The sequence below is a fragment of the Methylotenera versatilis 79 genome, from assembly GCF_000384375.1.
GTDB classification, from domain to species: domain Bacteria; phylum Pseudomonadota; class Gammaproteobacteria; order Burkholderiales; family Methylophilaceae; genus Methylotenera_A; species Methylotenera_A versatilis_B.
The window spans coordinates 1957989-2015659 of the sequence record NZ_ARVX01000001.1 but is presented as its reverse complement, the minus strand read 5'-3'; the positions used below and the strand labels follow the sequence as shown (position 1 = coordinate 2015659).

Below are 57671 nucleotides of genomic sequence, written 5' to 3'. Positions count from 1 at the left end.
CATGTATTAAATACACATGAATATCTGCTTCTGGCAATAAATCTGCAGCTTTTTCTGGCCATTCAATTAAGCAAATACTTTGCGCATTAAAATATTCTCTGAAACCACTCGCTTCCCAATCTTCTGTATCTGTAAAGCGATATAAATCAAAATGATAGATATTATAACTAGAAAATACATAAGGTTCTACCAAAGTATAAGTAGGACTTTTAACTTTGCCAACAAAGCCTAAACTTTGTATAAATCCGCGCGTGAATGTCGTTTTTCCTGCGCCTAAATCGCCATGCAAATAAATCACCAAACCTGATGTTTCTTGATTGCGGGCTTGATTGCTAGATAGTGAGGTGAGGTATTTCGCAAATTGCGCACCGGCAGACAAAGTGGCCGCCTCATCGGACAACGCTGCTTGTTTGACCAACGGCTCGTCTAACAAAACGCTGATAAGCGCAGAAGAAAATGTAATATCATTCGCCATATGCAATCAAATCAATCAATTAATACGGCTAGCGATTGGGCCAAACTGGCGGCTGACATCAAACGTTGGGGTCGGGAATTGGGCTTTGCCGAAATAGGCATTACGGATACGAATCTGGCAAATGCGGAAACAAAACACCAAGCGTGGATTAAAAAAGGCTTTCATGGTGATATGGATTATATGGCAAAACACGGCACGAAGCGAAGCCGACCTGCCGAATTAGTGCCAAATACCGTGCGTGTGATTTCGGCAAGACTGGATTATTTGCCGCCTAAAGCCAAAAATAGTTGGCAAGTTATCAATGACAATAACCAAGCTTTTATCTCACGCTATGCTTTGGGACGCGATTATCACAAGGTGATGCGTCAAAAACTGCAAAAGCTGTGTGACAAGATTCAAACTGAATTGCCAAGCGAATTAAACGCATTTGAATATCGCGCATTTACCGATAGCGCGCCAGTGCTAGAAGTGGCGCTTGCCGAAAAAGCCGGTTTAGGCTGGCGCGGAAAACATACTTTATTACTGAATAAGAATCACGGCTCATGGTTTTTTTTGGGCGAGATCTACACAAACTTGCCTTTGCCAATCGATGCGGAAGCCAGCAATCATTGCGGCACTTGCACCGCTTGTATCGATATTTGCCCTACCCGCGCCATTACTGCGCCTTATGAAGTCGACGCGCGGCGTTGCATTTCTTATTTAACCATTGAGCTTAAAACTGCTATTCCACTTGAATTTAGGCCATTGATTGGTAATCGTGTTTACGGTTGTGACGATTGTCAGCTAGCTTGTCCTTGGAATAAATTTGCAGAAATCACCCAAGAGCCCGATTTCAATGTTCGTCACGGTTTAGACGATGTGAGCTTGATTGAATGTTTTGGCTGGAGTGAAGCAGAATTTCAGCAAAAAATGGCTGGCAGCGCGATTTACAGAATTGGTTTTAAGCAATGGTTACGCAATATTGCGGTTGGTTTAGGCAATGCAAGCACATCGCCTGCGATAGTTAACGCTTTGGAAACACGAAAAAATGATGAGGACGCATTGGTGCGTGAACATGTTGGCTGGGCGCTACAGCAGCATAGTAAAATTTGAATCTAAAAACTTAACACTATTTTTGATCGAAAAAATTGGTTAAGTTTAAGTGTACGGCCTAAACGGATAACATCGTAGCAGCTAGCATTGCAGCGCCCAGCATGCCTGCGGTATCTCCCGCTTGTGAGATTTTTACATGGACTTTTCCACGTAATACCGCGATTAAATCTGCCTCTAATTGCGCATAAAAACTATGCCGCATTAAATCCCAAGAGGCGCTTAAACCGCCACCAATCAATACATTTGGCACATCGACGATTTTTTGCAGATGGGCCACTACTTGACCAAGTGCACGACCCGCTTGATTAAATGTTGCTTTTGCATGAGCATCACCATCGGCTGCCAATTTAGCAATCTCAAAGGCGTTAAGTCTATTTTGCGTGGTAAGAAAATAACTATTGGCCACGCCTGTGGCTGAGGCATATTGTTCTAAACAACCGCGATTGCCACAACCGCATAATCTGCCATTTGGCTCAACGATGATATGTCCAACTTCCATCGCCACGCCATTTGCACCAGAAAATGGCTTGCCTGCAACGATTAAGCCGCCACCTACACCCGTACCAAGTCCAATATAAATAAGGCCATCGCTAGGTCGGTCGTTTAAGCAATATTCGCCATAAGCGGCGACCAAAGCATCATTTTCCACAATGACTTTTTTCCCGATTAACGCACTTAAATCTTGACTTAAATTGACATCTTTCAAACCGGGCAAGTTAGGCGCTTGTGCAATTAATTGCGTTTGCGGATGGATAAATCCAGGAAAGCCGATGCCAATGGTTTCAACAGTTGGATATTGCACAAATACCGATTGAATGGCTGTAGAGATGATGGAAAGTATTTGCTGCCAAGCGTCATCGGGCGAATTATTTTTGCAAATCTGCATAAAATCTGCCTGAAAGCGCGTTTCGTGTACTAAATGTAAGTTCTCAAATACGCCTAATCGACAATTGGTGCCACCGATATCAATACCGATTGACTGACTCATTTAGTGAATACCGCTGGAGTTAATACCGCTAGCCCTGCCGTGTCTTAAAACGGAATCAGCAAATGCCTGTTTTAATTCTGGTGTTAATTGCTGCCAATCAAATTTCCAAAGCCAGTTTCTGCCCACAGTACCTGGCGTATTCATGCGTGATTGAGTGTCTAAACCTAAAATATCTTGCATCGGAATAATCACTAAATCCCCATTTGTCGCCATTGCCATATCAATCAACGCGGCTGGCATCGCTGGTTCATAATTATTTAGCACAGTATGTAGATGATGTTTAGCATGTTCTTCTAAACTTAAATACCAGCCCAAACTGGTGTCATTGTCGTGCGTACCCGTATAAACCACGCTATTTGGCTCAATATTATGTGGCAAGTACAAATTGTCATCGCCACCGCCAAATGCAAATTGTAATATTTTCATACCAGGCAGATGGTAATGATGCCTTAACGCATTCACTTCATCGGTAATAATGCCTAAATCTTCTGCCACTAAACACATTTTTTTAAAATGTTTTTTAATCGCACCCAACAGTTCATAACCTGGCGCCTCGCACCATACACCGTTCATTGCCGTTGCTTCATTTGCTGGGATTTCCCAAGCGGCTTGCAAGCCTCTAAAATGATCGATACGAACCATATCGAACATTCTATTTTGTGTCGCCATACGTTGAATCCACCATTTGAAGCCATGGTTTTTCATCGCGCTCCAGTTGTAATGTGGGTTTCCCCAACGCTGGCCAGTAATTGAGAAGTAGTCAGGCGGCACGCCTGCAATCACCGTCATATTGCAACGTTTATCCAGTTTGAATAAGCTCGGGTCAGCCCAGACATCAGCGCTATCAAACGCTACAAAAATCGGGATATCGCCAAACATGGCAATATTTTTACTGTTGGCATATTGCTTTAACGCGCCCCACTGTTCAAAAAATACAAACTGCGTAAATTGGATCAGGCTAATTTCTGCTGCGTGTTGTTTTTTTGCAAGGTTAAGTGTTTTGGTTTCACGTTTTTTATAAGCTTCTGGCCAATTACTCCAACTGCCTTGGTCAAATCGTTTATGCAACACCAAAAACAAAGCAAAGTCTTTTAACCAACTATTGTGTTTTTTGCAAAACTTTCGGTACGCGATATATTCGCTGGAATCCACCTGCTGAGACAAAGCCGCAAAAGCTTTTTCGAACATTTGTTGGCGATATTCTGAGTGGGAAATTACTACTAAATTTGGGTTAACTTCTGACTGTGGGTTAGCTTCTGAATCTGCATTTAAAGCAACTAATTTTTCGTCATACAATTGGCTTTCAGCCGCCGATATCACGCCGACTTTTTCTAAATGTTCACCGAGTTTTTTAAGGTTAATAAAAGCGGGATTACCCGCATGTGCGCTCAAACATTGATATGGCGAGCCATCGCCGTGCGGCATATTCAAGGGTAGCGTTTGCCAAACGCTTACACCTGTTTCACTTAAAAAATCCACAAATTGCAAAGCCTGCTCACCAAGTGTGCCATCTGGCAAAGAACTAATATGCAATAAAACGCCAGCCTTGCGTTGTTGTGATTTTTTCATCTTATTTCTTTATTAACTTAAATTAACTGATTATTTTCTAATTTTTATTTCTTAACACTGACCAATACTTTTTTTAAAATGAAGTTTTAAATACGCTTATTAAAAAGCGTGGGATATAAAGCAGTAATTTGAATTACTCTTGCCCTCTTCGCATCGTGCCACTATTTGAATCATTTGCCGCTTGACTATCGCCCATGCTAATCGAAGCATTCAGATGCTCAGGAATCGACAATTTTAATAAACGATATAAATTCATCAGATTGCGACGATATAGCTGATCAAAACTACTGACACTCATTGCCGCATTGTAATCACCCAACCACCAAAACCAATCAGAGCCTTCACAGACCGACAACTGATCTTCTGCACGCTGTTTTTCTTCCGCAGTTAATTTGCCCGATTTCAATACTTTGTCATAGGATTTTTTAGCTTCGCATAATAAATCCCAGCCATAATTCTTATCGACACTACCAATCCACGTACTAAAGCTGCCATATACCCAACTGCCAGCCGAAATCTCTGGCAAGCTACCACAGTGAATTTTGTAAGCACTCTTGCTAGGCGCGTTAATGACTTTCAACACTTCTGATTGTGTCACCATTTCTATATTAGGATGATTAGCTAAAGCTTCATAAAGTTCAGTTAAAAAGTAATGCCCGTTGTATGGATAATATTCCCAAGCGTTTTCGCCATCTAAAATCACGCTCACCACAGGGTTTTCTTCACGTTGATATGTGTTGTAAATGTGCTCTAAAGTTTGAATGAAATCACTCACAGCTTCGCTGCTATGCATTTTTGAATATTCAAAACCGATCTTGTCCGATAGTCTGTCATCTCTAAAAAAGCAGATAATTTCATCATCGCCATGGCTCACACTATAAGGTTTGTATAAATAATCGTGGCGTGACAATAAGGCTTTTTTAGGATTAGATTTACGCAAGCTATTGGCTAAAACGCCTTCGCCAGAGGCTGCCCATTTCACACCTTGGTTGGCCATTAACAACAAGCTTTCTTTGGAAACGGCACCTTCAGACGGCCACATACCGTTGGGTGCCATGCCAAAACGGCGTTTATGAGAAGCGGTAGCATCTTTTAAATGATCAATTGCACGTGCCTCACCACCTGGATAATTGGCGGTTTTGGGCAATGTCGCATTCGCCATCGCATCGTGCGTACTTTCAAAATCGAGCAATAATGGCAAAATCGGGTGGTAATGCGGCGTGCTGGATATTTCAATTTGACCGGTTTCTGCCAATTTTTTATACCGCGGAATTAAATTACCGATTAACTCACCGATCAAGTCAAATAAGGCCAACCTGTCTTCGTTGGTGAATTTTTTGCCTTTGGTCATTAGGTTTTGTATAAAAGCATTATTTTGGCGGACGCTTTCGCCCATCCAAGCCAAGTGATACCAAACCAATAAATCCGCTAAATATTGACCAGATAAATAGATTAAGTCATCACGACCATCTTCGGTTAAAAACTCAAACATCTTGTAAAGTCGTTCGTAATCAGGGAACGGCTTTAACATTTTTTCGTGATAGCTTTTGAAACAGCTATCTTTGATCAAGCGACGTTCTTCTGGCGTAATGACCCATAAATCATTGGTACTGAGCAGTTTTAATATGGGATCTTTAACGCAATTGGTTTTAAATTGCTGCGCATAATCTTCTAATTGATCCAATAAAATAGGCACAAAGTTAAAGCTTACTTTGGCCTTTGGGTTCTTCTCTAAATGATAAGCCATATCCGAATAATCTTTAATGGCATGCAAATAAGTCCAAGGCAATACGTATTCGCCTGAGATTGAATCGCGGTAATCTGGCTGGTGCATATGCCAGTACAGTGAAATTAATAATTTAGGTTGATTAATCATTTTTAAGGTTCACTTTTTGTAAAAGTTTGTGTTCTAAAATATTTACTTTAAAAATATTTAAGCTGGCTAAAAATTTATAAATTTAAAGCTGATACATTTATATAGTTACTTATTAATTTAAGTAGCATTGGGCAACTTAAGCAGCATTGGCGCAGTCACTAAAACGGTGCCTTTTTCAGACACGTAAAAACGCTTTTTGTCTTCCGCTAAGTCGTAGCCGATTTGAATACCCTCAGGAATTTGTACGCCTTTATCCACCACCACATTTTTAAGTTTAGCGTGCCGGTGTATCACCACATTTGGCAACAATACTGCACCTTCAATATCGCAATAACTATGTACACGCACATTTGAAAATAGTACAGAACTGGTCACGCAAGAGCCGCTAATCAAGCAACCGCCAGAAACGATTGAGTCGCTCGCTTTTCCTGTTCTGCCATCATCATTGAATACGAATTTAGCTGGTGGCACTTGCTCTTGGTATGTCCAGATCGGCCATGCGTTATCGTACATATTCAGTTCTGGCGTCACACGCGTTAACTCCATGTTCGCTTCCCAATAGGCATCTACCGTGCCGACATCGCGCCAATAATAAAAGCCATTTTTTGCGCCTACACAACTCTCTGCGAATCGATGCGCGTAAACACGTGCGCGTGAAATCAAGTAAGGAATAACATCGCCACCAAAATCTTTGGTAGAGTTTTCATCTGCTGCATCACGTGCTAGCTCTTCATATAAAAACTGCGCATTAAATACATAAATGCCCATACTGGCCAGAGCCTGCGTCGTATCGCCAGGCATGTGTTTGGGTTGATCCGGTTTTTCTGCGAATTCAATAATGCGATCTTCATCATCGACCGCCATCACGCCGAAACCTTTGGCCTCTTCTAAAGGCACGTTCAAGCAGGCAATCGTCATATCGGCATTATTTTTAACGTGCGTGGCCAACATTTGGCCATAATCCATCTTGTAGATATGATCGCCAGCCAAAATAACCACATATTGCGCATTGCTTGATAACAGAATATCGATATTCTGATACACAGCATCAGCCGTGCCTTTATACCAGTCTTCATTATCGTTGCGCTGTGATGCTGGCAACAATTCAATATATTCGTTGAATTCGCCGTTTAAAAAACTCCAGCCACGCTGAATATGTCGGATTAAGCTATGCGATTTGTATTGGGTAATCACGCCAACGCGTCGAATACCCGAGTTAATGCAATTAGATAGTGGAAAATCGATAATGCGGAATTTACCGCCAAATGGTACTGCAGGCTTAGCGCGACGGTTGGTGAGATCTTTTAATCGGCTACCGCGTCCACCAGCTAGAATCAGCGCAACCGTGTTTTTGGTCATCGCGCTAATAAATCGAGAATTATTTATATCTTGTGCCATGGTTGCCCTCTCAAATTGAGTCAATAAAGAATAAACATTATTGTCATGCAGACTGCTAACCTTTATCGGGTTGAGCCATATCGGGCAATAAAATTACTATCAAATAGCATGAACGAACGTTCGTCCATCCGTGTCAACTACAAGTTAATTATAGGCTTAGATACAGGTTATAATCTAGTCTAATTAACCTAATTTTATAGAAATTAATTATTGTGATTAACGCATCTGAACACAGCTTTTCACTGATTCTTGACGCAAAGCATCATGACGCTTTTTCGTATTTAGGATTGCATAAAGTAGGCGCCCAATTTGTCTTTCGCACATTCTTACCTTATGTGCAAAAAGTCAGCTTAAAAATCAACTCAAAATGGGTTGAATGCGCACGTGTTAATGATGCTGGGCTTTTTGAATGGCAAGGCAAAACTGCGCCAACTTCACCTTGCTTGATTAAAGTTGAGGCCAATAATCAAACGCAAGAAATAATAGACACTTATAGTTTTAACCCCTTATTAACTAACGACGAGTTGCATCTATTTAGCGAGGGGCGTTTAAATCAAGCCTACAACACCTTTGGCGCGCATATCGTTGAACATCAAGGTGTACAAGGTGTGCGATTCGCCGTTTGGGCGCCAAATGCAGAGCGCGTCAGTGTTGTGGGCAATTTTAATCAGTGGGATGGTCGCGTTAACCCCATGCGTATTCGCGGCGAAACGGGCGTTTGGGAGCTGTTTATTCCGCACTTAACGACTGACTCACTCTATAAATATGAAATCCGCAATCGCCATTCACACGCGGTACTAGTCAAAACCGATCCATTCGCGCGCGAATTTGAATTCCGTCCAGGAACAGCATCTAAAATTTCTAGCAATCAAGCGTTCCAATGGCAAGATAAAGCTTGGTTAGACAAACGCGCCAGCAATGATTGGCTGCATGCACCATTTAATTGTTACGAAGTACATATTGGATCGTGGCGCCGTAAAAATAATAACCAATTACTGACTTATCGTGATTTAGCCGCAGAACTTGTGCCTTATGTGGTTGAGATGGGTTTTACGCACATTGAACTGCTGCCGATTACCGAACATCCGCTCAATGAATCTTGGGGTTATCAAACCACTGGCTATTTTGGCGTAACCAATCGATTCGGCTCACCCGATGATTTGAAGTTTCTGATTGACGCTTGCCATCAGGCGAATATTGGCGTGATTTTAGATTGGGTACCAGGTCATTTCCCTAAAGATGATTGGGCATTGGCGCGTTTTGACGGCACTGCATTATATGAGCATGAAGATCCGCGTATCGGCGAACATCAAGATTGGGGTACGTTGATTTTCAATTATGGTCGCAATGAAGTACGCAACTTCTTAATTTCCAGCGCTTATTTTTGGCTAAAAGAATTTCATATCGACGGTATTCGTGTAGATGCGGTTGCGTCGATGCTTTATTTGGATTACTCACGCAAAGCAGGTGAATGGTTGCCGAATAAATTTGGCGGACGTGAAAATCTAGAGGCGATCGAATTCCTTAAACAATTGAATATCGTCGCCCATCAAGATTTTCCAGGCGCACTGACCATTGCAGAAGAGTCGACCTCATGGCCAGCGGTATCGCGCCCTATTTATCTTGGCGGGCTCGGTTTTAGCATGAAATGGAACATGGGCTGGATGAACGACACGCTGAGTTATATTGAAAATGAGCCTGTGCATCGCAAATATCATCACAGCATGCTCACTTTTGGGCAGCTTTACGCCTATTCTGAAAATTTTGTATTACCGTTCTCACATGATGAAGTCGTACACGGCAAAGGCTCACTAATCGCCAAAATGCCAGGCGACTCTTGGCAGAAATTTGCTAACTTGCGTTTGTTAATGACATTACAAATGACCAGCCCCGGCAAAAAACTCAATTTTATGGGCAACGAAATTGCGCAAGGGTTTGAATGGAATGTGAATCGCAGCCTAGATTGGCATCTGCTTGAACATGAATCACATAGAGGAATACAACGCACTGCACGCGATCTAAATAAGCATTACCTTAACCTTAACTGCCTGCACACACTAGATTTTGATGTGCAAGGTTTTGAGTGGATTGACTGTAATGATTCCGAACAATCAATTATTAGCTTCATCAGGCATGGGCTGGATAATTCTTTTGCTATAATAGTGTTGAATTTTACGCCTGTGTTACGTGAAAATTACCGAATTGGTGTGCCGCAAGCAGGCCAATATACCGAGATTTTTAATAGCGATGCAGCGTATTATGGTGGTGGAAATAAAGGCAATGGCGCAGGTTTACAAAGCGACAATGTTGCCTGGATGGGCAGAGACCAATCGCTTTTGATTACGCTGCCACCATTAGCAGGCTTAATTATTGTTAAAAAGAATTGATGAACAATGGATTTAATCATTCATTCATAAAGCTTTATTAATATATTCTGAATAGCACAAAGTTTTATGAATGGTTTAACAGTTTCAACACGCTTTATTAACATGTTTTACTAACAAAAATATTAACATTAAGTGTCATTAGTTAGATGCGAAAACACTGCATAATTAATGATAAATCACATTAAAAATATAGAATAACCAATTGTTTTAAATAATAAATGACAACTCTTACTCAATTCCCCGCTTGGCAAAAACTTTGTGCGCACCAAAAATCAATAGAGTCTTTACATATGCGCGATTTATTCGCAACAGACCCAAAACGCTTTGATAAATACAGCTTAAAATTTGCTGACTTACTGTTTGATTACTCTAAACATCGCATCACCGATGAAACGCTGCCTTTGCTGTTTCAAATGGCGCGCGAAGCCAAAATCGAACAATGGCGCGATAAAATGTTTGCAGGTGAAAAGATCAATATCACTGAAAATCGCGCTGTATTGCACACTGCGTTGCGCAATCGCAGTAACACGCCGGTTTATGTAGATGGCAAAGATGTCATGCCTGATGTTAACGCGGTGCTGAAACAAATGCGGGAGTTTTCAGAGAAAGTACGCAACGGCAGCTGGAAAGGTTACACAGGCAAACGCATCACTGATATCGTAAATATCGGTATTGGCGGCTCTGATTTAGGCCCTGTGATGGTGTGCGACGCGTTAAAACCTTACGCTAGCCCAGAACTTAACATCCATTTTGTATCGAATATTGATGGCGCGCATTTAATGCGTGCGCTGGAAAAGTGTAATCCAGAAACGACCTTATTTATCGTCGCTTCAAAAACATTTACCACACAAGAAACCATGACTAATGCCACAACGGCTAGAACTTGGTTCTTAGATGCGGCTAAAGAGAATAGCCATGTGGCTAAACACTTTGTGGCTTTATCTACCAATGCAAAAGCAGTGGCCGATTTTGGTATTGATACCGCCAATATGTTCGCGTTTTGGGATTGGGTCGGCGGCCGCTATTCATTATGGTCTGCCATCGGCTTAAGTATTGCCTTATATGTTGGCATGGACAATTTCGAAGCGTTATTAGATGGCGCGCATGAAATGGACAACCATTTCAAAACTGCACCCTTAGAGCAAAATATGCCAGTGATTTTGGCGTTAATCGGCATTTGGTATAACAACTTCTTTCATGTGGATACGCATGCGATTTTGCCTTACGACCAAGGAATGGCACGCTTCCCTGCTTATATGCAACAAGCAGATATGGAAAGTAACGGCAAATTTATCTGCCGCGATGGCAGCCGAGTAAAATATAAAACTGGCCCTGTAATTTGGGGGGAGGCTGGCACCAATGGCCAACATGCGTTCTATCAATTAATTCATCAAGGCACGCAAATTGTGCCTGCTGACTTTTTAATGCCAGTGCACAGCCATTATGCAATCGGCAAACACGGCTACGCGCATCACAAAATTCTATTGGCTAACTTTTTTGCACAAACGCAATCGTTAATGCTGGGTAAAACCAAAGAAGAAGCGCGTGCTGAGTTGGAAAAACAAGGCTTAAGCGGTGACGAATTGGAAAAATTATTGCCGCACAAAGTATTTGAAGGCAACCGCCCCACTACTTCCATCTTGTTCGACAAGTTAACGCCGAACACATTAGGCAAGTTAATTGCGCTATACGAACACAAAATATTCGTGCAAGGCATCATGTGGGATATTAATAGCTACGACCAATGGGGCGTGGAATACGGCAAGCAAATTGCAAAACAAATCTTGCCACAATTAATCAGTGATGAAAAAGTGAGCAATTACGATAGCTCAACGAATGGGTTGATAAACCATACCAAAGAGTTGAAGTAAGTTTTGCATGGTGAGCAAACAAAGCTTTCTCACCACCTAGTATTAATATGAGTTAGCAAAATTTAGGACATACTATTGTGAAACTTAATGAGCGTGAAAAAGTAGCGAGGTGGGTAAGATGTCTGGCACTCATATACTTTTTTTGTCTAATTTTCGCTAGCTGGTTTGCTTTCGAGCAATTGCTAAATGGACTCCCTACATCGTTTCCAGGTCAATCGGAGAGCTTTATTTCTGGTCTGCTTTTCGTTTATATAAACTTTCTATTTTGTTACGTTGCGGTCACTGGGCGCAACCCAGCCAAGTACTTTCCAGTCGGCACTCTCTCATGGCCACTTGATAACCATTCTAACCCCAGCATCTTGCGTGTAATCGGACTGAAATTCAAAAGTAGAAGTAAAGAATAATTACAACTTACAACAAAACCCAATAAATGGATTCCTGCTTTCGCAGGAATCATTCGGTAATCTAAATTACTACCTTAACGTAATCCCTTTAACCATCGCATCCAAGCCAACCGATTTAGCCATACTCGCGCCTAAGCGTTTTGCAAAGCGGTCTGCAATCGAGTCTTGGTAAGTAAAGTCTACTATTTCGTCTTGTTTAATCACTTCACGTGCGACGTAATCCGCACTACCTAATGCATCAGCCAAACCGATTTTAATGCTTTGCTCACCGCTCCAAAATAAACCACTAAACGTTTCGTTATCTTCCACTAAACGTTTGCCACGACCTTCACGTACTACTGTTTTAAACTGTTCATGAATTTGATTCAGCATGGCTTGCGCTAGTTGTTGATGTTTTGGGTTAACCGGTGAGAAAGGATCTAACATGGCTTTGTTTTCACCAGCGGTTAATAATCGGCGCTCTACCCCTACCTTTTTCATCACTTCGGTAAAACCGTAGCCATCCATTAACACGCCGATTGAGCCGACAATACTGGCTTTATCTACATAAATCTTATCTGTCGCTGCTGCAATGTAATAGCCGCCAGATGCACAAATATCTTCTACTACCGCATAAACTGGAATAGTGGGATGCAGTTTCTTTTGGCGTCTGATTTCATCGTAAATAATACCTGCTTGCACTGGGCTACCGCCTGGACTATTGATGCGAAAAATAATGCCTTTTGTACCTTTGTTATCGTAGGCATCGCTTAAGCTGCTCATGACAGAATCGGCATTGACTTCACCGCCCGCTTCTATCACGCCAGAAATTTCGATTAAAGCTGTGTGTTCACCCGTCGCCGTTTTACCGCCGCCAAGCCAGCCTAAAAAATAGAACAGAAGGATAAACAAATATCCAAACGTTAATACTTTAAAAAAGATACCCCAGCGTCTAGTGCTTTTTTGTTCTTTTAAGCCAGATAAAGCCAACTTTTCGATGGTTTGTTGTTGCCAATTACTATCTTGTTGATTTGGGTCAGACATTCAATTTTCCTATTTGCGGGTTTTATGTAGTTGGTCTAAATGTATCGTAATTTGTTGATTTTGTTCAGTAACCGTTAGTGCTTGCAGATTTTTACCTTTGCATGGTCCCATCATACAATATCCCGTATCTGGTTCATAATGCGCGCCGTGGGTTGCGCAAATTAAATAATCTTTACTCACTGTAAAAAATTCGCCTTGATTCCAATCCAGCTCAATTGGCACATGCGCACAGCGGTTGACATAGGCATGCGCTTTGCCATGAAAACGAATCACAAAGCCTGTCACCATTTCGCCTAATTGCGGCAAATCAAACCTTAAACCTAGTGATTTTTCGACTAAATCATGACTATTTAAAGTGATGGTATGTTTTTGCATGACTGGTTAAGTAAATGTTTAATGAATAATTTGCGTTAAAACTTAGTGTTAATATGGTGTTAAGTCAGCGCTTTACAAGTCTAATTTTCTGTTAATAGCCAAGTACTTAACGCATCAAAATGATGAAATAATTGCAAAGGATTATAGCTCAATAATTTTTCGCCCGCTTGCGCACCAAAAGTCACGCCAACCGCGCTTACGCCAGCATTTTGCGCCATCTGCAAATCATAACTGGTGTCGCCAATCATTAAAGTGCGCTCTGGCGTAATCACTAATGTATCCATGATCTCATCCAGCATTTGTGGATGCGGCTTAGAAAAACACTCATCCACCGTACGCGTGGTGTGAAAATAATTAGTCAATCCGCAATGTTGCAAAGCTAAGTTTAAACCACGCCGACCTTTTCCCGTCGCTACCGCCAATTTAAAACCGCGCCTATTTAGCTCAATAATCGTTTCTTTTGCGCCAGCGAATAATGGTATTTCACTTTCGCCAGAATAATAATTGGCGCTGTAACGCACAGCCAAAGCCTGTGCTTTTTCAACTGGAATATCACCAAAAAGTGCAAAAATCGATTCTTTTAAACCCAAACCAATAATATTACTGGCGGCTTTCGGGTCTAGTTTCGGCAAGCCAACTTCTTCAGCAGCTTTCACCAACGCATCAGTAATCATGCCAGTCGAATTGGCAACCGTGCCATCCCAATCCCACACAATGAGATCAAACTTTTTGCCTTTAATTTGTTTTTCTATTTTATTTACTGTCATTGTCGAGATTTTCTAATTGCTAAATTTTTAATTATTTTTTTAGTACTTTTAGAGTGTTAAGTATCCAGATTTTGAGCTTTTAAACTGATTAAAAACTTTTTTAATTCTTGCGGCAACGGCGCAATTAACTTTAACTTTTCTGCAGACACAGGATGCCGCAGATTTGTTTCAACCGAATGTAAAAACATGCGCTTCAAGCCTTTTTTCTGCAACGCTTTATTATTAGCAAAATCGCCGTACTTATCATCCCCCAAAATCGGAAAGCCCAAATGCGCCAATTGCACACGCAGTTGATGCGTGCGGCCGGTGATTAGTTGCGCCTCTAATAAGCTAAAGCCTGCAAAAGCCTGCTTCAAGTAAAAAATCGTTTCTGAATGTTGCGCTTGGTCGTATTTGTCCTTACTTTTATCCGTCACCACATTCACACGCCGCTCACCATTTGGTAGCACATATTTTTGCAAATCCATCGCGACGCGTTTCTTTTTTTCAGTCCACTCACCCGCAACAAGCATCAAATAACGCTTGTCGGTTTGATTGTTCCGAATCATTTCATGCAAGGCAACCAATGCAGCGCGCTTTTTCGCCAGCATCAGTACACCAGAAGTTTCGCGATCAAGCCGATGCACTAACTCTAAAAATTTGGCTTTTGGCCGCTCCATACGCAATTGCTCAATCACACCACGACTGATTCCACTACCGCCATGTACAGCAAAACCGGCTGGTTTATCAATCACCAGCAACGCATCATCTTCAAAAATAATCGTGCTTTCTAATACCGATTTTGCAGGCTGATCAGACTGTTGATTTTCCAGTAACTCTTTATCATTGGCGGCAATACGAATCGGCGGCACGCGTACAATATCGCCAATTATTAATTTGTACGAAGCATCGATACGGCCTTTATTCACACGCACTTCGCCACTACGCAAAATACGGTAAATATGACTTTTTGGCACACCTTTTAGCACTTTTGCCAGAAAATTATCAATACGCTGCCCTTCACTGGCTTCATCGATGATGACATTGGCCGCAGCATGTGCGCCTATTGGTTTTTCTGGCTGGTTTATTTGTTCTGTTTGCATGTTAACTTTTGCTTAAACGGCTGATTACGCCTATACTATTGATGTTGTTGAATTTATTGCTTACAAGCATCTCGACAAACACTTATTTATTCACTTATTCATCATTTAGCATGTCAATATTTAAGTATGCTAAATGAATAAATGGATGACAAAAATATTTGGCTAATACCGCTCGCCATATTTAAGTAGCGATAAAACAATTGCGCTCTAGCCGCCGCAGACAAATAAACATAAACGCGACTAAAGTTACTGAAGACCGAATTTTAACGAATTTATGCCCAACTATATATAAAATTCAAAAACTATATATAAATTAATGCGCATAAATTTTAATATCATCCATTTTAAGATGATGAGACATTTTTCAATCAATTAAAAAAACGTAACCAAGCTATTTCTATTATTAGAAACGGTTACAATTAACTAAAACGCTACAAGCGTCCGATTGATTTTAAGCAGCCCAGACGCTGCGCCAATGCTCATGCATGCTTAAATGTAGCGCAATTTAAATCACATGCGCCTTGATATTCTTCAGCCACTTTAACTCGAAGTAAATTATTCTTAAGTACACGTATTTAATTACATGCACTTAAGGGATTTTTACATTAAATGATTAGCGTCTGCATTGCTCTGAGCGCGGGAGCAAACAATGAAACGCATGTTATTTAATGCAACGCAATCAGAAGAATTACGCGTTGCAATCGTAGACGGGCAAAAACTCGTCGATTTAGATATTGAACACGCAGGTAAAGAGCAGCGTAAAAGCAATATTTACAAAGGCGTTATTACCCGTGTAGAACCATCCCTTGAGGCCGCTTTTGTCGATTATGGCAATGAGCGTCATGGCTTTTTACCCTTTAAAGAAATCTCACGCAGCTACTACTCAGAAAAAGTAGAAGGCGGCAAAGCACGTATTCAAGACGTGATCAAAGAAGGTCAAGAATTAATCGTTCAAGTAGATAAAGATGAGCGTGGTAATAAAGGCGCTGCTTTAACCACATATATCTCACTGGCTGGACGTTACTTGGTTTTAATGCCAAACAATCCACGTGGCGGTGGCGTTTCTCGCCGCATTGAAGGCGAAGATCGCAACGAACTACGTGATGTGATGGCGCAATTAGAAGTGCCAAATGGCATGAGCATCATTGCGCGTACTGCAGGTATCGGCAGAAATGCAGAAGAATTACAGTGGGATTTAAACTATTTAACACAGTTATGGACTGCAGTTGAAGAAGCCTCACATATTCAACCTGGCGCGTTCTTAATCTACCAAGAAGGCAGCTTAGTCATTCGCGCGATTCGTGATTACTTTAGTGCCGATATCGGTGAGATTTTAATCGACACGCCAGATGTGCACGAACAAGCTGTGCAGTTTATGAATCACGTGATGCCAGGCAATGTGGCGCGAGTGAAATTGTACCAAGATGAAATCCCGCTATTCTCACGCTTTCAAATCGAACATCAGATTGAATCCGCATTTTCACGTGAAGTGCGTTTGCCTTCCGGCGGCGCAATTGTGATTGACCATACTGAAGCTTTAGTTTCTGTTGACGTTAACTCTGGCCGCAGCATTAAAGGCGCAGATATTGAGCAAACGGCGTTTAATACCAACTTGGAAGCTGCTGAAGAAGTGGCGCGCCAATTGCGCTTACGCGACCTTGGCGGCTTGGTGGTGATTGACTTTATCGATATGGAAAGCCAACGCAATCAGCGCGAAGTAGAAAATACGCTACGCGATGCTTTGCATGCCGACCGTGCGCGCGTTCAAACGGGCAAAATCTCACGTTTTGGCTTGTTAGAGCTTTCACGCCAACGCTTACGTCCAAGCTTAGGTGAAACCAATCACGCAGCCTGTCCACGCTGTAGCGGCACAGGCCATATTCGTGGTATCGAATCGACTGCGTTGCATATCTTGCGCATCACACAAGAAGAAGCGATGAAAGACAACAGCGCGATTATTCAAGTGCAATTGCCTGTTGAAGCGGCGACTTTCTTGTTGAACGAAAAACGTGCTGATATCCATAAAATCGAACAGCGCATGGGTGTTGAAGTGATTTTAATTCCAAACATTCATATGGAAACGCCGAATTACAGTATCACACGCATTAAGCAAGATGATGTCACAGAAGAAACATCGCAAGCCAGCTACAAAATGGTTGAATTACCAGCAGAAACGGCTTATGAGCGCGGTTTAAGCGAAGAAGCTAAACCAAAAGCACCAGAAGCATTAGTGAAAGGCATTAAAACTGCTACATCTGCGCCGCTAGTTGAAGAGAAGACTGCTCAAATTATTGCGCCTGCGCCAAAAGTGGGACTATTTGGCCGCATTAAACAATGGTTTGGTGCTAAACCGGAAGTAAAAGTAGAAGAAACTGCTGCTGATAAAACAACACGCGAAACACGTGAAAATGCGCGCAATAACGACCGTAATCGCAACAATAATCGTAATCGCACCCGCAATAACGACCGTAATGCGAACAACCGTGATCGCAACAATACAACGGGTGGTGAGCGTAACGATAGACCGCAACAGCAGCAACAGGCGAAACCACAACAAGCGCGTCAGGAACGTCCACAACGCCAAGATAGACCTCAAGACAGATCGCAAGAAAAAGTTGAGTCTAAAAATGTGTTAAGTAACAACTCTCAAAACAATGAAGTACGTGCGGATGCAGCAAGTCAAGTGGAAGTTGTGACAACGAATCTGCCAACACAAGGCAATCCTGCTATTGATGCAAATCAGACGCCACGTCCAGAACGTAGTGGTCGCCGCAGTCGTGGTGGTCGTAATCGTAAAAACCGTGATGAGAATCGTGAACCACGTGACCCAAATGCAGCAGCACCTGCTTTTGTACCCAATGATGTGGCGGTAGACAACACGCCAATTATTGTGCAAATTGCATCATCATCTGAACCTGCTATTCAAAAACAAGCAGTGCAAGATAATGTAACGCAAGCGAAAGCTGCTGAAAATACAGTGGTTCAAGAGAAACCTGCTCAAACACAAAAGCCTGCACAATCAAAAGCACCTACGGCAAAAGCAACTAAAACAGAGGCTAAAGCAAAAGCAGACCCTGAATTAAAATCAGAAAAATCTGTTAATGAAAAAGTTGATGCAACGGTAAACGCTGAAGCTGTGAGTGAAACAGCGGCGACTGACAAGCCTGCAAAAGCAAAAGCTGAGAAAAAACCTGCTGCACGTAAACCGACTAAAGCCGCTAAACCAGCAGCTGCCAAACCGGTTGATTTAAGCGCTAGCGGTCTGCAATTGGTGGAAACGAAAGGTGAAGCAAAAGCTGCTGTTACTCCAACTGAACCAGCTAAACCCCGTGTGCCACGTAAAGCGCCTAACTGGAAAAAAGATGCTGAATCAAAAGAAGAAGCACCTTTGGTGATGGTTGAAACGCAAAAATAGCTTTCAATAATCGTTAATAAAAAAGCCTGACTTGTTCAGGCTTTTTTTATTGCTTGTAGCAAGTTAAAGATGTTTTTTCAATGATATAAGCCAAAAGTTAACCCTAAAAAAGTGTTAACTTTTATTTAATATATCATCTAAATATTCTCAAATGAGAATAATTTCTATTTGTATTTGAGTGTGCAATATGCAATAATTTAATCAATTGATCTAATTGTTTAATCCGTGAAATCGTTACCCATCCACTCCCCAATCGTTGTTGCGCTCACTTATCATTACGATAGTTTGTTAGATTACGTGCGCCGTAACTTCACTTATGCCAGAAACGATCATCAGTTTGCGCATGAAGTGATTCATGATGTTTGCATTGCGTTAATCGATAGTCCACCGCCGCAAAATATTCATACACCACTGGCTTTTTTGCGCTTAGCGATTAAAAACCGTGCGATTGACCGTTGCCGAAATGAGCAAACAAGACAGCGTTATGTCGATTATGTAGGCGACATTCCAGATCATCATCAGCATCATCAAGATGGCGCCAGTGCGCTGGATTTTTCACAAAAATTTGAAGCATTGAAACGTATTATTGAAGCACTGCCGCCGCGCCAGCGCCAAGTATTTCTGTTGCATCGTTTACATGAAATGCCGCAATTAGAAATCGCCAATGCACTGAGTATTTCGCGCAATATGGTGACTCAGCACTTCAACCGCGCCGTGCTTGCGATCACGCAACAGTGGCAAATTTACCTAGTTTAGATGGTTAACTTCACCCATGCAAAACCGAGCAAACAATACTGAAGTACAAGCTGAACAGCTAAATAACAATATCAGCCCTTACACCAAAGTGCTTAAAGATTATTTTCCATCGCGCGAGGCGATTTTGCTCGAAGCACAAGCATTAACGCAGAAAAATCAAGCACGTAAACGCCTACTTAAAAACGCCGCTTTGGGTAGCGTTTTATCACTATTTTTACTCACTTGGATCATTGACCCGATTATCAAAAGTGATTATTTAAACACGCAGATTGGTCAACAAATTAGCTACACGCTGACTGATGGCAGCAACGTGACTTTGAATACCAATAGTATTGTCAAATCAGAAATCCGCTTGCGTTCAAGACGTTTGGAATTAGTGCAAGGTGAAGCATTACTCAATGTCACACACGAATGGCGCAGTTTTACTGTGCAAGCAAACAATGCGTATATTCGCGATATCGGCACGGTTTTCAATGTGCGCAACACTTACGATGGCGCAATTGTCACTGTTTTAGATGGCGCAGTAGAAGTAACGACGCATGATAAAACCTATCTGCTGACCAAAAACCAGTCATTAACTACATCAATTAATCAACTTAATCCGTCAATAGTAGAAGATGCCAATACAACAATGGCGTGGCAACAAGGCAAGCTGTTATTTGATGGCACGCCGTTAACAACAGTTGTGAGTGAGATACAGCGCTATCGCAAAGCGCCAATCACCTTAAACGATGCCAAAGTTGGAAAACTGCGCATATCCGGCGCATACGATATTAAAGGCATTGAATCGTTAATTGATACGCTACCAATTAGCGTTGCGGTAAAAGTGACCCGCCAAACGGATGGGAGCGTGATCATTTCTAATCGTAAATAAAATAAAGTCTCAATATTAAAAAATATTGCATTTAATTCAACTGTTTTCAAAACAGACATCAACATTTGCAAGTGCTCAAACGCCATAGGGTTGAAGGTTTAAGTTAAATCAACTATCAATATTGGAGTTATTTTGATGCACCCGCAACTGAACAAAACGAAACAAAACACCCTGCCCGCTTATTTTAAACACACTACTTTGGCTATTTTGCTCAGTAGCAGTTTGCAACTAATGGCAGCAGAAATAGATATTCCTGCTCAACCCTTAGATAAAGCTTTAAACACTTTAGCCAAACAATCTGGCGAACGCATTGTGTTTTCGACCGATTTAACTGAAAAAATCACTGCGCCTGCAGTAAAAGGTAATTTGAATACGCGTGAAGCGTTAGACGCTTTGTTAAAAAATAGCGGCTTAATATTACAAGGCGATGCTGCACAAGGCTTTACGGTAATTAAAAAACCAATAACCAATGCGCAGACCAGCGAAGAAACACTGCCAGAAGTTGCCGTATCAGCAACTGCAGCAAAACTGTTACCTGTGACAGAACCTGGCACATTGTTAATCGATACAGAAGCATTGGCACGCAACAATCCTAGCGACGTTCGTGGTGTATTTAATGGCCAGCCTTCAGTCAAAGTCGGCGGGTCAACGCCTATGTCGCAAAAAGTCTATGTGAACGGGATTGAAGAAACCAATTTAGCAGTAACTATCGATGGCAGCCGCCAAAATAATAAAGTATTCCATCATAACGGTACAACGCTTATTGACCCAATATTCCTTAAAGCTGTGAGTGTTAATGCGGGTGTTGCGCCATCAGATGCTGGGCCTGGCGCAATCGCAGGCTCTATTGCCTACGAAACTAGAAATGCGCGTGATTTCTTAACGTCTCCTGACCTAGGCGCTTATATTCGCTCCAGCTTTAACACCAATGGTAATATTTTTAGTCAAACACTCGCAGGCTATGGCGCTTCTGAACAGTTGGATGGATTAGCCTACTTAACGGTTGCAAATGGCAATAGTTTTGAGGCTGGCAATGGCGATAAAGTAGACGGTACGGGAACAGACTTAGTCAGTGGCTATGTTAAATTGGGTGCAGAGGCTGAAGGCGGACACCGCTTGCAATTGAGCCATGAGCGTGTGCGCGACGATGCTGCCCGCCCATTCCGTGGCAACATTGGTTTTATTACTGGTCGACCAGCGTGGGAGCCGCGTGTGCGTGATTACGAAATGATCCGTGACAACACCGTACTACGTTACTTTCAAGACAACCCTGAACAGTGGTGGAATCCGAATGTGGTATTAGCCTACAGCAAAACTGAAATTACCGTGCCCATCTTCACACGTGGCGGCACAGTGGTTTTCCCAGGTAGTGGCGAAACGGGTAGCTTTAACGGCAAGTTTGAGAACAAATTTCCACTAGATATCGGCAGCATTACTGCAGGCGTGGATTTTTATCGTGACAAAGCCGATTACAAAGACCCTACTTATCAGGTAGAAGAAAAAGCCAGCAATAAAGGTGCTTACGTGCAAGCCAGAATAAACCCTTGGCAGCCTTTGCAAGTTTCTGCTGGTGTGCGCGGTGATCATCATCGCCTAACAGGCACGCAAGGAGATAGCTGGTCGCATTCTGGCTTAAGCTCTAATGCTTCTGGCGAATTAGCGATTGTGCCGGAACTACTGACTGTCAAAGCGGGCTTTTCGCATGTATTCAGCGGTAGTCAGATGGCAGAGAACTTTATCATGAACACAGATTGGAACTACGGAAACGGCCCCAAACCTACTAAGGCAGATAACTATTTCTTTGGTTTAGAAACCCGTTATCATGGATTTTCGGCAGAAGCCAAAGTGTTTGAAACGCGTATAGAGAATGCCCGTGTCGCCAGATTTGCGGTGAATAGCGCTAATTTAGCGAGTGATGTACGTTCACGCGGTTACGAATTAGGTATCGGTTATCAATGGGAACAAAGCTATGTACGTGCTAGATTTGCGGATATTGATGTCACGATTAATGGCACAAGTACCGATAGCGATGCAGGAAATTATCTTGCAACACCAGCGGGTGAAATTCTTTATTTAACTGCAGGTCATCATTTCCCTGCTCTGCACCTCACTGTGGGCGGCGATGCTGAGCTTGCGCAAAAGTACAATAAAGTCAGCAATGGCACATTATCGTTTCCATCTTATGAAGTGTTTAACCTATTTGCAGAATATCAGCCTGCTTGGTCAGTTAATACTAAGTTAAGACTGGATGTACGCAACATATTTGATGACACCTACGCAGACCGCGCTACTTATCAAGGATTTGGCACCGTTACGCCGCTTTATCAAGCTGGGCGCAGTCTACTGCTAAGTGTATCAGCCACGTTTTAGATAATAGTGCGGGCAAAAAAGTTACTTTGTTTTGTCCACATTACAGACCTTATTAGCATTAGATCGGTTTGACTTGCAAACTTGATAGTGGATTTAAATTGAAAGATTTAAATCCACTAGCTATAAGTTCTTAAGCTAGGGATTCTTTGGGTTGCCTTTACAAAGCCAAAAATGTTAAGATGAGAATAATTATCATTAACAATTTGCAGATTTATCGCATTAAATGTCACCCCTCGCTCATCAACACTCAAATAATCCATCGCTTGGCATGCCAGATGATTTGCCGAACAAGTCTTTGCTGACTTTGGCGTTGATTCAGCATTACGATCATTTAGTGGATTATGTGCGTCGGCGTTTTGGTAATCCTATTTTTGCGCAAGATGTGATACAAGATGTTTGCGTACATCTGTTGGAACGCACGCCAAAAGAGCCAGCTCGCATTCCATTGGCGTTATTAAAGCGCATTTCGCACGATATTGCGGTGGATCGTTGTCGTGCAGAAGATTCGCGTCATGCCTATGTTCAATCGTATGAAAACTTGCCTGATGTTGCCTCAAATGCGCCCTGCGCATCACGCATTCTAAGTGCAAAGCAAGATTTACACTTACTTGCGGACGCGATTAATACCTTGCCAGAACGTTGTAAAATGGTTTTTATCATGCATAAAATCCACGAACTGCCACAAGCCGAAATCGCGGCCAAAATGCATATTTCCATTAAAATGGTAGAGAAACATTTGCGCACTGGCATGCTCGCCTGTCGCACTAAACTTAATCGTACTAAGCTTACTTGAATCTCGTGAAACCAAACAGCTCACAAAAGCAAACTTCAACTCAAGCAGAATTTTTGACTGAAGATGCTGCAATTGCAACGAACCGCATGCAATTGCAGCAGCTGTTTCCGCTACCCGATTTTTCTATCCATCATCAATCACTTTATCAACAAAATACGTCTGCGCTAAAGCTGAAAGTAAAGCGCAATATTAAAAAAGCGTTGCCACTATTAACCCTATTTTTTGTGGCAATTTTTCTACTCGCATGGATTGACCCAACTTACAAAACAGAAAAGATCGCTTCAGTGATTGGCGAACATAAAACATTGACGCTGGCTGACAATAGTCAACTTACTTTAGACACCAATACACAATTGCAAGTGGATTGGCACCTGCGCTCAAGGCAAATTACATTACATTCTGGCCGCGCTATGTTCCATGTTACGCACCAGCAATATCGCCCTTTTTACGTACAGGCTGGCGCCACTCAAATAAAAGTAGTTGGTACTATTTTTGATGTGTTGCGCAAAAATGAACAGGTCACCGTCACAGTGTTGCAAGGCAAAGTGCAAGTGCGTGGTTACAACCAAGCGCGTACACAGTATCAACAAACTTATCTAACCAAAAATGAGCAAGTAACCGTTAACCAAGGTGAAATTTCATCAACCTTAACAGTCGATTCCGCCTTAAAAACGGCGTGGACAGATGGCAAAATTATCTTTGAACGCACACCGCTGAATCAGGCCTTGGCGGAAATGCAACGCTATAAAACCACGCCGATTATTTTAACTAACGCACAATTAGCCAATTTAAAAATATCTGGCACGTTCAACACCAATTCTACCGATGACATCATTCAGTTGTTACCGAACATTTTGCCGGTGAAAGTCACGCGCGGTGCTAATGATGCTATTTATATTGGTACAAAATAAATGTACAACACAACTCAGTGCAAAATATTTTTGATGGTTAAGGTAGGGTTAAGCGCTTTCTGATACGGCTACTCTTTGAAGCAACATTCACACTAAATATTTTAAAAGAGAGCCAAATTGAACCCCGCACCATTAAATCATCTGCAAGCCAATCAGCCATTTTTAAACCCATTACAGCTAAAGCATTTACGTATACCAACCTTAATCGCTTACATGTGCTTGGCATTATCTGCGCAAGCAGAACCAAAAAGCGCTGTAGAAATACAAAGTAAACCGCTAGACAAAGCACTGAATAGCTTAGCCAAACAAACTGGTGTGCAAATTTTATTCGCTAGCGAAATCACTGCCAATCAAAAATCCACTGCGCTTAAAGGCAATTTGAGTGCAAAACAAGCGTTAACTCAACTGCTGGAAGGCACCAATTTAATCGCAACTGAACAAGCGAACGGCACATTTATTATTGTTAAAGCGCCAGAAATCAAAGCTGAAACCGAAGCTGATACATTGCCAGAGGTGGCAGTAAATGCCAAGACTGATGCACTGTCTACATATTACGCTGGCGGACAGGTAGCTCGTGAAGGTAGAGCAGGATTGCTAGGCAATAAAGATTTTATGGACACCCCTTTTAGTGCAACGCAATACACTTCCAAGTTGATTGAAGATCAACAAGCGCAAAATATCGGAGATATTCTCGTCAACGATCCTGCTGTACGCAATACCTACTCACGCGGTTCAGGCCGCGATGAATTTAACATCCGTGGTTTTACTTTGTATAACTATGATGCGATGTATAACGGTTTGTATGGAGTTGCGCCACGTGATTCCAGTTCATTGATTGGTATTGAACGCATTGAAGTGCTGAGAGGCCCAAACGCGCTACTCAACGGTATGGCTCCTGCTGGCTCAGTAGGCGGCGCAATCAACCTTGTACCTAAACGCGCGGGCGCAAATCCACTTAACCGCCTGACTTTGTCATTTATTGATGATAGTCAACTTGCTGCGCATGTTGATGTCGCACGTCGCTTTGGCGCAGAGCAAGAGTTGGGCGTGCGCGCTAACATTATCACTAGCTCAGGTGATACGCCTGTAGATAATTCTAAAGAAAAACTAGATGCTTTTGCGATAGGCATCGATTTTCAGGGCGAGCGTTTTCGCATTGAAGGTGACTTGAACTATCAAAATCGACTTACACATGCACGCAGTGGCCTGCTATTCGCGGGCGGTGGTTTCGATATTGGTTCAGCGCCAGATGCAAAAAGCAATTACCTACCCAAATGGACTTACTGGAACAGCAATCAGTTATCAGGCACAGCACGCGTGGAGTTTGATCTGACGCCAGACTGGACTGTTTATGGCGCAGCAGGTGGATCGCAATATGACTTTAGCAGTTTGCAAACCAGCTGGTTATTGTCAAATGAGCAGGGAAATATTAGGGCGTTGCCGACACGTACTAAACAATATGTCAACACCTTTACAGGTGAAGTAGGTGTAAAAGGGAAATTCGATACAGGCGCTTTAAATCATCAATCTGTACTAAGTGTAACGAATTATGCTATGGAATATGGTGGGTTGTTTGTCAGGTCAAGCGCAATTTTTTCAAACGTCTATTCGCCTCAAGCTTCGGCGAAACCGAATATCGCTATTGGCGGAAATGTGCCAAAAAGTAGTGAGTCCAGGCTACGTAGCATTGCGTTGGCCGATACGGTTTCAATGCTAGATAACAAAGTTCAGCTCACACTTGGTGCGCGGCATCAGCAGGTGATCAGCTCAAATTTTGACGCAGATACAGGCAATAGATTAGATGATCACTACGATAAATCTAAACTCACGCCAGCAGTCGCATTCGTCATTCGACCAACAACGCAATTGTCTTTCTACGGCAACTATATTGAAGCGCTCAATCAAGGGGATAGATCGCCAGATGATGGATCCACGTCAAATCCTGGGCAGATGTTTGCGCCAGCCGTTTCCAAACAACGCGAGGCGGGTTTGAAATATGACTTTGGTCGCTTTGCCACCACAGTGAGTGCGTTTGAGATTGAGCGTCCAAGTGGTTTAATAAACCCGACCACCTTGAGGTATTCTATGAATGGTGTACAACGTAATCGCGGCATTGAATTACTTACCCAAGGTGAGGCTATCGATCATGTACGTGTATTGGGTGGCTTGGCTTTGACTGATGGAAAGCTGACTAAAACAGAAAACGGCTTCAATGACGGCAATACGGCACCAGCAGTGCCACGATTACAATTTAATCTCGCAGGCGAATGGGATATTCCCGCCCTCACTGGTTTAACACTGACGGCCCGCATGCTACACACCAGCCAGCAATATGTGAATGCAGAGAATACGCAAAAAATTCCATCATGGAACCGTTATGACCTTGGTGCACGCTACGCATTTACGAGTGGAAATATTCCCGTCAACGTTAGAGCGACTATTGAGAATCTATTCGATAATGATTACTGGCTTTCTGCAGCGCGTGGAGGTTTGACCGTCGGCGCGCCAAGAACAGTCTTGCTTTCTGTCTCGGCCGACTTTTAATCTGCCTAATTGTCAGCATAAATAACGTTTCTCTCATCAAACTAATGATGCAAATAGATGATGAGAGAAATAACATTTATCAATATTGTTTGTAAAAATTGTAATAGTTAAATTTAGGGGTTTGAATCTAGCCAGACATTGATTCATTGCTATGTCTTTAATATATACGTGGAATTTTAGATTTTAATGCGACAGTTTTTTGTTTTAATGCATCGTTATGTTGGCCTTGTGATGGCTGTTTTCTTGATTATTGTCGGGCTTACTGGTGCATTAATCACGTTTTATGATGAGATTGATGGTTATATTAATCACGATTTAACGTATGCTGACAAGCCATTTGAAACGGCACCATTAATAGACCCTTTTACCTTGCGTAACAAAGTGCTTGCGCAATATCCAAATGCCAATATTAATTATTTAGAGTTATCGCAAAAAGACAATCACTCCGCTGTATTTTATTTAACACCAAAAATAAATCCTGTTAATAACAAACCGTATACGCTCAAACATAGGCAGATTTATGTCAATCCATACACCGCTAACATCATCGGCGAACGCAATTCCAATGAAATTTCTGAAAGCTGGAAAAATATGATGCCGTTTATTTTTGAGCTGCATTACGCACTCGCACTCGGCACATTTGGAGGTTATGTATTGGGCATTGTTGCGCTATTTTGGACGATAGACTGTTTTGTTGGCGCCTATTTAACTTTTCCTATGCAACGTCAAAAAATGGCGAATAAAGCACAACTGCAATCAAACGCAACAAAAGTAAAACTTAAAAAAGAACAATCATGGTCAGCGCGCTGGTGGAAATCATGGAAAATTCGCTGGAATGGCGGCTTTCACAAAGTCAATTTTGATTTCCATCGCGCAGGCGGTCTATGGCTGTGGGCGGTATTATTGGTCTTTGCCTGGAGTAGCGTGGCATTTAATTTAGGCGATGAAATATATAGCCCCGTCACTAAGTTTATTTTCATGCAAGAACAAAAGCCAGAAATTAAAAAACTAGCCGTTCCGCTTGAAGTACCAGTTTTAAGCTTTGAACAAGCCTTTGAAATTGGTAAATCACTGATGGCTACCCAAGCGCAATTAAAAGGATTTAGCGTAATTGCGCCACAGGCCATTAGTTATAAGCCTGCGCAAGGAATTTATCAATACCGTGTAAAAAGTAGCCGCGATGTTAACGCAAAATATGGCAGTACACGTGTGACTTTCGATGCGAATTCTGGACAATTTATTGTACTAAGTTTACCCAGTGGGGAAGATGCTGGTGACACATTGACCAGTTGGATCGTGACATTGCATATGGCAAAAATTTGGGGTTTGCCGATGCAAATATTTGTCTGTTTAATGGGCTTAGTTATTACTGGCTTATCCATCACTGGCGTCATCATCTGGCTTAAAAAACGAAAATCTCGCGCAATTGTACATCAGCTTAAAAATGCCAATATCCATAAAAAATCTAAATCTACTCAAACTGAAGCAGTTGAGTTAACCCATTAATTACGCCAATATTGGATGAACGCAAAACCAATTGCAGTCATCACTAAACTGCCCAACACATGGCTGGCAATATGCCCTGCCGCCCATGCGTATTCTTGTTTATGCAGATAATTAAAAGCTTCTGCAGAAAATGCGGAAAATGTCGTCAATCCGCCTAAAAAACCTGTGGTGACAAATAAGCGCAGCTCGTTTTGGAGTGGCGTCGCTACAAAATAGGCCATTGCCATACCCATTAAAAAACCACCGACCAAATTGGCGATTAAGGTGCCTAATGGGAATAAACTGACATTGAACGCAAGGCCTAAACCCCAGCGCACCCAAGCCCCTATTGCCGCCCCACCGCCTACTGCAAGCCATTGCCCTGCTGCCATATCGTACTTTCTTATTGTCTAATATTGATAAAATCTTTGTGTTTAAGAATAATTCGCTTAACCACTATAATATTAAATATACCATCTAATTCATGAAAGCACATTTTGCGCGTTTTATTTGCCACATCAGAAGCTTATCCACTCATCAAAACAGGCGGCCTTGCAGATGTTAGCGGGGCGCTACCAAAAGCGATTCAACAATTGCCAACATTCGATGGCGATATCAAATTAGTAATGCCAGGTTATAGCGCTGTGTTGGCTAAATTAAAAAACACCAAAGTTGTGACTAATATTCTAGTGTTAAATCAGCCTTGTTCAATCATGACAGGCACGATGCCCGATAGCGATTTAGAAGTGATTGTGATTAAAAATGCACAATTATATGAGCGCGTTGGCGGACCATATAGCGATGAAAATGGTAAAGACTGGCTAGATAATCCATTGAGATTCGGCGTGCTTTCACGCGTTGCCAGCCTTTTATGTAGCGCGCAAAGCCCGTTACCAGATTGGATTCCTGACCTGATTCAATGTAATGATTGGCAAACTGGTTTGGCGCCTGCTTATATGAAGTTAGTTGACGATAGCCAAACCAAATCAATTTTCAGCATTCACAATTTGGCTTTTCAAGGTAATTTTAATGCCAGCTGGATAACTGCGCTGGAACTGCCGATTGCTGATTTTAGTATCAATGGTTACGAATATTTTAATCAAGTATCTTTTTTAAAGGCTGGGCTGTTTTACGCAGACCAATTAAGCACCGTAAGCCCGACCTACGCACAAGAGATTCAAACCGAGGCATTTGGTTTTGGCTTACAAGGTTTGTTAGCAGCGCGTAGTGATGATTTAACTGGTATTTTAAACGGCATCGATACGCAAGATTGGAACCCAGCAACCGATGTACATTTACCTAAAAATTACAGCAATAAACGTATTGCTGGCAAACAAGTGGTAAAAATGTCGCTACAACAACAGTTAGGGCTTCAAATTGATGCAAATGCCCCATTATTGGGCATCGTTAGTCGGCTTACTCATCAAAAAGGCTTGGATTTGTTACCTTCAATCATGCCGCAACTCATTCAGCAAGGTTGCCAATTTGCGATTTTGGGTAGTGGCGATAAAATTCTTGAAGCGAGCTTTATCGATTTAGCTGAACGCTTTCCAGATCAAGTTAGCATGAGCACCGGCTACCATGAATCACTTTCGCACAACATTATGGCAGGTGCAGATTTTTTTATCATGCCATCTCGTTTTGAGCCTTGCGGCTTAAATCAACTGTATGGATTAACATGTGGAACACCGCCAATTGTAACAGCCACAGGTGGTTTAGCAGACTCCGTGAAGGATACAAACGATGCAACGATTAAGGATAATACTGCGACAGGATTTGTCATCGAATCTGCCACTTCTGTAGCACTTTTAACGGCTATTCACCGTGCAGTTGATGTCTGGAAAGATAGAATTACGTGGCGGAAAGTGCAAAAAAATGGCATGAATCGCGAAGTGAGTTGGGCATTTAGTGCGCAAATTTATTTAAATTTATACGAAAAAACACTATTAATTAAATAGGATGAAAAGTTGGCACAGCTAATGCTTATACATAATTAAGCTTCTCCAAAGCCAACTTCTCCTCCCTAGGGGTATAACTTTAATAGTTATGCCCCTTTTTTTGCCCTGTGATTTTGTGTTAACTTTGCCCAAATTAAGCTACTTAACACTTTATTATTGAGCAACTTTTTGTTAACGCTTTTTTGCTTGAATATTTAGCTTTTAAGTACAACGCTTAAAGTAAGAATATTAAATATCAAAACTACTTAACAATAAAATGTTCGCGATAATATTTAAGTTCATCAATCGATTCATAGATATCAGCTAATGCTTCATGCTTGCTGGCTTTTTTAAACCCAGAATAAATCGTCGGTTTCCAACGGCGTGCCAGTTCTTTAAATACGCTGACATCTAAATTACGGTAATGGAAATAGGTTTCCAACTCTGGCATGTAGCGCGCCATAAATCGTCTATCTTGGCAGATAGAATTACCACACATCGGCGACTTACCAGCCGGCACATATTGCTTTAAGAACGCAATCATTTGTTCCGTTGCAGTTTGTTCATCCAGTGTACTGGCTTTTACCTTTTCGATTAAGCCACTGCGTCCATGTGTACCTTTATTCCAAGCATCCATGCCATCTAATACACTATCTGCTTGATGAATAACTAGCACTGGCGATTCGCCTAGTACGTTTAAATCGGCATCAGTCACCACAGCGGCAAGCTCTAAAATACGATCGCTATCTGGCAGCAAACCACTCATTTCCATATCTAGCCAGATTAAATTGTCATTATTTTGGTTATTGCTGGGAGCGCTCATCATGATTTCCATTAAATACAGTTAAAAAAATTAAATTATTCAGCGCAAAATTGAACGTACTGCGCATAAATGCTTCACAATAACATTATATTTAATATTTAAGCTTTTAACCGTATGGCATCCACGCTCACATTTGTTTTTATTTTCTTATTAATCGCAACGACAGCCACGCGCATTTGGCTTGGCTCGCGACATATTAATTATGTGCAAGCGCATCGCGGTGCCGTACCAACAGCATTTTCAGGCAATATCACCTTAGAATCCCATCAAAAAGCGGCTGATTACACCAGCGCAAAAAGTAAACTAGCTTTAATTGAAGTAGCAATTCAAGCATTATTATTAGCTGTATTGACCATTGGTGGCGGTTTACAATGGATAGATAACGCTTGGTTTAATGTCTTGCCAGGCCACGAAATAATTCGCGGTGCATTGGTGATTTGTAGCGCCTTATTCGTCAGCAGTTTGATCGACATTCCATTCGAATATTACAAAACATTTAGCGTAGATGAAAAATTTGGTTTTAACAAAATGACACCAGCGATGTTTTTTAGCGACCTGTTAAAACACAGTTTGGTTGGTTTGGTGCTCGGCGCGCCTATTTTGTTTGCTGCATTATGGTTAATGCAAGGCGCAGGCGAATACTGGTGGCTCTATTTATGGGTGGTTTGGAGCGTATTTAATATTGTGATGTTGGCGGTTTATCCAACTTTTATTGCACCATTATTTAACAAATTTACCCCGCTTGCCGATGAAAATTTGAAATCACGCATTGAAGCACTTCTGACTAAATGTGGTTTTAAATCGCAAGGCTTATTTGTGATGGACGGCTCTGCGCGCAGTAGCCACGGCAATGCTTACTTCACAGGTTTTGGCAGCAGCAAGCGTGTCGTGTTTTTTGATACCTTGTTAAGTAGATTAAATGAACAAGAAATTGAAGCAGTATTGGCGCATGAACTGGGTCATTTCAAACATCATCACGTAATTAAACGTATCGCCATGCTATTTTTTATGAGCTTTGTGGGTTTAGCTTTGTTAGGTTGGTTGATGAACCAAACATGGTTTTACAATGGCTTAGGTGTCACTGAAATTAGCAACCATATGGCTTTGCTGTTATTTTTATTAGTATCACCTGTCTTCTTATTTATTTTGCGCCCTTTCATGGCAAGTTACTCGCGTAAAAATGAATTCGAAGCAGATGATTACGCCGCGAAACATGCTGATGCTAATCATTTGGTCGATGCCTTGGTGAAGTTATATCGGGATAACGCCTCAACACTAACGCCAGATCCATTGCATTCCGCGTTTTATGACTCTCATCCACCTGCAAGTATCCGCATTTCTAAATTAGCGGCTTATACGCATTAACACTATTTTCATGCTAAAAACTTTATTGATATTGATTAAGGCAACAGTTTTTAGCGCCACATTATTGAGCTTAAATGTTCAAGCGGACGAGTTTTTCCCAAAAGCAGATATCAAAGCGGGGAAAGCGTTGGTGGATGCGCATTGTATTGAATGCCATGCCAGCAAATATGGTGGTGATGGCTCTGCGATTTACACGCGCGAATATAACAAAGTAAAGACTTCTAAGGGCTTAATCGCACAAATACGCAATTGCAATACGATGCTAGGTTTAAAATGGTTTGAGGATGAGGAAATTAATGTCGCGGCTTATTTAAATCAAACTTACTATAAGCTTGAGCGTTAATATCCAATCAATTATTTTACTTAAAACACTTTTAAATATCTCACATCAACTTTTTCGCTTTCAACTTTCAGGTTCAAATCATTGAAAAATAATCCCTTATGCCACAAGGTTTAGTCGTCTCTTCATACGGCAAACGTTATGAAGTAGAACTCGCCGATAAAACACGTATTAGTTGCGTCACACGCGGCAAAAAAACCGATTTAGCTTGTGGTGATAATGTGAACATCAAACTCACAGACAAGGCTGAAGGCGTTGTGGAATCTAGCTTACCGCGCACTTCGCTGCTCTATCGTAGCAATGAATTCAAAAGTAAAATTCTAGCGGCGAATGTCACACAAATTGTGATTGTATTAGCCACACAACCCAGTTTTTATGAGGCTTTGTTGAATCGCTGTTTAATCGCCGCCGAGGCTGCTAATATCAACCCATTAATCGTACTGAATAAATGCGACTTAAACGATGATGACAATGCAAAAAATCGGTTGAAACTGTATAGCGAGTTGGGTTATCAAGTCATTCACTTATCCGCCAAGCAAGATATTCAAGTCCTTAAGCAACATTTAGCCAATCATCGTAGCGTTTTAGTGGGTCAATCAGGCATGGGCAAATCAACCATTATTAACGCCTTATTGCCAAATATGAATGTGCGTACGCAAGAAATCAGCACGGTATTAGATAGCGGAAAACACACCACTACAGCTACCCATTTATATCATTTAGACGAAAATAGCAGCTTGATAGACTCACCTGGTTTGCAAGAATTTGGCCTTAATCATCTAACAAATGAGCAAATAGAATTGGCATTTAAAGAGTTTAAACCTTATTTAGGTAAATGCCGATTCAACAACTGTAAACACTCCCACGAACCAGATTGCGCAGTGATTCATGCGGTTGATACTGGCAAAATTTCAAATATTCGCTTAAATTTTTATCAAACGTTATCTAGCGAACTGGCTTGATTTAACAGTATAGAGTTAACTGTTGATATTGAGTAATATGTCGCATCAGTACTTATTAAGTTAATATCATTTAACATCGTCAAATGCATATTTATGCTATAAAGTTAATATTAGAATTAACTTTATTTTCGTACCAATAATTAAAAATGATTGATATAAAAAACGAAAAAGTAGAAGTTGCACGATTGGCGCTTGGCATGTATGTGGCGGAGCTTGATAGGCCTTGGATAGACACGCCTTTTATGTTGCAAGGTTTTTTACTGGATGATCAAGCTGATATAGACACTTTGGTGTCTATTTGTCAGTTTGTTTATGTTGACCGGACTAGATCGGCAGGCGACCAGTTCATTGCGCCAGATAAAATTAAGACAGCCATCACACGTGAAGGCTCAGTGGTCAAATTAAAAAATCCGAGCAGTATTCTTTCCGACAAACAAACCTATAGTAGCAAGCCCGCACCACCAGCCAATAAAACATCTTTTTTAGATATTTTAAAAGAGGTGAAAAACTATCAGCCACAACAAAATGCTGCGTCTAATAATCAAAATAATCCTGGTGACAGCACAGTATTTAACATGCGCCATGGTGCAAATACTGCGGCACAAGAAGCACTTCCTTACAATAATCAATCGTCTCAGTCCAATCAAAAATCTGTTACCCAGCAATTAGCTGAGGATCTGAGTGGTTTTATTACCGGTTTGTTTAAGCACAATAAATTTAAAAACACGACTAACGATCCTACTGATGCAAAAACGAAATCAGCAGCCATAGACGATGGTTATAGAATCACCATTTATGAAGAAGATCCGCCCGTTGAAAATGAAATTGCAGCCATAACACCTGTTTATGAGCAATCTCAAATTGCAACACGCGATATTTTTCAATCGGTCGCTAATGAACAACATCTTGATTTAACGGCTGTTAGTGAGATTTTGGACAGTATGGTAGAAAGTATTGGGCGTACGCCAGATGCTTTGTTATGGCTGGCTAAACTCAAAAAAACAGATGATTACGCTTATAACCATGCTTTAAATGTTTCTATAACATTGATGGCTTTCGGTAATTTTTTAGCCTTGTCAAAAAAACAAATTAAAGAATTAGGCTTAGCTGGTTTATTGCAAGATGTGGGTAAAGTTAAAATATCTGCGGATATTTTATTAAAAGAAGGCAAGCTGACACGTGAAGAATATGAACATGCTAAAAAACACGTCGATGAAAGCCTTAAGATATTAGAAACCACTCCAAATATACCCAACACCACCATATTTTTGGTGGCACAACACCATGAGCGCATTGATGGTAGCGGCTACCCTTACCAGTTAAAAGGTAATCAAATTGGTTTGGTCTCGCAAATTGCCGGATTAATTGACACTTATTGTGCATTAACTAGCCACAAAAGCTATGCCAAAGGTGTATTTCATCAACAGGCTTTGGATGAAATACATCAATTAAGCGGCAAACAATTTAGTGCAGAATTGATCGATCAATTAGTACAGTTTATGGGTATGTACCCTGTCAGTTCTTTAGTAGAACTCAATACTGGCGAGGTCGCTGTGGTGATACAGCAAAATCAGGTAAGAAGATTATTGCCGCGACTGATGTTATTACTAGACCACGCAAAGGTTCGTTACGATGCACCTGTCATGTTGAATTTACTCAACAATCCCGTTACGGCTTCTGGGGAACCTTACAAAATTGTGAATAGCCTTGCGCCAGATAGTTACGGCTTAAATCCAAATGATTTTTATCTTTAATTGCCTGCTTATGAACATCAAGTCCATGAATATTAATATCGAATTTAATGGATAGCATGCTCACAAATAGCCTGATGATAGATAACCTTCGCAATCAAGAGTCTTCTGTATCTGAACCGCCATTGGAAATTGAAATCACCTATTCTGAGCAACAGATTGCGCACAAACTACAACATTATTCACTCAATCAACAGAGCTTATTTACCCATCTAAAAATCAATTCTAAAGTCTTAAAAAACTGCGCTATTTCGAAAAAAAATCATGACAATCTAAGTTTAGTCGAGCTTAAAAATGCGCTGCAAGTTTGGCCAAAAATTACAAACTTAAGTCACTTTTCACAACAAATTAATCAACTGATATTTTTATGGTTAAGTGCTATTCAAAACGGTGAATATGTAGAAAACGTGCTTAACTGCCTAAGTTGTATTGAGTGTAAGTCATTATTTAGTCAGGACAATACGGCAAAACTGCATTTATTTCTATTTGATCTATTTGCAGAAACGACGCAACAATATCAACAAAATCAGCTGGATTATTCACTTAATTTTGATGCACATACCCAATTACCTAATGCGAATCAAATATTAACTATTGTAGAAAAAACGATTGAACAAGCAAGCAATAATCAATTGATCGCTTTATTTTCGATCCAATTTCAAATTGCCAGGAATAGCCCTATTTTTTCGCATATCGTTACCAATAACTTAAGCAAAAAAATCGCATCCATTCTCAAACAAAATATTTCAACAGACATTATTTTGTTTCATAGCGGAAATTTACAGTTTGATTTATTGATACCCAATTTAACTAATAGCAGCCACCTTAACCTGCTTGCAGCAAAGATAAATCGTGCCTTTGAAGAGATTTTGGTTATACAGAATGACTCTGTACTTGTTACACCGTTTGCTGGTGTTGCTGTGTTGCAAAATAGTACAGAAAATAGTCTGCATTTATACGAAAATGCAAAATCAGCATTAGAAAATGCCATCGCCAAGCATCAGCAGTTTGTCAAATATTCCGAGTTAATAGAACAAGAGTTACAGCAACAAAACGATTTAGAAAACAAAGTGTTAGATGCTTTTTCAACAGATAACTTAACACTTTTTTTTCAGCCAATTATTGATCTTGATCGCTCGATTTGTTCGGGTGCTGAATTATTATTACGCTGGTCGAATGACACGGGACAGAACATTTATCCAAGTGTGACGATTGAAATCTTAAATAAAGTGGGTAAGGGAAAGTTATTCACACGCTGGTTGATTAACTCTGCTTGTCGATACGCCAGCGAATTAATACATGAACACAATTTATCCATTTATTTAACCATTAACTTACGTGCTGAAGATTTATACGACATCGAATTACCGCACTTATTATTACAGGTAATGGCATTGTGGAAAATTTCACCGCAAGACATCGTGTTAGAAATCACAGAAAACGGTTTTTTAGAATATAACGAAACCTCACAATCGGTTATTCAATCCTTATCTGATAACGGTTTTAGGCTGGCTTTGGACGATTTTGGTACAGGATTCTCCTCTCTGTCACGATTACGCACGATGCCAATTGATTTAATTAAAATCGATCAATCCTTCGTGCGCGATATCAAGCATTCAGCGGATGATTTTGAAATCGTCAATTCCATCGCCATGCTGGCGAATAGTTTGGGTAAAGAGGTGCTGGCTGAAGGCGTTGAAGATAAAGATTGCCTAGATTTGATCAAAAAGATGAAAATCCATAAATGCCAGGGCTATTATTTTGCGAAACCACTGCCTTTTGAAGAGTTTGTGGTGTGGGCAAAACAGCACCAATCCGCCTAATGTTATAATACGTAAATGCAAATCACCACTCGTTTAGAATTTGATACAGGTCATCGTATTCCTTGTCACAAAAGCCAATGTCGCAACTTACATGGCCACCGCTATGCCATAGAAATCACTTTATCCGGCGATATTATTGCGCAAGATAATTTATCAGAAAGTGGCATGGTGATGGATTTTTCGGATGTAAAACGTATTGCGCGTGAAAGCGTCGTGGATGTTTGGGATCATGCGTTTTTAGTGTTTAAAGACGATTCCGAAGTGCTTAACTTTTTGAATTCAATGCCAAACCACAAAACAGTAGTGTTTCCAACAGTACCAACAGCTGAAAATATGGCGGCAGAAGCGTTCAAAATTTTAAAAGGTCAATACAAAGATACTTATGGCAATCACTTAAAATTGGAGCGCGTTAGGCTCTATGAAACGCCGAATAACTGGGCAGATGCGTTAGGTTAATTCAACAATCTGAGTATTTATTAAGCGTTAATTAAAGTTCTATTGTTTGCATGACATGCCGCAAACCTTGTTGCCAAGTCGGCAACTCAACATTAAATACTTGTTTTAATTTCTGATTATCTAAACTTGAATTAGTTGGCCGTGCAGCTGGCGTTGGATAATCCGCAGTGGTAATCGGCATGATATTTCCCACAGTTGTTTTGAGTGGCGGCCAATTTTTACTAGGTGCTAATTGGTTATACTCATCGACAATCGCAGCACTAAAACCATGCCAAGAAGTTCTACCTTGGTTAGTTAAGTGATAAACACCCGTCTGATTTAAGTTTTCTGGATTCCAAGCCGTTAATAAGGAAATAACAGCGTCTGCAATGCTTTCGTTACTGGTGGGTGCGCCATATTGATCTGCAACAATACTTAAATTTTCACGCTCACTTGCCAAGCGCAGAATCGTCTTTAGAAAGTTTTTACCATAAGCACCATATACCCAGCTCGTACGCAAAATCAAATGTGGCAAACCTACCGAACGGATTGCATCTTCACCAGCAAGTTTACTTTTGCCATAAATACTTAACGGATTAACTGCGTCAGCTTCTATGTAAGCACTGGTTTTTGAGCCGTCATAAACATAATCTGTTGAAAAATGAATCAGCGCCGCATTCATCTTGGCAGCTTCTTCAGCTAAGATTTGCGGTGCAATCGCATTAATCGCGAAAGCCAAACCAGGCTCTGTTTCAGCTTTATCTACCGCCGTATAAGCTGCTGGATTAATGATTAAATCTGGCTGAATACTTTGCACAACGCGGCGAATGGCTTGTGCATCACTTAAATCTAATTGTTCACGACTTAATGCAAAGACTTCTTGATCTATCAGTTTTTTTTGCAGTGCGTAACCTACTTGCCCGTTCACACCAGTGAGTAAAATCTTTTTCATTGGATTGATAAGTAATTAATCAAACTTTTTAGTATCTTGCAAGCTTAAACCGGCACTATCTTTAGTTGATAATATTGGCGAAGCTTGTAAAGGCCATTCGATTGCGATCGCTGGATCATCCCATTTTAAGCAACACTCATGCTGCGGTGAATAAAAATCAGTTGTTTTATATAAAAATTCCGCAATTTCTGACAGCACTAAAAAACCATGTGCAAACCCTGGTGGAATCCACATTTGACGTTTATTTTCGCCAGATAAATGCGTACTTTCCCATTGCCCAAAAGTTGGTGAAGATTGACGTAAATCAACCGCAACATCAAATACTTCACCCTGCGTTACACGCACTAATTTACCTTGAGCTTGTTCAATTTGATAATGTAAGCCGCGCAACACGTTTTTAGCTGATTTTGAATGGTTATCCTGCACGAAATTTACATTTAAACCTGTCGCTTGCTCAAACACTTTTGCATTAAAACTTTCAAAGAAAAAACCTCTTTCATCACCGAATACTTTGGGCTCAAAAATAATCACATCTGGAATGCTGGTTTTAACAATTTGCATTAAAAGACTCGCTCTTTCAGCAATAGTTTGAGATATTGCCCATAGCCATTTTTGGCGTATTTATTCGCCAGCACTTCCAGTCTAGATGCATCGATAAAGCCCATACGATAGGCAATTTCTTCAGGACAGGCGATTTTTAATCCCTGGCGTTTTTCAATCGTTTGAATGAAAGTACCAGCCTCTAATAATGACTCATGCGTACCAGTATCCAGCCAAGCCATGCCGCGACCCATTACTTCTACTTGTAAATCGCCCCACTCTAAATATTGACGATTGACATCAGTAATTTCCAACTCGCCGCGTGCAGATGGCTTCATATTTTTGGCGATATCGATCACGCGATTATCGTAAAAATACAAGCCAGTTACCGCATAGCGAGATTTAGGCTGTTGAGGCTTTTCTTCTAGACTCACTGCTTTACCAGCCATGTCGAATTCAACCACACCATAACGCTCTGGATCATGTACAGGATAAGCAAAAACAGTAGCCCCTTGCGTGCGTTTTGCTGCATTTTGCGTCATTAAGGCTAATTCGTGACCGTAAAAAATATTATCGCCAAGCACCAACGCACAAGGGTCACTGCCAATAAACTTCTCACCAATAATAAACGCTTGAGCTAAACCATCTGGTGAAGGTTGTACTGCGTATTGAATATCCATGCCCCATTGCGTGCCATCGCCTAACAGTTCTTTAAAACGCGGCGTGTCTTGCGGGGTGGAAATAATCAACACCTCGCGTATGCCGGCTAACATCAATGCAGACAGTGGGTAATAAATCATCGGCTTATCGTATACAGGCAGCAGCTGTTTAGACACGACTTGCGTCACTGGATACAGGCGCGTGCCTGAGCCGCCGGCTAAAACGATGCCTTTCATCGACTTTTTCTCGTTTACCATTATGCTAATTCCTCACCACGTTCTTGGTAGTTTTGATTGACCCAGTTTTTATATTCGCCGCTGGTTACATTATTCACCCAATCCTGATGGGTTAAGTACCAAGTGACTGTTTTTTGAATACCTGTTTCAAAGGTTTCGGCAGGCTTCCAACCCAACTCTCGTTCAATTTTAGTCGCATCGATCGCATAGCGCTGGTCATGTCCAGGTCTATCTGTCACATAAGTAATTTGGTCACGATAACTACCTGATTGCTTTGGTTTTTCACGATCAAGCATATCGCATAATGTATGTACCACTTCTAAATTGGTCTTTTCGTTCCAGCCACCAATATTATATGTTTCGCCGACTTTTCCTGCTTCCAACACACGACGAATCGCACTGCAATGATCTTCTACAAATAGCCAATCGCGTACATTGCTACCATTACCATAAATCGGTAATGGTTTGCTATTAAGCGCATTGTGAATAACCAATGGAATCAATTTTTCTGGGAAATGATACGGTCCGTAATTATTAGAACAGTTGGTCGTCAGCATCGGCATGCCATAAGTATGATGATAAGCACGCACCAAATGATCAGAAGCCGCTTTAGAGGCTGAATAAGGACTATTAGGCTCGTATGGATTGGTTTCTTTGAATGCTGGGTCTGTCGTACTTAAAGAACCATAAACTTCATCCGTAGACACATGTAAGAATCTAAAACTATTTTTATCTGCATCACTTAAATCATTCCAATAGGCACGCGCAGCTTCCAATAGATTGAATGTACCCACAATATTGGTTTGAATGAATTCACCTGGCGCATGAATCGAACGATCCACATGGCTTTCAGCTGCAAAATTGACTATTGCACGCGGTTGATATTTTTTTAAAAGCTTATCGACAATCGTTCTATCGCCGATATCGCCCTGTACAAATATATGCTGCGAATTTTCTTGTATATCTGCTAAGTTGGCTAAGTTACCCGCATAGGTCAGCTTATCTAAATTGACACACTGTCCATGCTCGCCCTTTACCCAATTTAAAACAAAATTACTGCCAATAAAACCTGCGCCGCCTGTGACGATGATGCAATTTTTCATCTGATTAAAACCTAACTTAAATAACTACTTAATTGTAAAAAATCTATTATTTAGCAATTCATTTATGCACAAAATGCTGTCTAATCACATCACTTAATTACCTAAACTAAATTGCCAAGACTAAATCACCAAACCTTAGCGCCTGATTTAATAAGGCTATTTACATATTCTTGATGTGCATCTAACTCAGTTACATCCGCTTGCAACACTTTTAGCACTCTTGATTTACTATCACCAGTAACTACTTGCATCGCTGGCTGAGTCTGCACTAAATCCATCATCAGACTATCTTGGCCACGCGTCATGGCCATATACACTTCGGCTAGCAATTCAGCATCCAACAGCGCGCCATGCAGCGTACGCCTAGCATTGTCAATGCCAAAATGGCGACACAAAGCATCTAAGTTATTGCGCTGCCCTGGACGTGAATCTTTCGCCATTCTCAACGTATCAGTAATTTTATCGCAAAAGGTCTCAATTGGCTGTAGCCCAATATGGCCAAGCTCGCTGTTTAAAAAGCCAACATCAAATGGAGCATTATGGATAATTAATTCTGAACCACGAATAAAATTGAGAAATTCTTCTGCAATTGCCGGGAAAAGTGGTTTATCTTGAAGAAATTCAAGCGTGATTCCATGCACTTCTTGCGCAGCAGGGTCGATTTCACGTTGCGGATTTAAATACATATGAAAATGCTGATGGGTGGGACGACGATTAATCATCTCAATCGCAGCGATTTCAATAATCCGATGACCTTGGGCTGGATATAAACCCGTGGTTTCAGTATCTAAAAATATTTGGCGCATGACTTGTATTATTCGATTTCAATTTTGTATATTCGGTTTTATTTAATTCAGTGATTATTTAATTTGCACGATTTTTATTACAGGTTTTTTATGGCGTTATTAACCATATTTTTGTTATAAAAATGCTACAACACCTTCATTTGCAAGCGCGTCTGCGCGTTCATTTCCTGCATTACCCGCGTGTCCCTTCACCCAAATCCATTCTATTTTGTGTTGATTGGCCAATACGTCTAGCACTTTCCATAAATCATCATTCTTCACTGGTTTTTTGTCAGCAGTGCGCCAATTACGCGCTTTCCAGCCAACAATCCACTCACTAATGCCTTTTTGCACATAAGATGAGTCGGTATAAACTTTCACATCGCACGGCTTTTTCAACGCTTCTAAAGCGCGTATCACTGCCGTTAACTCCATGCGATTATTAGTGGTCAGTTTTTCGCCGCCGCTTAAGGTTTTCTCTTTGCCGTCATACATTAACCATGCGCCCCAACCGCCTGGACCTGGGTTTCCTTTACAAGCGCCGTCTGCGTAAATCTCTACTATATTATTCATAATTATTTGTATTCAATGACTATTCTTTTTGCTGTTTTTGGTGTTGGTGCGGCTTAGTTTTTTGCGAGTGATTAACTGCCAACCGAGATTTTAACGAATTTTTCTTCCAATTGGGTTTTAAAAGCGTCATATTAACAACACGTTTTTTAGCCACAATAAAATAAACACCACCCATCATTGGCCACCATTGATCGCCCAACTTATCCATAAATGTGAAGCGATTCAGCCATTTTTGATTGTTAATCGGCGGCTCATAACAATGCATCTCACCACTGATAAATTCCAAGCCCAGTAAGGCCAGCCAATCTTTAATACGTGATAAAGTAAAAAATTGTCCATTCCACGGATAATCGTCGTCTTGAGTGAGTGCATATTTTAAACCCCAAGCGCTAATGGGATTAAAGCCCGTTAAAATCAAATGCCCCTCTGGCACCAGTACGCGCTCTGCCTCACGCAATGTTTGATGCGGATTTTCACTAAACTCCAATACATGCGGCAAGCAAATTAAATCAATACAACTCTCTGCAAACGGCAGATAATCACTTTCGCACAACACCTCACCCGCACTATTGCCCACATGCATCACATGCGGAATGCGTGAGTTCTTGAGTGTATCCATTTGCTGCAAGCCAAGCTGCACCGCATTAAATCCAAATATATCCCCCACTTTTTTATCATACATGTCTTGCTCATGGCTCAACAAATATTGACCTAATGTGGTAGATAACCAGTTATTTTGCTGTTCTAAACGCATGCTTTATTGTGTATTTAATGATTGACAAATAATCCCATCAAGCTAAATATGCAGTTCAACCTTTCAAAACGTGATTAATATTCGCGACCATTTTCATTGATTAAACATGCTGCATATCATTCCTATTCCTGCTTTTACCGACAATTATATATGGCTTTTGCACAACAAAAACCATGCCGTAGTAATTGACCCAGGTGATGCGCAACCAGTGATCGATGCGCTTAAAAAAAATCATCTGAAACTCAGTGCCATTTTGATTACACATCATCATAACGACCATATTGGCGGTGTCAGCAAATTGCTTGAATATGCGCATGCAAAGGTTTACGCACCTAAATATGAGACTTTTGCTTTCAAGCATATTGCGCTTGCTGAAAACGATCTGGTTGATTTACCTGAAATTGATTTAAATTTTCGCGTGATGTGGTTGCCAGGCCATACACTCGGCCATATTGCTTATTACAATGATGACCTTCTGTTTTGCGGAGATACCTTATTTAGTGCAGGTTGTGGGCGGTTATTTGAAGGTACGCCAGAGCAAATGTTGCGATCACTTAACCAATTAAAACAATTAAATTCTGCAACAAAAGTCTATTGCACGCATGAATACACAGCTAAGAATATTGCCTTTGCATTAACTCTAGAACCAGATAACGAAAAATTAATTGCCAGACAGGCAATTGTCGAAAGATTACGTGACCAACAATTACCCAGTTTACCGAGTACGATTGAATTAGAGCTTGAAATCAATCCATTCTTACGTTGTAACCAAACCACAATTCGGCAAAACTCTCAAGCCAAAACGAGTGATGAATTAGCAGTTTTTACTACGATCAGAGCGTTAAGAAACCATTATTAATCATCAACATAACACTCAATAATCAAGTGGAACTTTTACTTGACTAATGCGCTGTCGGTCGTTACCATGCAATACAGTTTTGCTGTAAAAGCCTTACCCTGTAGAAGGCTTAATCTAGCTAAAAGCGTTACCTTGTTATCGTTATTTAGTGACTTATTTAGTAACTTAAGCTTAAAAGTAAATGTTAGGAACAAATATCAAAACGATTCAATTAATCACGCAGGCGAAATTAAAGCAGCAGAAATTAATTGCCAACTTGTTTGGCTTGTTTTTATTAGCCTGTAGTACATCTTATTCAAATTTTGCAATTGCTGATACCAATGTAGCGGGTGTAGAAATTGAAGTCATCACAGATACTGTAGACAGTAATTTAGTCGGCGACCCTGTTCAGGATTTTTTAACCGATGTTGAAGGTGACGATTCTAACCAACTCGGCTATCAAGAAAATCCGGATACGCGCAATGATTTATGGGCGCGCATTAAAGATGGTTATGCGATACCTAATATTCAATCGCAATACACCACTAATCATGAAGCTTGGTATGCCGCGCGTCCTGATTACATCAAACGTATGTTGGATCGCAGCCAAAAATACCTATTCCATATTGTGGAAGAAGTTGAAAAGCGCGGCATGCCAACCGAGATTGCTCTATTGCCGATGATTGAAAGTGCATTTAATCCGCAAGCTTATTCTACAAGTTCTGCATCTGGTATTTGGCAATTCATCCCCTCTACAGGCAAACATTTTGGTCTACAACAAACTTGGTGGGTTGACAATCGGCGCGATGTAACAGCTGCCACCAGCGCAGCACTGACTTATTTACAAAAATTACATAGCATGTTTGGTACTTGGGATTTAGCGTTAGCTGCTTACAATGCTGGCGAAGGAACAGTACAACGCGCAATTGACAAAAATCGCCGCCAAGGTTTACCCACGGATTACCAAAGCTTAAGCTTGCCGCCAGAAACAATGAACTATGTGCCGAAATTACAGGCCATGAAAAACATCATTACTCATCCCGAGCAGTTTGGTTTAAAAATCGGCTCCATTCCTAATCGACCTTATTTTGCACGCGTGACAACGCCTAAACAAATCGACGCTAAATTAGCTGCAGAATTAGCTGAAGTTTCATTTGAAGAATTCAGCTCGCTAAACCCCAGTTATAACCGCCCAGTCATTACATCAACGGGTGAAAAACATCAGCTATTATTACCTGTTTGGGCTGCTGAACGCTTTGTGACTAATCTTGCCAACTATGATAAACCGCTGACGAATTGGCAAACTTACAACGTCAAACGTGGTGAACGCATGGACAATATTGCGAAAAAATTTGGCATTAATGTGGGGCAATTACGTAATGTCAACGGCTTATCTTCATCGCAGAAAATGCGCACCTCTCAAGCCATTTTGGTACCTGCTATTTACAACGACAAAACGGATAGCAATCTGATTAACGTTGCGGAATTAGAACAAAACAATCATTTTTCAGATGAAAATGTAACCAATATTGAACCTAAACATCCCGCTGTACACAAAGTTAAAAAAGGCGATACACTACAAGCGCTAGCAAATAAATATGACACTACTAGCAAAATGTTGATTAGGATTAATCAGTTAAAAAATAGCACTTTAAAAGTTGGACAAACTATTCTGTTAACAAATGCCAGATTCAGCACAAATACAAAAGCTTCAACAAGTAAAAGCACCAGCACTAGAAAGAAATTCACGGTTAAGCCTCGTGTTAATAGCAAGAGCAAATCATCACGACATGTAAAAGCGCATTCTAATATTCGAATAAGATAAAGACTCAAAAATAACTATTTTAAGAATAACTATTTAGATCGAATATTAAAGCTAAGCACTATTCACTTATAAATTTACGCTCTTTTAATAACGGTTTAATCATGAGAAATGCTTTTTTATGTTCCAAAACGTTCGATTAAACTTATTTTTTCTCCAACTACCAATCTACGCATTGTGTATCTCTACCCTACTTTCTTGCGGTAAATCAATCGAAGATAACACCGATTACAATAAACAATACCCAGCTGAAGCAGGCGGCACGTTTATTGACGCTTCAACAGCGGAACCCTCTGGCTTGATTTCCATGGTTGCTGGTGAGTCTGCTTCTAGTGCTATTTCTGGCAACATTTTTAACAAATTACTTAAGTACGATAAAAATCTAGACCTAGAAGGAGAGTTAGCCGAAAGCTGGGACGTATCAGCCGATCAAAAGACTATCACGTTCAAGCTTAAACCTAATCTAAAATGGGCAGATGGAAAGCCTTTAACCAGCCAAGACGTATTGTTTACTTGGAAGCTGGTCATCGATGAAAAAACCCGTAGTCCGTACGCTTCTGACTATCAATTGGTTAAAAGTGCGACTGCGCCAGATGCATCAACTTTCAGTGTGACCTATGATCAAGCTTATGCCCCTGCGCTGGATAGCTGGGCTGGTTTACAAGTTTTGCCAAAACATTTGCTTGAGGGTCAAGACATTCACACCACCTCATTTGCGCGCAACCCGGTTGGGAGTCATTACTACAAACTAGATAATTGGACACATGGCGAGAATATTAAGCTATCTCGCAATCCAACTTCGGTTTTGGGCCCTGCCAAGATAGATAAATTAGTAACACGCATCATTCCTGATAATTCCGCTCAGTTTTTAGAGTTAATGGCGGATAACATTGATAGCATGGGTTTAGATCCGATTAAATACTCACGCATTATTCCTGCTAGACCAGAACTGCAAAAAAAATTGGCTTTATACAAAGAGCTGGGCAACAGTTATACCTATATGGGTTTTAATCTCAAACACAAACCTTTTGATGATATCCGTGTGCGCAAAGCGATCAACTATGCGATTGATAAACAGGAAATTATCGATGGCGTTTATTTGGGCTTAGGCATTAATATTGCCTCACCATATAAGCCTGGAACACGTTGGAGTAACCCTGATTTAAAACCTTATGCTTATGATCCTAACAAAGCTAAAGCGCTATTGAAAGAAGCCGGGTTTGTAGATACTGACGGTGATGGTATTTTAGAGCGTGATGGCAAACCCTTTGCTTTTGAAATCATCACCAATCAAAATAAAGAGCGTGAAAAATCAGCTGTGTTAATTCAACGCAGGTTGAAAGATATTGGTATAGACGTGCAAATTCGTGCTATTGAATGGGCCAGCTTTATTAGCCGATTTATTAAAACAGGCGACTTCGATGTGGTGGTTTTAGGCTGGGGCTTAAGCTTGGATCCTGACCAATTTAGTATCTGGCATTCCACTCAAAATCAGCCGGGACAATTTAATTTCATCGGCTACAATAATCCAACAATTGACAAATTATTGGAGCAAGGCAGACTGGAATTGGATATCGATAAACGCATGAAGATTTATCATGAGTTTGCCAAGGTATTATTAGAGGATAGCCCGATAGTTTATTTATCTGCTGGCTATGGCTTGACAGCAATTCATAAACGCGTCAAAGGTATCGATTCGCCTGCACCGCCGGCTGGCATAGGCTACAATTCACATGAATGGTATATTCCTACACCACTTAGACGTGTGGAAACAGAACGCTCACAAACTGGACTCAAAGAGATCACAGCAGATTAACATCCATTATGCTTAAATATTTAATCAAACGCGTGTTATGGATGATCCCACTGATGATTGGTATCAGTTTAATTTCATTCTTTATCATGCATCTAGCACCTGGTGACATCACAAATAATGAAGCGGCATTTAATCCAAAAGTGTCTGAAGAATCGCGTCTAAAACTACGTGAACTATACAATTTAGACAAACCAGTGATTGTGCAATATGGTTTATGGCTGAAACGCATGGGTACGCTGGATTTCGGTAACTCATTCGCATCACATCAAAAACCTGTCTTTTGGCAAACGACTGATAAAGATGGCAACGTGACCAAAGGCATGATTCAAGAGGCCTTGCCAATCACATTAATGATTAATATTTTGGGCTTAATTATTACGTTAAGTTTGGCGATTCCACTAGGGATTATCGCGGCGCGTAAATATACACTTTGGCAAGATAAATCCATCACTCTGTTTAATTTTATTGGTTTTTCAATCCCAGGCTTTTGGCTGTCTTTGTTGTTGATGTATTGGTTAGGCGTAATGAATAATTGGCTACCAATTTCAGGCTTACATAGCATTAACTATGAGTCATTAGATACTTGGGCTAAGATCAAAGATAGCGTCAGTCACCTTATTTTGCCTGTGATTATTCCTTCGGTAACAGGTTTGGCTGGCATTACCTTATTTGTCAAAAATGGCATGTTAGATGTTTTCCATCAAGACTACATTACTACTGCGCGTGCAAAAGGTTTGAATGAGCATCAAGTCGTTTATACGCATGCACTACGCAATGCATTGTTACCTCTAATCACGATTATCGGACTATCTATTCCCGGCTTGATTGGCGGCTCTGTGATTGCAGAAACGATTTTCGCCATTCCAGGTATGGGCAAATTGTTTTTCGACAGTGTGATGATGCGCGATTTCCCCGTGATTATGGGCATATTAACCATCGGATCAGCGCTGACTTTAATCGGCAATCTATTGGCAGATATTGCCTATGCATGGGCTGACCCACGTGTGCGACGTGGTGTGGTTAGAGAATAATCATGAATAAAAGTATCTTCAAAAAAGCATTATCTAATCCGCTGGCGATGGTTGGTTTCATTATCATAGTCAGCGTATTTATTCTCGCCATGCTAGCACCGATCATTTCGCCTTTTGATCCAAACGATATTAACGTAAAAGCCATTCTTTTAGCCCCATCTTGGCAGCACTGGATGGGTACAGATGGCCTTGGACGCGACGTATTAGCCCGCATGCTGCATGGTGGTCGTATTTCATTATTAGTCGGCTTAGTGGCTGTGGGCATCGCCACCGCAATTGGTATCGTTCTTGGCGCTATTGCTGGATATTACCGCGGCTGGATTGATACCTTGATCATGCGATTAGTAGACGTCATGCTATCCATTCCCAGTTTCTTTTTGATCTTGGCTGTTATCGCTTTTTTAACCCCATCCATTTGGAATATTATGATTGTAATTGGGTTAACTTCGTGGATGGGCGTAACTCGCTTAGTACGCGCTGAATTTTTAAGTTTAAGTGGCCGTGAGTTTGTTTTAGCATCACGCACACTTGGCGCAAAAGATGCACGACTCATCTTTACGCACTTATTGCCTAACAGCCTTACGCCCATCATCGTCAGTGCCGTATTAGGCGTAGCAGGTGCGGTATTAATGGAATCTGGACTCAGCTTTTTAGGCCTTGGCGTACAAGCCCCGCAAGCGTCTTGGGGCAACATCTTAACCGATGGCAAGGAATATATTCAGTTTGCATGGTGGCTATCGCTATTCCCTGGCCTTGCCATTTTAATTACCGTGTTAGGGTATAATTTGCTGGGTGAAGGCTTGCGCGATGCGCTTGACCCAAGATCGAACAATAAATAGTAGCAACTAATTAATAGCGACTAAAATGATAAACATAGAGAAATATGCCATTTAAATAGCCTCTCTCAAATAATCATTTAACTAAAATCATCAATCAAAAAGTATTATCAATTAACAGGATTCGTTATGGGATTTTTAGCAGGAAAAAAAGTATTAATTGCGGGTTTATTAAGTAACCGCTCTATTGCTTACGGCATCGCCGCGGCGATGAAGCGTGAAGGCGCGGAACTGGCTTTCACCTATCAAATGGAAAAGCATGCAGACCGTGTGGCAGGCTTAGCCGCGGATTTTGACTCTAAAATTGTATTACCCTGTGATGTAGCAGAAGACGAGCAAATCGACGCCCTATTCCCAGCGCTCAATAAACATTGGGATGGCGTAGATAGCGTTGTTCATTCGCTCGCCTTCGTACCAAAAGTAGCGTTAGATGGTGATTACTTAGATGCAGTGAATCGCGAATATTTCCGTATCGCACACGACATTAGTTCATACAGTTTTTCAGCGCTGGCAAAAGCGGCGTATCCAATGATGGAAGGCCGTAATGGTAGTTTGTTAACGTTAAGTTATTTAGGTGCAGAACGCACCATGCCAAATTACAACGTAATGGGTGTTGCCAAAGCCAGTTTAGAGGCTAACGTGCGTTACTTAGCGCAAAGCTTAGGTCCGCGTGGAATTCGCGTTAATGCAGTTTCTGCAGGCCCAATCAAAACATTGGCAGCCTCTGGTATTGCAGATTTTGATAAAATGATTGGCTTTAATGAACGCCATGCTGCCTTGCGCCGTAACGTTACCATTGAAGAAGTCGGTAATACTGCGGCATTTTTATGTAGTGATTTAGCATCTGGCATTACTGGTGAAATTACGTATGTGGATGGTGGCATGAACATTACTGCGGCTGGGCAAATCGATTAGTTAATTTTCATTTAGCCGCAATAAAAAAGCCGATGTGTGAACATCGGCTTTTTTTGTTATAAATATTGATACTTAACTCACTATTTATAACAGTAATTTAAATTATTGCTGCGTATTTGTTTCTAATAGTTTGCGGTTAACAACGACTTTACTTTTCGCTTTCAACGATTTCGAGTAAGCACTCAGATATTCAGCTGCAACAGCAACCTTATACTCATCCTCCGCACCTTTTTTTGCATCTGCTTTCAATGTGTTGTCGATACGACTTACCTGCACGATAGTAAAAGATTTATTACCATCTGCATAACCTGCAAAAGCCGGCAATTTGCTTGTATCGATTTTAAACGCTTGATTCATCACTGGCTCTGTCAAACCCTGTGCGTCTTTGCGATCAATCGTCACTGTTGGAATCCACTCCAAATCATCCACTTTGTTACCAGCTTTCAATTTAGCCAAATCAGCCAAACCTTTTTCAGTGGCTAATTTTGTCGCTTGCTCTAGTTTAAGTAAGGCTTCAATTCCGCTTTTTACATCATCGAAACTACGTGGCGCTGCAGGTTTATACTCTAGCACACGCGCAGAAACCAAATTATTCGGCGATACTTCCACTGCTTCAGAATTACGTTTTTCTTTCAAAACCTCATCAGAAAAAACTGAATTGATTAACTTTTCATTTTTGAAGAATTTAGCGCCATCTTCACGATTTAACCAACCAGTTGGTTGAATCTGTAAGCCAAATTTTTCTGCCGCAGGCTTTAAACTACCTGATTGCTCATACACCGTATTACTAAAATCATCTGCAAGTTCGGCATATTTAGCTTGGGCTTTTTGAAATAATAGCTCGCCCTTAATTTGTGGAGTCATACTTTCAAATGAAGAGGATTGACCCGTCACACCAGTCAATTTAATAATATGGTAACCAAATTCAGATTCAACTAAATCACTGATTTGGTCTACTTTCATATTAAAAACCGCATCTTCAAATGGCTTAACCATCGCACCACGTCCAAAACTGCCTAAATCGCCGCCTTTTGTAGCGGAACCAGGATCTTGCGAGTTTTTCAAAGCCAGTTCTTCAAAACGTTTAGGATCTTTTCTAAGCTGCGCCAAAATTTCCGCTGCCTTATCTTTAGCGGCAGCTTTTTCTGCTGCAGTTGCCGCAACACCAAAACCAATCAAAATATGGCTGGCTTGACGTTGCTCATCACCCTGAAACTTAGCTACGTTTTCTTCATAAAACTGTTTCACTTCAGCATCGGTTACTTGCATTTGCGAAACTAACCCAGCCGCAGAAAGCAAAGCAAACTCTAACTTAACCTGTTCTGGCACCTTAAATTTATCTTTATGCTGCTCATAATAAGCTTTGACTTGCTCTGGCGTTACTTTAGTTTGGGCTATAAATTGTGCTGTTTTAATTTCTGCCACACTTACATCACGTTGTTGATGCGCAAATTTCAATGCTTGATCCGTCACACCATTTGGCACAGAAACTAACAGAGCTAAACCATCGCGCGCTTGCTGGCTTAACAACTCATTGCGTCTATCATTCTCAAACTTGCTTACTGTTAACTTATTCTGTGCGAGTGTTTTTTGATAAATATCTTCAGAAAATTTACCGTTTTCTTGAAATTCGGGCATATCCAATATATAAGTACTTAACTGCTCATCGCTAATTTTAAAATTAGCATGCCGAATCTCCGCATTCACTAAACGACGCGTAATCAAACCATCCAGCACAGATTGTTTTAATTCAGCACTTTCTAGCATGGAAGGATCAATTTTTTGATTTTGAGATTGCAAGCGATTGCGCACATTATCAATGGCATTGCCATATTCTTGAACTGAGATTTTGTCACCATTAACTTTAGCGATAGCGATATTACTGCCCGCATCATTAAAATACGAATCAATACCAAATAAAGCGAATGGAATAGTAATTAAAGCCAAAATAGCTTTAGCCAACCAACCTTGCGTGTGATTACGAATTGCATCTAACATATCTTAACTTTCTAAATTTTTAGTGCTTTGAAATGACAAATTAATAACTAGAACAGCCTAAGATTATATAACAGTTGTGTGCAGACACGGCTATTTTGAACCGCAATGAAGAACATCAATTAATCGTAAAAAAGCTAATTAGCCTCTCACTAGTTTACTGAGCAATATGTCTGCATTTTAATAGTGGCTTAAATACTGATTTACGGAGTTTTATAGATAAAATTAATTTAGAAAATAAAAAAGCGAGCTAAAAGCTCGCTTTTTTATATGTTGGCGGAGTGGACGGGACTCGAACCCGCGACCCCCGGCGTGACAGGCCGGTATTCTAACCAACTGAACTACCACTCCAGTTTTCTTACTGCTTAATTTGCATTATTTAAATCTTAATACAAAAACTTAAACCTCTCAAAATTAAAGAGCGCTAAGAATCTAGCACTCTTAATTAATATTGAGGCGATATATGTTAGTTATTGGTGGGTGCTAACGGGGTCGAACCGCTGACATTCGCCTTGTAAGGGCGACGCTCTACCAACTGAGCTAAGCACCCTGTGCCACTTTAACAATTTAAAACTTTTAATCTAATGCGTTACCGCACCAATTAATTACCGAAGTAAATCTAACTAAAAGCCTTAAAACTAACTTTATTTAGTGGTTAATTGCTTAATCACTAAAAGAACGCTAGTTTACAGCATCTTTAAGCGCTTTACCAGCCCTAAACTTAGGAGAATTTGCAGCACTGATTTTAATTGTCGCGCCAGTGCGAGGATTACGACCATTACGCGCTTCACGTTTGCCTACGTAAAATGAACCGAAACCAATTAATGTTACTAAATCACCTTTTTTCAGTGCCGTAGTAATAGCAGCTGTAGTTGCATCCAAAGCACGACCTGCTGCAGCTTTTGAAATGCCAGCTGATTTTGCAATGTCGTCAATCAATTCTGATTTATTCACGAGTAATCCCCTCAAATGTTATTAACATAAATAACAGGCGTATCCTGTTATGACTTTATATCAAGCTACAAAAGCCTGTGTCAAGGCTTTGGGCGCTATTTTGCGATATAAACACTAAATTAGTACAAATAAACTATATAGAACTTAAAATCTAATGTGTCACTGCCACATTAAGGTCTGTTGCCGCATCAGTTACTGCCGCAGGCACTTCTTCTGTTTTCTCTATAGTGGACTGCGGTATGCGTTCTAAAGCCAACTCTAATACTTGATCAATCCATTTAACAGGATGAATGACCAATTGATTCTTGATGTTTTCAGGAATTTCAACTAAGTCTTTCACATTGGATTCCGGTATTAAAACCGTTTTTATGCCACCACGATGTGCGGCTAACAGCTTTTCTTTTAAACCACCAATTGCAAGCACTTCGCCACGCAAGGTAATTTCACCGGTCATTGCAACGTCTGCACGTGCTGGTATACCTGTTAAAACCGAAACCAAAGCTGTCGCTAAACCAATACCTGCACTTGGCCCATCTTTGGGAGTTGCACCTTCTGGCAAGTGAATATGAATATCTTTTTTCTCATAAAAATCTTCACTAATACCTAAGCGTGCCGCGCGACTACGGACAACACTCAAAGCGGCTTGAACAGATTCTTGCATCACATCACCCAGCTTACCGGTTGTTATAGTTTTGCCTTTACCAGGCAGCAATACTGCCTCAATTGTCAGTAACTCACCACCAACAGATGTCCATGCCAAGCCAGTTACTTGTCCCACTTGATTTTCTTTAGCGGCGATACCGTAATCGTAGCGATATACACCAAGATATTTCTCTAAGTTTTTCGGTGTGATACTAATTTTTTTAACCGCAGCAATGGCAATTTCTTTATCTGCAACATCTGTAGCACGGCGTACTTTTTTCGCGCGTGTTTGATTCAGCAGCAACTCTTTCACCACTTTACGGCAAATTTTAGCAATCTCTTGTTCCAGTCGGCGAACACCCGCTTCACGCGTGTAATAACGTACGATATCGCGAATAACCGATTCCGAAATATTAATTTCCGTTGCTTTAAGGCCGTGTGTTTTAAGCTCTTTTGGCAATAAATATTTCATCGCAATATTGATTTTTTCATCTTCGGTATAGCCCGCAAGACGAATAATTTCCATCCGGTCTAACAGCGGAGCAGGAATGTTCATTGTATTAGCCGTTGCCACAAACATCACGTCAGATAAATCATATTCAACTTCAATATAATGGTCTGCAAACGTGTGATTTTGTTCAGGATCAAGTACTTCCAACAAAGCAGATGATGGATCACCACGCATGTCTTGACCCATCTTATCGACTTCATCGAGTAAAAATAGTGGGTTTTTAACGCCTACTTTACTCATACTTTGTAGTACTTTACCTGGCATAGAGCCAATGTAAGTACGACGATGACCGCGAATCTCAGCCTCATCACGCACACCGCCCAAAGCCATGCGCACAAATTTGCGATTTACCGCTTTTGCAATACTTTGTCCTAATGAGGTTTTACCAACGCCAGGTGGGCCAACTAAGCACAATATTGGCGCTTTTAATTTACCCACGCGTTGCTGTACAGCCAAATACTCGACAATACGCTCTTTCACTTTTTCAAGACCGTAGTGATCGGCATCCAATATCGCCTCTGCAGTCGCTAAATCTTTACTGATTTTGGTTTTTTTCTTCCAAGGCAAGTTAACTAATGTATCGATGTAATTACGTACAACGGAAGCTTCTGCAGACATCGGGGACATCAATTTTAACTTTTTAAGCTCTGCATTGACTTTTGCATGTGCTTCTTTAGTCATGCCAGATTCTTTAATGCGTTTTTCTAACTCTTCTAATTCGGCATTTTCATCTTGCTCGCCTAACTCTTTTTGAATAGCTTTTACTTGCTCATTCAAATAATACTCACGCTGACTTTTTTCCATTTGACGTTTTACACGGCCACGGATACGCTTTTCAACTTGTAGGATATCGATTTCAGATTCCATCAAGTGCAGTAAATGCTCAAGTCTTTCCATCACGCTTAACATCTCAAGGATTTTTTGTTTTTCTTCTAATTTGAGTGTTAAGTGTGCAGAAATCGTGTCGGCCAAACGTCCTGCTTCATTAATCGTCGCAAGCGAAGTTAGAATCTCAGGTGGGATTTTTTTGTTTAATTTAACGTATTGATCAAACTGGGTGAATACAGTGCGCATTAACGCTTCTGTTTCACTATCGTTTTCTATAGGATCAGCGATTTTTTCCGCTTTAGCTAAAAAGCACTCTTCGGTTTCAACAAACTCTGAAACGCGCACGCGGTGCAAGCCTTCAACCAATACTTTTACAGTGCCATCAGGCAACTTTAGCATTTGCAAAACGGTCGCTAATGTACCAATCTCATACAGATCTTCTGCATCTGGCTCATCTTTATTAGCTGATTTTTGTGCGACTAATAATATTTGTTTATTACCATCTGAAGCGATTTCTAAGGCTTTAACTGATTTTGCACGGCCGACAAAAAGTGGAATCACTAGATGTGGATACACAACGACATCGCGCAAAGGCAACAATGGCATCATTTCGTGCAAGGTTTCTGTGGATGGTAAATTTTCTGGCAAAGTTTGTTCTGTCATAAAATACTTTCAAGGTAAATAGGCGCTGTGCTAAATAGGCAAAGTCCTATGCTATTAAGTTGGGAACATACTTTGATAGTTCAAGTGCTAGCATCAAATAATATCGTTAATTTAAACTTCAATTAACGATATTATTGAATAATGACTATAAACGACTGAGGTTTAATTGCAACCAGATTTAATTGCAAAAGCACTGTTTAATTAGAATCATTTGATTAGAATAAAAAAACAATTGAGGATGATTAACTTGCAGATTCAGCTTTTTTTGGTGCGTCTACACTGGGTTTGTCTTGAAAAATCATCAAAGGTTGTGACTCGCCTTTGATCGTACCTTCATCAATTACCACTTTACTTAAGTTGTCGATAGACGGTAAATCGTACATTATTTCAAGTAATGAATGCTCTAAAATAGAACGCAAACCACGCGCGCCAGTTTTACGCTCTAAGGCTTTCTTAGCAATTAACAACAACGCAGATTCTCTAAATTCCAAATCAACGCCTTCCATTTTAAACAACTTGATATATTGTTTAGTCAGCGCATTTTTCGGCTCAACCAAAATGGTCATCAATGCTGCTTCATCCAAAGATTCCAATGTTGCAACTACTGGCAAACGGCCAATAAACTCTGGAATTAGACCAAATTTAATTAAGTCTTCTGGCTCAACATCACGCAATACAGCGCCGACTTCACGCAAATCATCTTTACTTTTAACTTCTGCGCCAAATCCAATGCCGCCTTTTTCAGAGCGTCTGCGGATAACTTTATCCAATCCATCAAATGCACCACCGCAAATAAACAAGATATTCGTGGTATCTAATTGTACAAATTCTTGATTAGGATGTTTACGTCCACCTTGTGGTGGAACAGAAGCAATCGTACCTTCAATCAGCTTTAACAGCGCTTGTTGAACGCCCTCACCTGATACATCGCGCGTAATGGACGGATTATCTGATTTGCGCGAAATCTTATCGACTTCGTCGATGTAAACGATACCGCGTTGCGCTTTTTCGACATCGTAATCACACTTTTGCAATAATTTCTGCATGATGTTTTCAACATCTTCACCCACATAACCAGCTTCAGTTAATGTAGTTGCATCTGCCATGACAAAAGGCACATCTAACATGCGCGCTAAAGATTGCGCTAATAATGTTTTGCCAGAACCTGTTGGACCAATCAGTAAAATGTTACTTTTTTGAATCTCTACATCATCTTGGCTGACATTTTTAGTACTGGTGTTTTGCGAAATATGATTATGGCCAAGACGTTTGTAATGGTTATAAACCGCGACTGATAGATTCTTTTTAGCCTGCGTTTGACCAATC

At 40.8% G+C, this 57671-nt stretch carries 46 protein-coding genes and 2 tRNA genes (2 of these 48 cut by a window edge); 24 read left to right on the top strand and 24 right to left on the bottom strand.

The annotated features are described in order from the left end of the window. Positions 1-475 carry the 5' portion of a tRNA (adenosine(37)-N6)-threonylcarbamoyltransferase complex ATPase subunit type 1 TsaE gene (gene tsaE, locus METVE_RS0109720; protein WP_020168285.1) on the bottom strand. It extends 83 nt beyond the left edge of the window, so only the first 475 of its 558 coding nucleotides appear in the window; it begins with the start codon at positions 473-475; its stop codon lies beyond the left edge, outside the window. Here tsaE and queG point away from each other — a divergent pair, their 5' ends adjacent. Then, complete coding sequence (gene queG / locus METVE_RS0109715; RefSeq protein ID WP_020168284.1) at positions 476-1567, top strand: tRNA epoxyqueuosine(34) reductase QueG; 1092 nt, start codon at positions 476-478, stop codon at positions 1565-1567. It begins immediately after the preceding gene. 58 nt (positions 1568-1625) lie between these two features. Here the strand turns inward: queG and METVE_RS0109710 are convergent, their stop codons facing one another. The 4 genes from METVE_RS0109710 to glgC all read right to left on the bottom strand — a co-directional run bounded on the left by METVE_RS0109710 (position 1626) and on the right by glgC (position 7398). After that, complete coding sequence (locus METVE_RS0109710; protein WP_020168283.1) at positions 1626-2555, bottom strand: ROK family protein; 930 nt, start codon at positions 2553-2555, stop codon at positions 1626-1628. Beyond that, entirely contained in the window at positions 2556-4124 is a 1569-nt protein-coding gene (gene malQ / locus METVE_RS0109705) for a 4-alpha-glucanotransferase (RefSeq protein WP_020168282.1), read from the bottom strand. Positions 4125-4257: 133 nt separating this feature from the next. Next, complete coding sequence (locus METVE_RS0109700) at positions 4258-6000, bottom strand: glycoside hydrolase family 57 protein (protein WP_020168281.1); 1743 nt, start codon at positions 5998-6000, stop codon at positions 4258-4260. Between the two features lie 117 nt (positions 6001-6117). Continuing rightward, positions 6118-7398, bottom strand: a complete 1281-nt coding sequence (gene glgC, locus METVE_RS0109695) for a glucose-1-phosphate adenylyltransferase (RefSeq protein WP_020168280.1) — start codon at positions 7396-7398, stop codon at positions 6118-6120. A 212-nt stretch (positions 7399-7610) separates the two neighbouring features. Here glgC and glgB point away from each other — a divergent pair, with 212 nt between their 5' ends. Beyond that, positions 7611-9785 (top strand): 1,4-alpha-glucan branching protein GlgB, encoded by a 2175-nt coding sequence (glgB, locus tag METVE_RS0109690; RefSeq protein WP_020168279.1) that lies wholly within the window; start codon positions 7611-7613, stop codon positions 9783-9785. A gap of 218 nt (positions 9786-10003) precedes the next feature. Then, positions 10004-11656 carry a glucose-6-phosphate isomerase gene (gene pgi, locus METVE_RS0109685; RefSeq protein ID WP_020168278.1) on the top strand — a complete coding sequence of 551 codons (1653 nt, stop codon included), beginning with the start codon at positions 10004-10006 and terminating at the stop codon, positions 11654-11656. A 473-nt stretch (positions 11657-12129) separates the two neighbouring features. Here the strand turns inward: pgi and METVE_RS0109680 are convergent, their stop codons facing one another. The 4 genes from METVE_RS0109680 to METVE_RS0109665 form a co-directional block, all read right to left on the bottom strand. Then, a complete protein-coding gene (locus METVE_RS0109680) occupies positions 12130-13083 on the bottom strand; it encodes a S49 family peptidase (protein ID WP_020168277.1) in 954 nt (317 codons plus the stop codon). Between the two features lie 9 nt (positions 13084-13092). Continuing rightward, positions 13093-13458 (bottom strand): Rieske (2Fe-2S) protein, encoded by a 366-nt coding sequence (locus METVE_RS0109675; protein ID WP_020168276.1) that lies wholly within the window; start codon positions 13456-13458, stop codon positions 13093-13095. 80 nt (positions 13459-13538) lie between these two features. Then, on the bottom strand, positions 13539-14225 hold the full coding sequence (locus METVE_RS0109670; protein WP_020168275.1) for an HAD-IA family hydrolase: 687 nt from the start codon (positions 14223-14225) through the stop codon (positions 13539-13541). 56 nt (positions 14226-14281) lie between these two features. Then, positions 14282-15307 (bottom strand): RluA family pseudouridine synthase, encoded by a 1026-nt coding sequence (locus METVE_RS0109665; RefSeq protein WP_020168274.1) that lies wholly within the window; start codon positions 15305-15307, stop codon positions 14282-14284. Positions 15308-15956: 649 nt separating this feature from the next. On the opposite strand from METVE_RS0109665, the gene METVE_RS0109660 reads away from it, so the two are divergent. The 8 genes from METVE_RS0109660 to METVE_RS0109625 all read left to right on the top strand — a co-directional run bounded on the left by METVE_RS0109660 (position 15957) and on the right by METVE_RS0109625 (position 28476). Next, positions 15957-18722 carry an Rne/Rng family ribonuclease gene (locus METVE_RS0109660; protein WP_020168273.1) on the top strand — a complete coding sequence of 922 codons (2766 nt, stop codon included), beginning with the start codon at positions 15957-15959 and terminating at the stop codon, positions 18720-18722. Between the two features lie 225 nt (positions 18723-18947). Then, positions 18948-19478 (top strand): RNA polymerase sigma factor, encoded by a 531-nt coding sequence (locus tag METVE_RS0109655; protein ID WP_020168272.1) that lies wholly within the window; start codon positions 18948-18950, stop codon positions 19476-19478. A 16-nt stretch (positions 19479-19494) separates the two neighbouring features. Continuing rightward, a complete protein-coding gene (locus tag METVE_RS0109650; protein WP_020168271.1) occupies positions 19495-20352 on the top strand; it encodes a FecR family protein in 858 nt (285 codons plus the stop codon). Positions 20353-20487: 135 nt separating this feature from the next. Beyond that, positions 20488-22722: a TonB-dependent receptor gene (locus METVE_RS0109645; RefSeq protein WP_020168270.1), complete on the top strand. Its 2235-nt coding sequence runs from the start codon at positions 20488-20490 to the stop codon at positions 22720-22722. A 223-nt stretch (positions 22723-22945) separates the two neighbouring features. Continuing rightward, positions 22946-23515 carry an RNA polymerase sigma factor gene (locus METVE_RS0109640; RefSeq protein ID WP_232415303.1) on the top strand — a complete coding sequence of 190 codons (570 nt, stop codon included), beginning with the start codon at positions 22946-22948 and terminating at the stop codon, positions 23513-23515. A gap of 5 nt (positions 23516-23520) precedes the next feature. Continuing rightward, positions 23521-24426: a FecR family protein gene (locus METVE_RS0109635; protein WP_232415302.1), complete on the top strand. Its 906-nt coding sequence runs from the start codon at positions 23521-23523 to the stop codon at positions 24424-24426. Positions 24427-24543: 117 nt separating this feature from the next. Further along, complete coding sequence (locus tag METVE_RS0109630) at positions 24544-26970, top strand: TonB-dependent receptor (RefSeq protein WP_020168267.1); 2427 nt, start codon at positions 24544-24546, stop codon at positions 26968-26970. Positions 26971-27156: 186 nt separating this feature from the next. After that, entirely contained in the window at positions 27157-28476 is a 1320-nt protein-coding gene (locus METVE_RS0109625; RefSeq protein WP_020168266.1) for a PepSY-associated TM helix domain-containing protein, read from the top strand. Here METVE_RS0109625 and crcB read toward each other — a convergent pair. Then, positions 28473-28847, bottom strand: a complete 375-nt coding sequence (gene crcB, locus METVE_RS0109620; protein ID WP_020168265.1) for a fluoride efflux transporter CrcB — start codon at positions 28845-28847, stop codon at positions 28473-28475. The two genes, METVE_RS0109625 and crcB, sit on opposite strands and share 4 nt — an antisense overlap. A 105-nt stretch (positions 28848-28952) precedes the next feature. Here crcB and glgA point away from each other — a divergent pair, with 105 nt between their 5' ends. Further along, entirely contained in the window at positions 28953-30413 is a 1461-nt protein-coding gene (gene glgA, locus METVE_RS0109615) for a glycogen synthase GlgA (RefSeq protein ID WP_020168264.1), read from the top strand. A 241-nt stretch (positions 30414-30654) separates the two neighbouring features. Here the strand turns inward: glgA and orn are convergent, their stop codons facing one another. Further along, positions 30655-31227 carry an oligoribonuclease gene (gene orn / locus METVE_RS0109610; protein WP_020168263.1) on the bottom strand — a complete coding sequence of 191 codons (573 nt, stop codon included), beginning with the start codon at positions 31225-31227 and terminating at the stop codon, positions 30655-30657. A gap of 102 nt (positions 31228-31329) precedes the next feature. Here orn and METVE_RS0109605 point away from each other — a divergent pair, with 102 nt between their 5' ends. The 6 genes from METVE_RS0109605 (at position 31330) to queD (ending at position 37912) form a co-directional block, all read left to right on the top strand. Continuing rightward, positions 31330-32580 (top strand): M48 family metallopeptidase, encoded by a 1251-nt coding sequence (locus tag METVE_RS0109605; RefSeq protein ID WP_020168262.1) that lies wholly within the window; start codon positions 31330-31332, stop codon positions 32578-32580. 10 nt (positions 32581-32590) lie between these two features. Beyond that, positions 32591-32923: a c-type cytochrome gene (locus METVE_RS0109600; protein ID WP_020168261.1), complete on the top strand. Its 333-nt coding sequence runs from the start codon at positions 32591-32593 to the stop codon at positions 32921-32923. Between the two features lie 98 nt (positions 32924-33021). Then, positions 33022-33882 (top strand): ribosome small subunit-dependent GTPase A, encoded by an 861-nt coding sequence (gene rsgA, locus METVE_RS0109595; RefSeq protein ID WP_020168260.1) that lies wholly within the window; start codon positions 33022-33024, stop codon positions 33880-33882. Positions 33883-34028: 146 nt separating this feature from the next. After that, positions 34029-35636, top strand: coding sequence for an HD-GYP domain-containing protein (locus tag METVE_RS0109590; protein ID WP_020168259.1), 1608 nt, complete (start codon positions 34029-34031; stop codon positions 35634-35636). Between the two features lie 74 nt (positions 35637-35710). Beyond that, positions 35711-37456, top strand: coding sequence for a GGDEF domain-containing phosphodiesterase (locus tag METVE_RS0109585; RefSeq protein WP_232415301.1), 1746 nt, complete (start codon positions 35711-35713; stop codon positions 37454-37456). A 15-nt stretch (positions 37457-37471) separates the two neighbouring features. Continuing rightward, on the top strand, positions 37472-37912 hold the full coding sequence (gene queD, locus METVE_RS0109580) for a 6-carboxytetrahydropterin synthase QueD (RefSeq protein WP_020168257.1): 441 nt from the start codon (positions 37472-37474) through the stop codon (positions 37910-37912). A gap of 31 nt (positions 37913-37943) precedes the next feature. Here queD and rfbD read toward each other — a convergent pair whose 3' ends face one another. From rfbD to METVE_RS0109545, 7 genes are all read right to left on the bottom strand, one after another. Further along, complete coding sequence (rfbD, locus tag METVE_RS0109575; RefSeq protein ID WP_020168256.1) at positions 37944-38843, bottom strand: dTDP-4-dehydrorhamnose reductase; 900 nt, start codon at positions 38841-38843, stop codon at positions 37944-37946. Positions 38844-38858: 15 nt separating this feature from the next. Then, positions 38859-39404, bottom strand: coding sequence for a dTDP-4-dehydrorhamnose 3,5-epimerase (gene rfbC, locus METVE_RS0109570; protein WP_020168255.1), 546 nt, complete (start codon positions 39402-39404; stop codon positions 38859-38861). Next, positions 39404-40279 (bottom strand): glucose-1-phosphate thymidylyltransferase RfbA, encoded by an 876-nt coding sequence (gene rfbA, locus METVE_RS0109565; protein WP_020168254.1) that lies wholly within the window; start codon positions 40277-40279, stop codon positions 39404-39406. Before rfbA ends, rfbC begins: the two co-directional genes overlap by 1 nt. A 20-nt stretch (positions 40280-40299) precedes the next feature. Next, a complete protein-coding gene (rfbB, locus tag METVE_RS0109560) occupies positions 40300-41382 on the bottom strand; it encodes a dTDP-glucose 4,6-dehydratase (protein WP_020168253.1) in 1083 nt (360 codons plus the stop codon). 125 nt (positions 41383-41507) lie between these two features. After that, complete coding sequence (dnaQ, locus tag METVE_RS0109555) at positions 41508-42188, bottom strand: DNA polymerase III subunit epsilon (protein WP_020168252.1); 681 nt, start codon at positions 42186-42188, stop codon at positions 41508-41510. A 114-nt stretch (positions 42189-42302) separates the two neighbouring features. Beyond that, positions 42303-42740: a ribonuclease HI gene (gene rnhA, locus METVE_RS0109550; protein WP_020168251.1), complete on the bottom strand. Its 438-nt coding sequence runs from the start codon at positions 42738-42740 to the stop codon at positions 42303-42305. Positions 42741-42759: 19 nt separating this feature from the next. Beyond that, positions 42760-43494 (bottom strand): class I SAM-dependent methyltransferase, encoded by a 735-nt coding sequence (locus tag METVE_RS0109545; RefSeq protein ID WP_020168250.1) that lies wholly within the window; start codon positions 43492-43494, stop codon positions 42760-42762. 106 nt (positions 43495-43600) lie between these two features. Here METVE_RS0109545 and gloB point away from each other — a divergent pair, with 106 nt between their 5' ends. From gloB to METVE_RS0109515, 6 genes are all read left to right on the top strand, one after another. After that, positions 43601-44353, top strand: coding sequence for a hydroxyacylglutathione hydrolase (gene gloB, locus METVE_RS0109540; RefSeq protein ID WP_020168249.1), 753 nt, complete (start codon positions 43601-43603; stop codon positions 44351-44353). 181 nt (positions 44354-44534) lie between these two features. Continuing rightward, positions 44535-46157 carry a transglycosylase SLT domain-containing protein gene (locus METVE_RS0109535; RefSeq protein WP_020168248.1) on the top strand — a complete coding sequence of 541 codons (1623 nt, stop codon included), beginning with the start codon at positions 44535-44537 and terminating at the stop codon, positions 46155-46157. A gap of 118 nt (positions 46158-46275) precedes the next feature. After that, positions 46276-47970, top strand: a complete 1695-nt coding sequence (locus METVE_RS0109530; RefSeq protein ID WP_232496450.1) for a peptide-binding protein — start codon at positions 46276-46278, stop codon at positions 47968-47970. Between the two features lie 8 nt (positions 47971-47978). After that, a complete protein-coding gene (locus METVE_RS0109525; protein WP_020168246.1) occupies positions 47979-49001 on the top strand; it encodes an ABC transporter permease in 1023 nt (340 codons plus the stop codon). 2 nt (positions 49002-49003) lie between these two features. Continuing rightward, complete coding sequence (locus METVE_RS0109520) at positions 49004-49840, top strand: ABC transporter permease (protein WP_020168245.1); 837 nt, start codon at positions 49004-49006, stop codon at positions 49838-49840. Between the two features lie 126 nt (positions 49841-49966). Then, on the top strand, positions 49967-50752 hold the full coding sequence (locus tag METVE_RS0109515; RefSeq protein WP_020168244.1) for an enoyl-ACP reductase FabI: 786 nt from the start codon (positions 49967-49969) through the stop codon (positions 50750-50752). 102 nt (positions 50753-50854) lie between these two features. Here METVE_RS0109515 and METVE_RS0109510 read toward each other — a convergent pair whose 3' ends face one another. The 6 genes from METVE_RS0109510 to clpX all read right to left on the bottom strand — a co-directional run. Further along, the gene (locus METVE_RS0109510; RefSeq protein ID WP_020168243.1) at positions 50855-52750 is read right to left on the bottom strand and encodes a SurA N-terminal domain-containing protein; all 1896 of its coding nucleotides are present in this window, start codon (positions 52748-52750) and stop codon (positions 50855-50857) included. Between the two features lie 271 nt (positions 52751-53021). Then, a tRNA-Asp gene (locus tag METVE_RS0109505) sits at positions 53022-53098 on the bottom strand. 123 nt (positions 53099-53221) lie between these two features. Then, positions 53222-53297, bottom strand: a tRNA-Val gene (locus METVE_RS0109500). Between the two features lie 131 nt (positions 53298-53428). Then, positions 53429-53701 carry an HU family DNA-binding protein gene (locus METVE_RS0109495; protein ID WP_020168242.1) on the bottom strand — a complete coding sequence of 91 codons (273 nt, stop codon included), beginning with the start codon at positions 53699-53701 and terminating at the stop codon, positions 53429-53431. Between the two features lie 151 nt (positions 53702-53852). Next, positions 53853-56345, bottom strand: a complete 2493-nt coding sequence (gene lon, locus METVE_RS0109490) for an endopeptidase La (RefSeq protein WP_020168241.1) — start codon at positions 56343-56345, stop codon at positions 53853-53855. A 242-nt stretch (positions 56346-56587) separates the two neighbouring features. Then, a protein-coding gene (clpX, locus tag METVE_RS0109485) for an ATP-dependent Clp protease ATP-binding subunit ClpX (protein ID WP_020168240.1) crosses the window boundary here: on the bottom strand, positions 56588-57671 show its 3' portion. Its footprint extends 230 nt past the window's final position; only the last 1084 of its 1314 coding nucleotides appear in the window; the start codon falls outside the window, past its right edge — the gene reads right to left on this strand; its stop codon occupies positions 56588-56590.

Bases quoted from the DNA above. Each gene is read 5' to 3' on its own strand.
- METVE_RS0109645 (WP_020168270.1), top strand. From the start codon at position 20,488: ATGCACCCGCAACTGAACAAAACGAAACAAAACACCCTGCCCGCTTAT.
- METVE_RS0109710 (WP_020168283.1), bottom strand. From the start codon at position 2,555: ATGAGTCAGTCAATCGGTATTGATATCGGTGGCACCAATTGTCGATTA.
- METVE_RS0109640 (WP_232415303.1), top strand. From the start codon at position 22,946: ATGTCACCCCTCGCTCATCAACACTCAAATAATCCATCGCTTGGCATG.
- METVE_RS0109525 (WP_020168246.1), top strand. From the start codon at position 47,979: ATGCTTAAATATTTAATCAAACGCGTGTTATGGATGATCCCACTGATG.
- pgi (WP_020168278.1), top strand. From the start codon at position 10,004: ATGACAACTCTTACTCAATTCCCCGCTTGGCAAAAACTTTGTGCGCAC.
- METVE_RS0109515 (WP_020168244.1), top strand. From the start codon at position 49,967: ATGGGATTTTTAGCAGGAAAAAAAGTATTAATTGCGGGTTTATTAAGT.
- METVE_RS0109680 (WP_020168277.1), bottom strand. From the start codon at position 13,083: ATGTCTGACCCAAATCAACAAGATAGTAATTGGCAACAACAAACCATC.
- rnhA (WP_020168251.1), bottom strand. From the start codon at position 42,740: ATGAATAATATAGTAGAGATTTACGCAGACGGCGCTTGTAAAGGAAAC.
- METVE_RS0109585 (WP_232415301.1), top strand. From the start codon at position 35,711: ATGATAGATAACCTTCGCAATCAAGAGTCTTCTGTATCTGAACCGCCA.
- queD (WP_020168257.1), top strand. From the start codon at position 37,472: ATGCAAATCACCACTCGTTTAGAATTTGATACAGGTCATCGTATTCCT.
- malQ (WP_020168282.1), bottom strand. From the start codon at position 4,124: ATGAAAAAATCACAACAACGCAAGGCTGGCGTTTTATTGCATATTAGT.
- METVE_RS0109650 (WP_020168271.1), top strand. From the start codon at position 19,495: ATGCAAAACCGAGCAAACAATACTGAAGTACAAGCTGAACAGCTAAAT.
- crcB (WP_020168265.1), bottom strand. From the start codon at position 28,847: ATGGCAGCAGGGCAATGGCTTGCAGTAGGCGGTGGGGCGGCAATAGGG.
- METVE_RS0109670 (WP_020168275.1), bottom strand. From the start codon at position 14,225: ATGACAGTAAATAAAATAGAAAAACAAATTAAAGGCAAAAAGTTTGAT.
- METVE_RS0109530 (WP_232496450.1), top strand. From the start codon at position 46,276: ATGTTCCAAAACGTTCGATTAAACTTATTTTTTCTCCAACTACCAATC.
- METVE_RS0109600 (WP_020168261.1), top strand. From the start codon at position 32,591: ATGCTAAAAACTTTATTGATATTGATTAAGGCAACAGTTTTTAGCGCC.
- rfbB (WP_020168253.1), bottom strand. From the start codon at position 41,382: ATGAAAAATTGCATCATCGTCACAGGCGGCGCAGGTTTTATTGGCAGT.
- orn (WP_020168263.1), bottom strand. From the start codon at position 31,227: ATGGAAATCATGATGAGCGCTCCCAGCAATAACCAAAATAATGACAAT.
- METVE_RS0109590 (WP_020168259.1), top strand. From the start codon at position 34,029: ATGATTGATATAAAAAACGAAAAAGTAGAAGTTGCACGATTGGCGCTT.
- METVE_RS0109510 (WP_020168243.1), bottom strand. From the start codon at position 52,750: ATGTTAGATGCAATTCGTAATCACACGCAAGGTTGGTTGGCTAAAGCT.
- METVE_RS0109545 (WP_020168250.1), bottom strand. From the start codon at position 43,494: ATGCGTTTAGAACAGCAAAATAACTGGTTATCTACCACATTAGGTCAA.
- METVE_RS0109665 (WP_020168274.1), bottom strand. From the start codon at position 15,307: ATGCAAACAGAACAAATAAACCAGCCAGAAAAACCAATAGGCGCACAT.
- METVE_RS0109675 (WP_020168276.1), bottom strand. From the start codon at position 13,458: ATGCAAAAACATACCATCACTTTAAATAGTCATGATTTAGTCGAAAAA.
- METVE_RS0109700 (WP_020168281.1), bottom strand. From the start codon at position 6,000: ATGATTAATCAACCTAAATTATTAATTTCACTGTACTGGCATATGCAC.
- gloB (WP_020168249.1), top strand. From the start codon at position 43,601: ATGCTGCATATCATTCCTATTCCTGCTTTTACCGACAATTATATATGG.
- METVE_RS0109625 (WP_020168266.1), top strand. From the start codon at position 27,157: ATGCGACAGTTTTTTGTTTTAATGCATCGTTATGTTGGCCTTGTGATG.
- METVE_RS0109660 (WP_020168273.1), top strand. From the start codon at position 15,957: ATGAAACGCATGTTATTTAATGCAACGCAATCAGAAGAATTACGCGTT.
- rfbC (WP_020168255.1), bottom strand. From the start codon at position 39,404: ATGCAAATTGTTAAAACCAGCATTCCAGATGTGATTATTTTTGAGCCC.
- rfbD (WP_020168256.1), bottom strand. From the start codon at position 38,843: ATGAAAAAGATTTTACTCACTGGTGTGAACGGGCAAGTAGGTTACGCA.
- rsgA (WP_020168260.1), top strand. From the start codon at position 33,022: ATGCCACAAGGTTTAGTCGTCTCTTCATACGGCAAACGTTATGAAGTA.
- METVE_RS0109535 (WP_020168248.1), top strand. From the start codon at position 44,535: ATGTTAGGAACAAATATCAAAACGATTCAATTAATCACGCAGGCGAAA.
- METVE_RS0109605 (WP_020168262.1), top strand. From the start codon at position 31,330: ATGGCATCCACGCTCACATTTGTTTTTATTTTCTTATTAATCGCAACG.
- METVE_RS0109520 (WP_020168245.1), top strand. From the start codon at position 49,004: ATGAATAAAAGTATCTTCAAAAAAGCATTATCTAATCCGCTGGCGATG.
- lon (WP_020168241.1), bottom strand. From the start codon at position 56,345: ATGACAGAACAAACTTTGCCAGAAAATTTACCATCCACAGAAACCTTG.
- rfbA (WP_020168254.1), bottom strand. From the start codon at position 40,279: ATGAAAGGCATCGTTTTAGCCGGCGGCTCAGGCACGCGCCTGTATCCA.
- dnaQ (WP_020168252.1), bottom strand. From the start codon at position 42,188: ATGCGCCAAATATTTTTAGATACTGAAACCACGGGTTTATATCCAGCC.
- glgC (WP_020168280.1), bottom strand. From the start codon at position 7,398: ATGGCACAAGATATAAATAATTCTCGATTTATTAGCGCGATGACCAAA.
- queG (WP_020168284.1), top strand. From the start codon at position 476: ATGCAATCAAATCAATCAATTAATACGGCTAGCGATTGGGCCAAACTG.